Annotated in this window: 45 protein-coding genes and 2 pseudogenes; 19 read left to right on the forward strand and 28 right to left on the reverse strand. The window is 68.7% G+C overall.

Translation table 11 applies throughout. The features are described 5' to 3' along the window. Positions 1–198: 198 nt before the first annotated feature. Together pcrA and FXN61_RS16145 are read right to left on the reverse strand one after the other, a co-directional pair. The gene (gene pcrA, locus FXN61_RS16140) at positions 199–2,511 is read right to left on the reverse strand and encodes a DNA helicase PcrA (RefSeq protein WP_167974746.1); all 2,313 of its coding nucleotides are present in this window, start codon (positions 2,509–2,511) and stop codon (positions 199–201) included. A 60-nt stretch (positions 2,512–2,571) separates the two neighbouring features. Further along, on the reverse strand, positions 2,572–3,060 hold the full coding sequence (locus FXN61_RS16145; protein ID WP_167974748.1) for a hypothetical protein: 489 nt from the start codon (positions 3,058–3,060) through the stop codon (positions 2,572–2,574). A 180-nt stretch (positions 3,061–3,240) separates the two neighbouring features. Between FXN61_RS16145 and FXN61_RS50130 the strand changes: the two genes are divergently transcribed. Then, entirely contained in the window at positions 3,241–3,591 is a 351-nt protein-coding gene (locus tag FXN61_RS50130; protein WP_281360487.1) for a chorismate mutase, read from the forward strand. Between the two features lie 18 nt (positions 3,592–3,609). Here FXN61_RS50130 and FXN61_RS16155 read toward each other — a convergent pair whose 3' ends face one another. Continuing rightward, positions 3,610–4,662, reverse strand: coding sequence for an arginase family protein (locus tag FXN61_RS16155; RefSeq protein WP_167974814.1), 1,053 nt, complete (start codon positions 4,660–4,662; stop codon positions 3,610–3,612). Between the two features lie 70 nt (positions 4,663–4,732). On the opposite strand from FXN61_RS16155, the gene FXN61_RS16160 reads away from it, so the two are divergent. From FXN61_RS16160 to FXN61_RS16190, 7 genes are all read left to right on the forward strand, one after another. Next, complete coding sequence (locus tag FXN61_RS16160) at positions 4,733–5,059, forward strand: hypothetical protein (RefSeq protein WP_167974750.1); 327 nt, start codon at positions 4,733–4,735, stop codon at positions 5,057–5,059. A 103-nt stretch (positions 5,060–5,162) separates the two neighbouring features. Continuing rightward, complete coding sequence (locus tag FXN61_RS16165; RefSeq protein ID WP_167974752.1) at positions 5,163–5,996, forward strand: hypothetical protein; 834 nt, start codon at positions 5,163–5,165, stop codon at positions 5,994–5,996. Positions 5,997–6,168: 172 nt separating this feature from the next. Beyond that, positions 6,169–6,984, forward strand: coding sequence for a hypothetical protein (locus tag FXN61_RS16170; RefSeq protein ID WP_167974754.1), 816 nt, complete (start codon positions 6,169–6,171; stop codon positions 6,982–6,984). A gap of 166 nt (positions 6,985–7,150) precedes the next feature. Then, positions 7,151–8,017 (forward strand): hypothetical protein, encoded by an 867-nt coding sequence (locus FXN61_RS16175; protein WP_167974756.1) that lies wholly within the window; start codon positions 7,151–7,153, stop codon positions 8,015–8,017. Between the two features lie 194 nt (positions 8,018–8,211). Next, positions 8,212–9,543 (forward strand): serine/threonine-protein kinase, encoded by a 1,332-nt coding sequence (locus FXN61_RS16180; RefSeq protein ID WP_312877777.1) that lies wholly within the window; start codon positions 8,212–8,214, stop codon positions 9,541–9,543. 191 nt (positions 9,544–9,734) lie between these two features. Continuing rightward, positions 9,735–10,601 carry a serine/threonine-protein kinase gene (locus FXN61_RS16185; protein WP_188135118.1) on the forward strand — a complete coding sequence of 289 codons (867 nt, stop codon included), beginning with the start codon at positions 9,735–9,737 and terminating at the stop codon, positions 10,599–10,601. Next, the gene (locus FXN61_RS16190) at positions 10,550–11,293 is read left to right on the forward strand and encodes a hypothetical protein (RefSeq protein WP_167974760.1); all 744 of its coding nucleotides are present in this window, start codon (positions 10,550–10,552) and stop codon (positions 11,291–11,293) included. The genes FXN61_RS16185 and FXN61_RS16190 overlap by 52 nt, the downstream gene beginning before the upstream one ends. A gap of 23 nt (positions 11,294–11,316) precedes the next feature. Here FXN61_RS16190 and FXN61_RS16195 read toward each other — a convergent pair. Then, positions 11,317–12,217, reverse strand: a pseudogene (locus FXN61_RS16195) (LysR family transcriptional regulator). Between the two features lie 81 nt (positions 12,218–12,298). Between FXN61_RS16195 and FXN61_RS16200 the strand changes: the two are divergent. Beyond that, positions 12,299–13,225, forward strand: a complete 927-nt coding sequence (locus FXN61_RS16200; RefSeq protein ID WP_312877778.1) for a DMT family transporter — start codon at positions 12,299–12,301, stop codon at positions 13,223–13,225. A gap of 121 nt (positions 13,226–13,346) precedes the next feature. Beyond that, positions 13,347–13,766, forward strand: a complete 420-nt coding sequence (locus FXN61_RS16205) for an SsgA family sporulation/cell division regulator (protein WP_167974762.1) — start codon at positions 13,347–13,349, stop codon at positions 13,764–13,766. Positions 13,767–13,891: 125 nt separating this feature from the next. Here the strand turns inward: FXN61_RS16205 and FXN61_RS52185 are convergent, their stop codons facing one another. Both FXN61_RS52185 and FXN61_RS16215 read right to left on the reverse strand, forming a co-directional pair. Further along, complete coding sequence (locus FXN61_RS52185; RefSeq protein WP_167974764.1) at positions 13,892–14,242, reverse strand: hypothetical protein; 351 nt, start codon at positions 14,240–14,242, stop codon at positions 13,892–13,894. Beyond that, positions 14,239–14,736: a hypothetical protein gene (locus FXN61_RS16215; RefSeq protein WP_167974766.1), complete on the reverse strand. Its 498-nt coding sequence runs from the start codon at positions 14,734–14,736 to the stop codon at positions 14,239–14,241. The genes FXN61_RS52185 and FXN61_RS16215 overlap by 4 nt, the downstream gene beginning before the upstream one ends. 89 nt (positions 14,737–14,825) lie before the next feature. On the opposite strand from FXN61_RS16215, the gene FXN61_RS16220 reads away from it, so the two are divergent. After that, on the forward strand, positions 14,826–16,118 hold the full coding sequence (locus FXN61_RS16220) for a serine/threonine-protein kinase (RefSeq protein ID WP_312877779.1): 1,293 nt from the start codon (positions 14,826–14,828) through the stop codon (positions 16,116–16,118). Here the strand turns inward: FXN61_RS16220 and FXN61_RS16225 are convergent. The 3 genes from FXN61_RS16225 to FXN61_RS16235 all read right to left on the reverse strand — a co-directional run bounded on the left by FXN61_RS16225 (position 16,102) and on the right by FXN61_RS16235 (position 18,579). After that, positions 16,102–16,590 (reverse strand): hypothetical protein, encoded by a 489-nt coding sequence (locus FXN61_RS16225; protein ID WP_312877780.1) that lies wholly within the window; start codon positions 16,588–16,590, stop codon positions 16,102–16,104. The two genes, FXN61_RS16220 and FXN61_RS16225, sit on opposite strands and share 17 nt — an antisense overlap. Before the next feature lie 172 nt (positions 16,591–16,762). Continuing rightward, positions 16,763–17,413, reverse strand: coding sequence for a response regulator (locus FXN61_RS16230; RefSeq protein ID WP_167974768.1), 651 nt, complete (start codon positions 17,411–17,413; stop codon positions 16,763–16,765). After that, on the reverse strand, positions 17,410–18,579 hold the full coding sequence (locus FXN61_RS16235; protein ID WP_376770658.1) for a PspC domain-containing protein: 1,170 nt from the start codon (positions 18,577–18,579) through the stop codon (positions 17,410–17,412). The genes FXN61_RS16230 and FXN61_RS16235 overlap by 4 nt, the downstream gene beginning before the upstream one ends. 132 nt (positions 18,580–18,711) lie before the next feature. Here FXN61_RS16235 and FXN61_RS16240 point away from each other — a divergent pair, with 132 nt between their 5' ends. Both FXN61_RS16240 and FXN61_RS16245 read left to right on the forward strand, forming a co-directional pair. Beyond that, positions 18,712–19,884: a PspC domain-containing protein gene (locus tag FXN61_RS16240; protein WP_312877781.1), complete on the forward strand. Its 1,173-nt coding sequence runs from the start codon at positions 18,712–18,714 to the stop codon at positions 19,882–19,884. Beyond that, a complete protein-coding gene (locus FXN61_RS16245) occupies positions 19,877–20,074 on the forward strand; it encodes a hypothetical protein (protein WP_312877782.1) in 198 nt (65 codons plus the stop codon). The genes FXN61_RS16240 and FXN61_RS16245 overlap by 8 nt, the downstream gene beginning before the upstream one ends. Positions 20,075–20,123: 49 nt before the next feature. On the opposite strand, the gene guaA is transcribed toward FXN61_RS16245, so the two are convergent. Further along, positions 20,124–21,683, reverse strand: coding sequence for a glutamine-hydrolyzing GMP synthase (guaA, locus tag FXN61_RS16250; protein WP_167974772.1), 1,560 nt, complete (start codon positions 21,681–21,683; stop codon positions 20,124–20,126). Positions 21,684–21,702: 19 nt separating this feature from the next. Here guaA and FXN61_RS55380 point away from each other — a divergent pair, with 19 nt between their 5' ends. Beyond that, complete coding sequence (locus tag FXN61_RS55380; protein ID WP_167974774.1) at positions 21,703–22,371, forward strand: aminoglycoside phosphotransferase family protein; 669 nt, start codon at positions 21,703–21,705, stop codon at positions 22,369–22,371. A 9-nt stretch (positions 22,372–22,380) separates the two neighbouring features. Next, positions 22,381–23,826, forward strand: coding sequence for an aldehyde dehydrogenase family protein (locus FXN61_RS16260; RefSeq protein ID WP_167974776.1), 1,446 nt, complete (start codon positions 22,381–22,383; stop codon positions 23,824–23,826). Here FXN61_RS16260 and FXN61_RS16265 read toward each other — a convergent pair. The 9 genes from FXN61_RS16265 to guaB all read right to left on the reverse strand — a co-directional run bounded on the left by FXN61_RS16265 (position 23,823) and on the right by guaB (position 32,025). After that, positions 23,823–25,085, reverse strand: a complete 1,263-nt coding sequence (locus tag FXN61_RS16265; protein WP_167974778.1) for an FAD-dependent monooxygenase — start codon at positions 25,083–25,085, stop codon at positions 23,823–23,825. The two genes, FXN61_RS16260 and FXN61_RS16265, sit on opposite strands and share 4 nt — an antisense overlap. After that, the gene (locus tag FXN61_RS16270; RefSeq protein WP_167974780.1) at positions 25,082–26,041 is read right to left on the reverse strand and encodes an MBL fold metallo-hydrolase; all 960 of its coding nucleotides are present in this window, start codon (positions 26,039–26,041) and stop codon (positions 25,082–25,084) included. Before FXN61_RS16270 ends, FXN61_RS16265 begins: the two co-directional genes overlap by 4 nt. Before the next feature lie 12 nt (positions 26,042–26,053). Beyond that, a complete protein-coding gene (locus FXN61_RS16275) occupies positions 26,054–27,730 on the reverse strand; it encodes a GMC family oxidoreductase (protein ID WP_167974782.1) in 1,677 nt (558 codons plus the stop codon). 33 nt (positions 27,731–27,763) lie between these two features. Continuing rightward, the gene (locus FXN61_RS16280; RefSeq protein WP_167974784.1) at positions 27,764–28,303 is read right to left on the reverse strand and encodes a type II toxin-antitoxin system RelE family toxin; all 540 of its coding nucleotides are present in this window, start codon (positions 28,301–28,303) and stop codon (positions 27,764–27,766) included. Further along, entirely contained in the window at positions 28,296–28,616 is a 321-nt protein-coding gene (locus FXN61_RS16285) for a type II toxin-antitoxin system Phd/YefM family antitoxin (RefSeq protein WP_167974786.1), read from the reverse strand. Before FXN61_RS16285 ends, FXN61_RS16280 begins: the two co-directional genes overlap by 8 nt. A gap of 63 nt (positions 28,617–28,679) precedes the next feature. Continuing rightward, a complete protein-coding gene (locus FXN61_RS16290) occupies positions 28,680–28,883 on the reverse strand; it encodes a hypothetical protein (RefSeq protein ID WP_167974788.1) in 204 nt (67 codons plus the stop codon). A gap of 39 nt (positions 28,884–28,922) precedes the next feature. Further along, positions 28,923–29,270, reverse strand: a complete 348-nt coding sequence (locus tag FXN61_RS16295) for a hypothetical protein (protein WP_167974790.1) — start codon at positions 29,268–29,270, stop codon at positions 28,923–28,925. Between the two features lie 61 nt (positions 29,271–29,331). Further along, entirely contained in the window at positions 29,332–30,465 is a 1,134-nt protein-coding gene (locus tag FXN61_RS16300; protein WP_167974792.1) for a GuaB3 family IMP dehydrogenase-related protein, read from the reverse strand. 48 nt (positions 30,466–30,513) lie between these two features. Then, positions 30,514–32,025, reverse strand: a complete 1,512-nt coding sequence (gene guaB, locus FXN61_RS16305) for an IMP dehydrogenase (RefSeq protein ID WP_167974794.1) — start codon at positions 32,023–32,025, stop codon at positions 30,514–30,516. 128 nt (positions 32,026–32,153) lie between these two features. Between guaB and FXN61_RS16310 the strand changes: the two genes are divergently transcribed. Then, positions 32,154–32,537, forward strand: coding sequence for a DUF5319 domain-containing protein (locus FXN61_RS16310; RefSeq protein ID WP_167974796.1), 384 nt, complete (start codon positions 32,154–32,156; stop codon positions 32,535–32,537). Positions 32,538–32,630: 93 nt separating this feature from the next. Here the strand turns inward: FXN61_RS16310 and FXN61_RS16315 are convergent, their stop codons facing one another. The 5 genes and pseudogenes from FXN61_RS16315 to FXN61_RS56365 all read right to left on the reverse strand — a co-directional run. Continuing rightward, entirely contained in the window at positions 32,631–33,515 is an 885-nt protein-coding gene (locus tag FXN61_RS16315) for an anti-sigma-D factor RsdA (RefSeq protein WP_167974798.1), read from the reverse strand. Next, positions 33,516–34,088: a sigma-70 family RNA polymerase sigma factor gene (locus tag FXN61_RS16320; protein WP_086663889.1), complete on the reverse strand. Its 573-nt coding sequence runs from the start codon at positions 34,086–34,088 to the stop codon at positions 33,516–33,518. A gap of 306 nt (positions 34,089–34,394) precedes the next feature. Next, positions 34,395–34,991 (reverse strand): response regulator transcription factor, encoded by a 597-nt coding sequence (locus FXN61_RS16325; protein ID WP_030471988.1) that lies wholly within the window; start codon positions 34,989–34,991, stop codon positions 34,395–34,397. Positions 34,992–35,072: 81 nt separating this feature from the next. Beyond that, positions 35,073–35,969, reverse strand: coding sequence for a hypothetical protein (locus FXN61_RS16330; RefSeq protein ID WP_188135126.1), 897 nt, complete (start codon positions 35,967–35,969; stop codon positions 35,073–35,075). A gap of 43 nt (positions 35,970–36,012) precedes the next feature. Then, positions 36,013–36,927 (reverse strand): annotated as a pseudogene (locus tag FXN61_RS56365) (MerR family transcriptional regulator); the annotation flags it as partial. A 180-nt stretch (positions 36,928–37,107) separates the two neighbouring features. Between FXN61_RS56365 and FXN61_RS16340 the strand changes: the two are divergent. Then, complete coding sequence (locus FXN61_RS16340) at positions 37,108–37,404, forward strand: WhiB family transcriptional regulator (protein WP_167974800.1); 297 nt, start codon at positions 37,108–37,110, stop codon at positions 37,402–37,404. A 66-nt stretch (positions 37,405–37,470) separates the two neighbouring features. On the opposite strand, the gene groL is transcribed toward FXN61_RS16340, so the two are convergent. Together groL and groES are read right to left on the reverse strand one after the other, a co-directional pair. Continuing rightward, positions 37,471–39,093, reverse strand: coding sequence for a chaperonin GroEL (gene groL / locus FXN61_RS16345; protein ID WP_167974802.1), 1,623 nt, complete (start codon positions 39,091–39,093; stop codon positions 37,471–37,473). Positions 39,094–39,179: 86 nt separating this feature from the next. Next, a complete protein-coding gene (gene groES, locus FXN61_RS16350) occupies positions 39,180–39,473 on the reverse strand; it encodes a co-chaperone GroES (RefSeq protein WP_030478362.1) in 294 nt (97 codons plus the stop codon). Positions 39,474–39,646: 173 nt separating this feature from the next. Here groES and FXN61_RS16355 point away from each other — a divergent pair, with 173 nt between their 5' ends. Both FXN61_RS16355 and FXN61_RS16360 read left to right on the forward strand, forming a co-directional pair. Continuing rightward, complete coding sequence (locus FXN61_RS16355; RefSeq protein WP_167974804.1) at positions 39,647–41,152, forward strand: alkaline phosphatase D family protein; 1,506 nt, start codon at positions 39,647–39,649, stop codon at positions 41,150–41,152. Between the two features lie 46 nt (positions 41,153–41,198). Next, complete coding sequence (locus FXN61_RS16360) at positions 41,199–42,722, forward strand: alkaline phosphatase D family protein (protein ID WP_167974806.1); 1,524 nt, start codon at positions 41,199–41,201, stop codon at positions 42,720–42,722. Here FXN61_RS16360 and tsaD read toward each other — a convergent pair. Together tsaD and rimI are read right to left on the reverse strand one after the other, a co-directional pair. Then, on the reverse strand, positions 42,719–43,774 hold the full coding sequence (tsaD, locus tag FXN61_RS16365) for a tRNA (adenosine(37)-N6)-threonylcarbamoyltransferase complex transferase subunit TsaD (RefSeq protein ID WP_167974808.1): 1,056 nt from the start codon (positions 43,772–43,774) through the stop codon (positions 42,719–42,721). The genes FXN61_RS16360 and tsaD overlap by 4 nt on opposite strands. After that, the gene (rimI, locus tag FXN61_RS16370) at positions 43,767–44,225 is read right to left on the reverse strand and encodes a ribosomal protein S18-alanine N-acetyltransferase (protein WP_167974810.1); all 459 of its coding nucleotides are present in this window, start codon (positions 44,223–44,225) and stop codon (positions 43,767–43,769) included. The genes tsaD and rimI overlap by 8 nt, the downstream gene beginning before the upstream one ends. Positions 44,226–44,390: the final 165 nt, after the last annotated feature.

Below are 44,390 nucleotides of genomic sequence, written 5' to 3' on the forward strand. Positions count from 1 at the left end.
TCGGCATCCTGCACGGCTGCCTCAAAACCCGCACCACCTACAACGAAACCACCGCCTGGGCACACCACACCAACATCAACAACGCTGCAGCTTGACATCTCCAGCAACTGGGATGTCTTCGCCTTCGCGGTGGCTCGCCTACGGCATCGCGTGGGGGAGGGCTGCTCGGCTACGCCTTCGCCGCCTGCAGAGGTGTGGTCAGAGCTTGGTCATGGGGACGCTGCCGATCAGCATCAGGCGGACCGTGCCGGAGCCGCCGAAGTCGATCGTGGCCGTGGCTCGCAGGCCCGAGCCGTCCACGGCCACTACTCGGCCCAGGCCGTACTTGTCGTGGGTTACGCGGTCGCCCACTTCCAGTTTCATGGCCGGGGCGTCCTTCCAGCCCGCCTTGGTCGGGGCTGGGCGGGACAGGCCGCGTGAGGCTATGCCGCCTGAGGCTGAGCGGCCCCACGTTGTGGCGGCGGCTGGGGCTGAGCGGGAGGGTTCCACTCGGCGCCAGTCGAGGAGGTCTGGGGGGATTTCGCTCAGGAAGCGGGAGGCCGGGTTTGCCGAGGGCTGGCCCCAGGCCGAGCGGACCAGGGCTCGTGAGAGGTACAGGCGGCGTTGGGCTCGGGTGATGCCCACGTAGGCCAGGCGGCGTTCTTCTGCCAGTTCGGCTGGGTCGCCCAGTGCTCGCATGTGGGGGAAGACGCCGTCTTCCCAGCCCGTGCTGAAGACGACCGGGTATTCGAGGCCCTTGGCCGTGTGGATGGTCATCAGGGTCACCACGCCGTCGGACTCGGCGTCCGGGATCGAGTCGGCGTCGGCCACCAGGGAGACGCGCTCCAGGAAGGCGGGGAGTGAGGGGACCGGGTCGGCGCCTTCTGGGAGTTCCAGTTCTGTGAACTCGCGGGCGACGGTGACCAGCTCGTTGAGGTTTTCGACCCTTGTGTGGTCCTGGGGGTCTTCGCTGGCTTCCAGTTCTGACCGGTAGCCGGTCCTTTCCAGGACGGCTTCGAGGATGTCGGCGACGTCGTCTTCGCGCTCGACCATCTCGCCGAGCTGGTCCATCAGTTCCACGAAGCCCGCGATCGCGTTGCGGGAGCGGGGGTTCAGCATCGGGACGCGGTCTTCCACGGCTTCACGGAGGGCTGCGGCGAAGCTGATGCGCTCGCGTTCGGCGTAGGCGGAGACGCAGGCTTCGGCTCGGTCGCCGATGCCTCGTTTCGGGACGTTCAGGATGCGGCGGAGGGAGACCGTGTCTTCCGGGTTCGCCAGGGTGCGCAGGTATGCGAGAGCGTCGCGGACTTCGCGGCGCTCGTAGAAGCGGACGCCGCCGACCACTCGGTACGGGAGGCCGAGGCGGATGAAGATCTCCTCGAAGACTCGCGACTGGTTGTTGGTGCGGTAGAAGACGGCGATCTCGGAGTTGTTGACCTCGCCGCCGTCGACCAGGCGGTCGATCTCGTTGGCGACGAAGGCGGCCTCGTCGTGTTCGTTGTCGGCGACGTAGCCGACGATCTTCTCGCCCTCGCCCAGGTCGGACCACAGGGTCTTGTCGCGGCGGTTCGGGTTGCGGGAGATCACCGCGTTGGCCGCGGTCAGGATGTTCTGGGTGGAGCGGTAGTTCTGCTCCAGCAGGATCGTGGTGGCGTCGGGGTAGTCGCGCTCGAACTCCACGATGTTGCGGATCGTCGCGCCGCGGAAGGCGTAGATGGACTGGTCCGCGTCGCCCACCACGCACAGTTCCGCCGGCGGGATCTCGCCGCCCGCCTTGCCGACCAGTTCGCGCACCAGGGTGTACTGCGCGTGGTTCGTGTCCTGGTACTCGTCCACCAGGACGTGGCGGAAGCGGCGGCGGTAGTGCTCCGCGACGTCCGGGAACGTCTGCAGGAGTTCGACGGTCCTCATGATGAGGTCGTCGAAGTCGAGCGAGTTCGACTCGCCCAGGCGCCGTTGGTAGACGGTGTAGACCTCGGCCACGCGGCGTTCCAGGTCGTTCGTGGCCTGGGCGGTGGCGGTCTCGGGGTCGATGAGCTCGTTCTTGAGGTTCGAGATGTGCACGGCGAGGGTGCGGGCCGCGTACTTCTTCGGGTCGAGATCGAGGTCGCGGGCGACGAGCGTGATGAGCCGGCGCGTGTCGTCGCTGTCGTAGATCGAGAAGTTCGACGACATGCCCAGGGTCTTCGCCTCGCGGCGCATGACGCGGACGCACATCGAGTGGAACGTCGACACCCACATCGAACGGGCGCGTGCGCCCACCATGTCGGCGACGCGCTCCTTCATCTCCGCGGCCGCCTTGTTCGTGAACGTGATGGCCATGATCTGGCCGGGATGCACGTCACGTTCCGCGAGCAGGTACGCGATCCGCCTGGTGAGGACGCGCGTCTTGCCGGAGCCGGCGCCCGCCACCACGAGCAGGGGTGAGCCGGCGTGCTCGACGGCACGGCGCTGCGCGGGGTTCAGGTCGTCGAGCAGGTGGCCCGCGCGGGAAACGGGGGGACTTGAGGGCAAGTCGAACAAGGCGCTCATCGTCCATCCACGGTACCGGGCGGCACCGACAAATCCGGTACCGCCCGACCATGTGTTCGATCAGGTGCTCAGATCGATGCGGTACGGAACTCCCGCGTGCACGTCGTTCTCGCCGGACGTCTCCGCGTACACGTCGAGGGTGTCGGTGTGGTGCTCACGCCCCTTGGTGTGGATTTTGAGCGTCGGAAACGCCTCGTCCGGCACGGCGAGGAAACCGTCCGTCGTGCAGTGAACGCCCTCGTAGCCGGGATGCCCCACGACGTCCCAGCACGTCCAGTAGTCGCCCTCGTAGCCGGTGACCTCGAGCTTGTCCGGCGGGAACGAGAGGCGGACGTACAGGTCGCCCGCATCGTGGTTGGACCGGTTGGTGATGTTGATGTCGACGGTGCCCGGCCAGCCACCTCGCATGTACCAGTAGCCGGACTCCAGGACCTTCCACCCTTCGGCCGGCGTCATCTCGACGCTCGCCCAGCCGGACTCCGCCGCGGTGGCGGGAACGGCGGAGGCTGACAGCAGGACGGCAGTTATTGCACTCAGTACGCGTTTCATGGTGATCCCGACGGTCGCTCTCTGAGCGATCCCCGACGGTCGCTCTCTGAGACGGGCGGGAGAGTACTCCGTGACGGTTGCAACTCAAGTCGGCTTCCTGTGGCACACTAGATCTGTGCGCGCGACGTTCTTCGAGTTTTTCTACGGGATCCGGACTCCGGCTCCCGTGGTCGTCTAGCGCTGAACAAGCCACCACGAAGCCCCGGAGTCCTCGGACCCCGGGGCTTCGTTCGCTTCCGGGCCAGGACTCGAAGAGTCGAGAGGTCGTCAACGATGGACACCACCACCGAACCTGACATCAACGAGCTGCGCCAGGAGATCGACCACCTGGACGCGGAGATTCTGCGCCTCGTGCAGCGCCGCGTCGAAGTGTCCAAGGTCATCGGCGCGGCCAGGATGGCGGCGGGCGGGACGAAGATCGTGCACAACCGCGAGATCGACGTCCTCAACCGCTACCGGCCGCTCGGCCCGGAGGGCAAGGACCTCGCCATGGTCCTGCTGAAGATGGGCCGCGGCCCGCTCGGCAGGTAGAGAAGCCCCGGCCCGGCGTCACAGCACGCCGGGCCAATAAGGCTTCAGGGCCGCGAGAACGTGCTCGAAGTCCGCGTCCACGAGCTGGGAGTCGTCCGGCACGTAGGCCAGCGGATCCTCGAGCAACGGCTCCGGCAGCCGCAGCAGGCCCTCCACCAGCGCGTGCAGGCACAACGCGGCGTACCCCCGCAGGTAGCCGCCCTCCTGGGTGAGCACCGCCCGCGTCCCGAACGCCGCCACCCGCCGCCCGATCTCGCGGTAGCCGGCGGCCGTGAGGTTGTGCCGGCCGTTGGGGTCGAACGCCGACCCGTCGAACCCGGACGCGCACACCAGCAGGTCCGGCGCGAACTCACTCAGCAGCGGGAAAGCGATCTCATCGAGCGCGCGCAAGTACGCCGTGTCGCCCGCACCCAAAGACAGTTCGATGTTCACGTTCCGCCCGTTGGCGCCCACCTCGGAGGGCGCACCTGTCTGCGGGTGGTTCGTCCCCCACGAGCCGTGCCGCATGTGCACCGAGATGGTCAGCACGTCCGGACGGTTGTAGAACACCTCCTGCGTGCCGTTGCCGTGATGCACGTCCCAGTCCAGGACCGCGACCTTCATCCCCTGCCGCCGCGCGGTCTCCGCCACCAGCGCCGCGTTGTTCACGAAGCAGTAGCCGTCCGCCATGTCCGGCTGCGCGTGGTGCCCAGGCGGCCGCACCAGGGCGTATGCGAGCGGTGCGCCGGATTCCAGCGCCATCAGCGACGTTCCCGCCGCCGCACACACCGCACGCCACGTCTCCGGCCCAACGACCGTGTTCACTTCCAGCGCCACACGCGTCGACACGCGCAACGAGTCCAAGTGCGAAGCCGAGTGCACGCGCAGAAGCTCGTCAACGGACGCGTGCCGTCCCTCGTGCCACTTCAAGTGCGGCGCCACTGGGCCGTGCGTCAGCGCGTGCCGGAACGTGCGCAACCGCGCGGCGTTCTCGGGGTGCGGTTCGGCGACGTCCAGCCACGGCCAGGAGCCCGGCAGCTCCCACAGGCCCTCGCCGGCGTCGTGCTCGAGACAGTCGTCGTGCCAGAACATGTCCACCCGAACCGGATATCAGGGCGATCACGGATGGTCCACCCAAAAATTCTGGAGGCACACTGGACGCATGGGCATCATCGCCGCACTGATCGCCATCGCAGGCCTGCTCGCCGCCTTGGCGCATGACGCATACCTGGCCATGCTCGGTTCGGCTGCGAACAAGAAGGGCCTGGCCGGCGCTCCTGTCTCGCAGTTCGTCCGCACCCGCTGGAAGACCGCCATCATCGCGACCGCGGGCGCGGCGATCGGCCTGCTGATCACCAACGGCGACTCGCTCGGTGCCGACGTGATCGGCGCGCTGATCGCGGGCGGCAGCGGTCTGGTCGCCATCAACGGCGTGCAGAAGACGCACAAGCAGTTGAACAGCGGTCAAGCCCAACTGCCGCCGAGGTAGGAAGTTCACACAAACGAGTGTCACTCGTCCTGAAACCCCTCTTTTGGCTGGTTCGGTACGTCTGAACGGCCCTACGCTGATTGCGTCGCAGAGGGGTGTCGGGATGGACGAACTGCCGGGCAAACATCGTATCGACGACGGTGTCGCGCCGCGTCCCGTCGTCGGTGGCGACCGCATCCCGCTGCCCCGCGGCCGCCAGATCGACCCGCTGCAGGACACCGACGGACTGCGGAAGTTCAACATCGGCCTGGTGCCCGCCTCGGTCACACCTCCGCGCACGTGGAAGCGCGCGGCCTGGTTCGCCGTCGTCTCGTCGGTGCTCGTGCTGGTCGGGCTGAGCGTCGCCGCGGCCAAGCTCGTCGGCGGTGGCGGTGCGGTGGAAACGGTCGGCCTGCCCGGTTACCCGTCGGACGTGCCGATCATCTCCGCGCTGCCCACCGGCAGCACGACCCCCTCGGTCACCGCCACCAAGCCGTTGGTCGCGAACACGGGCCGGGGCGCCCCGGTTCCTGGCACCGGCTCCAGCGCACCGGGCGGCAGCGGTCAGGGTTCCGAGACGAACACCATGCCTTCGGGGACCGCCCCGCCCGTGATCACGACGGTCCCGGCCTCCCAGGCGCCGGTCGTCGACGGCACCGAGATCGCCCAGCGGACCGAGAACTTCTACCGCGAAATGGTGGCGAACGCGGACACCGCGCTCGCCATGACCACCGACACCGTGCGCTCGAACGCCGACGCGCTGCTCGAAGGCAGGCTCGCCGACATCTCGCTGATCGAGGTGAAGGAGATCGCGGTCGACCCGAGCCAGGGCCTCACCGTCAGCCTGCTGCAGGTGACGAAGAAGGACGGCTCGGTCAGCACGGAGAAGCGCGAGCTCAGCTTCACGCTCAGCGATCTACCGCTGATCAACGGTGAACGGTTGAAGCTCGGCGGCTGAAGCGGCTAAAGGTCGCGGCCCGAGTTACCGACCGTAGTAAGTAGCACCATCGAGCGAATCCCGAGCACCACTAAACGCCACGATCGACTGAAGTCGACCCAGATGCTGGCGTTGTCGCGTGAGGCCACGGTACGTCTTCTGGTGACCACGGACAGTACGGAGGACCAGGCCAGTGCAGCGTCCCGCGACGACCGGGCGGAGGCACACCCGCGCCGGCTCGATCAGCGTGGCAGAGCTGATCAAGCAGCAGCCGAGCCCGATGCGCATCCCGTCGAGCGAGGAAGCCGCGGCCGACGCCCTCGTCACATCGCTGCTCGGCCCGACCGGGAACATGACCGCGACGACGGCGGTGATCCCTGTCGTCCCCGGCCGCCGTCGCCGCACCAGGAAGAGCCGCGCCGCCAAGGTCGCCGGCCTGCTGACCGGCGCGATCGTGCTGGTCTCGTCCGTCGCGGGCGCGGCGATCCTCGCGGGCAAGCGCCCGGCGAACACCGGTGTCCCGGTCTCCGAACGTCCCGTCGCGCTGTCCGGCTCGAGCGCGCTGCGTCCCGACGTCCTGTCCGCCCAGCTGCCGAACGAGCGCACGCCGCTGCAGGACACCGCCGACACCCCGATGCCGCAACCGTCAGCCCTGCTGCTGGAGGCGCCGGAACCGACAACGCCGGAGGTCTCGGTCGGACCGCAGCCGCAGGTGGACGTGGTGAAACGGTTCTACGAGCTGCTCACGACCAAGCCGAACTCGGCCGCCAAGCTGCTGTCACCGGACCTGGTCGGCGCGAACCCCAAGGAGTTCGTCGAGGCCTGGGGAACGATCAAGATGGTGAACGTCGACCAGACGTCCGTGCGGCCGGACGGATCGGTGCTCGCGGTGGTGTCGATGCAGGAGCTCAACGGCAGCTGGCTGCGCATCGAACAACTCTTCTGGCTCACCGACACGACCCAGCCGCGGATCATCGGCACCGAGGTCCTTTCGGCGCAACGGAGTTAAGCCGCACCCAACTGGGATCGCCGTTCGCAGTCGAACGGTGACCGCTCGTCGCGAAAACCTAGTTCCGATCGTGAAAATTCCCCCGAAGGGGTTACATCTCGGGTCACGATTCGGTATCCATGTTCCCGCCAGTGCGCGAACGCGAACTTGGAAGGGTGAACGAGCGGTGTCGATTGAGGACCATCGTCGGCGGCTGAACGGTGCGGCCGAGTCGACCGGCCAGCTGTCCGTCGCCGAGCTGATCGCCCGCCGCGAGGCGGAGACCGTCGAGATCCCGGTGATCACCGACGACATCACCCCAGAGGACTTCGAGCCGACGATCAAGTTCAAGGCGGTCAAGGCGCCGGGCAGCAAGCCCAAGAAGCAGCCCATGAAGGAGCTGCACATCACGGAGCTGCTGCGCCGTGAGGGCAAGGCCGACGACACGCAGCGCGGCGGGTTCACCGTCGGCAAGCTGGCCGTCGCGGCCAGCGGTGGCGTGGTGCTCTGCGGTTCCGTGGCGTTCGCCGCCTCCTCGTGGCTGTCCTCGCCGGACGAGCGCCCGCTCGCCGAGGTGCGGTTCGACGAGCGCGCCCAGGCCCGTGGCGCGAGTGCCGGCACCGAGGGCGTCGTGAAGCTGCCGTCGAACAAGCCGCAGCAGTCCGACTCGACGGAGACCCCGCAGGCAGAGACGGAGCAGGCCGACCCGACGACGCGCGTCGCCCCCTACGTCCAGACCCAGCAGCAGCGCCCGACGCAGCAGACCAGCAGCCGACGCAGCAGCCCTCTTCGGAGACGCCGCCGCCCGCGAGCACGCCGTCGTCGTCCACGTCGACCAGCCAGCCGAGCACGCCGCCGTCGAGCGACGACGCCCCCGCCGCCAAGTTCGTCCGCGGCCACCCCGCCGAGCAAGAGCACCCCGCCCAGCTCGAACCCGCTGCCCACGCCGTCCAACCCGGTCGACGTCAGCGTGGACCTCGGCATCCTCGACCCCGTCCTGAACACCGTGGGCGACACCGTCGGCAGCTTCGACTTCTTCAGCCCGGCGAACTGACGTACGACGGGTAGCTCAGCGGCGGCCCACGACAGGTACCCTGTGCGGGCATTCCGGACGACCGCTGACTACCGCACGAGGAGCACGAGCGTGGGACCTGCTGCCGCAGCCGCGGTCTCCCAATCGCCGCGCGACCGGAAGTCACTGTCGCTGCGCGACCGGTTTTTGCTCTGGAGCACCGCCAGGGTGGTCTTGTGACGACGTCCGACACCTCGGACGGCCGCCTGATCGCCGACCGCTACCGCTTCCTCGACCGCATCGGCTCCGGTGCGATGGGCATCGTCTGGCGTGCCCACGACGAACGCCTCGGCCGCGAGGTGGCGATCAAGCAGCTGCTGCTGGCGCCAGGACTGGACGAGGCCGAGCAGGACGAGGCCATCCAGCGCGCCATGCGCGAGGGCCGCATCGCCGCCAAGCTGCACCACCCGAACGCCATCGCCGTGTACGACGTCGTCGAGGAAGACGGCGTCCCGTGCCTGGTCATGGAGTACCTGCCGTCGTACAGCCTCGCGGACGCGCTCGCAGAGGGCGGGCCGATGGACCCGGTCGAGGTCGCCAGCATCGGCACCCAGTGCGCGGCGGCACTGGCCGCGGCGCACGCGGCGGGGATCGTGCACCGCGACGTCAAGCCCGGCAACGTGCTGATCGCCGAGAACGGCGTCGTCAAGATCACCGACTTCGGCATCTCGCGCGCCAGCGACGACATCACGGTCACCAAGACCGGCCTGATCGCCGGCACGCCCGCGTACCTCGCGCCGGAGATCGCGCGGGGCCAGGACCCGACGCCGGCCTCCGACGTCTACTCGCTCGGTTCGACGCTGTTCGCCGCGATGGAGGGCGAACCGCCCTACGGAGTGAGCGAGAACACTCTCGGTGTCCTGCATGCCGTCGCGGCCGGCCGGATCAACCCGCCGACCGTCGACCACCCGCTCGCCGACACGCTGCTGTACCTTCTGAACTTCGAGCCGGACGACCGGCCGACCATGGCGCAGGCCCGCGACATCCTCAACGCGGTCGCTCACGGGAAGTCTCCGTCGTTCACGGGCTTGGCAGTACCTGCCGGACCCGAGCCGACGGCGATCGTGGAGCCCGACCGCACCCGCGTGGTTCGTCCGGTGGCGAGGACCACCGTGCCTGCCCGCACTGCGCCGCCGATGGCGCCCGCGAGCAGGCAACAGGACAACAGGCCGCTGATGATCGCTGCGGTGGTTCTGGCGTTGTTGCTGGTCATCGGTGGTTTGATGGTCGCGCTCGGCGTGTTCAACAAGCAGAGCGAGAACCCGTCGGCGCCGCCGGTGTCCTCCTCATCGACGGTGACCCCGACCACGGAAACCACGACGCCAGAGGTGACCACCACCACGCCCGAGGCAACCACAACACGCGAAACGACGTCTGCACCAAAGACGACTACAACTACGACCCCACCTAGCACGCCGAGCAGCGTGAGCAGTGTGAGGCCGACGACCTCGGCAGTAACGCCGTCGAGTTCGCTTCCGGCCAGTTCTGTCCCTGCATCAGGTCCGTAGGGCTAAGCGCTGTTACGCCGTAGAAATCTCGTAAGGTGGGTACCCGCACCGTTGGGGTGAACTGAACCCGGTGGTGTGATCAGCCGTTGAACAGAGAGCAAGTGACCGCACAGCGGGGAGCAACTGTGACCGACGATGGCCGATTGGTCGCTGGTCGCTACCGATTGAGCCAGCGGATCGGTAGTGGCGCCATGGGCGTCGTCTGGACCGCACACGACGAACGTTTGCACCGCACAGTCGCGGTCAAGCAACTGCTCCTGCAGCCCGGACTCGCCGAAGCCGACACGGACGAGGCGAAGAGACGTGCCATGCGCGAGGGCCGCATCGCCGCGCGCCTGCAGCACCCGCACGCCGTCGCTGTCTACGACGTGGCCGAGGACGACAGCCAGCCGTGGCTCATCATGGAGTACCTGCCGTCCAAGAGCCTTTCCGCTGTGCTTTCCGAACGCGGCACGCTTCCGCCGCGCGATGTGGCGTCGATCGGCATGCAGGTCGCCTCTGCGCTCGCCGCCGCGCACAACGCGGGCATCGTGCACCGTGACATCAAGCCCGGCAACGTGCTGCTCGGCGACGACGGCACCGTCAAGATCACCGACTTCGGCATCTCCCGTGCGACCGGTGACGTCACCGTCACCGCGACGGGCATGCTGGCGGGCACCCCCGCCTACCTCGCGCCCGAGGTCGCCAAGGGCTATGACCCCGGCTCGCCGTCCGACGTGTTCTCCCTCGGCTCGACGCTGTACGCCGCGATCGAGGGCCAGCCGCCGTTCGGCCTGAGCGAGAACACCATCGCGCTGCTGCACAAGGTCGCGTCCGGCAAGGTCGACCCGCCGCGCAACGCGGGCCCGATGACCGCGCTGCTGATGCGTCTGCTGCGCGCCGAGCCGGAAGACCGCCCGACCATGGCCGAGGCCCGCGACGCGCTCGCCGCAGTCGCGAACGGCCAGGCCGCCCCCGCATTCACCCCGGCCGTGGTCGGCGCCGACGCACCCGCCGTCGTGGCGCGGTGCCCCCCGTCCAGAAGCAGCCGCAGCAGCAGGCCGCCACGCGGGCCATGACGCCCCAGCAGGCAGCGCCTCCGTCGGCCACGCGCGTGGACCTGCACACGCCTCCGCGTCCCGTGCCCACGCAGCAGCCGCCGTCGAACCACCGTCCGGCAGCCGCACCCCAGTACTCGCAGCGTCCGAAGCCGGCCTCGCAGCCGTTGTCGTCGAAGAGCAAGAAGTCGACCATGTACACCGCGCTCGCCATCGTGGCGGCGGCGGTGATCGGCATCATGTTCGCGAGCATGATCTCGAACAACAACGACCGCGGCGGCTCGGACAACAGCGCGGGCGGCAACACGCAGACCCAGCAGACCCAGGGCAGCACGCAGCCGTCCACGCCGTCCAAGTCGTCCGGCAAGGCGGGGCAGTGGACCGACACTCCCACCGACGGCGACAAGAAGGGCCTGCTGGAGGAGTACTTCCAGACGGCGCCCAGCAAGCCTGACGACGCGTGGCAGATGGGCAACGCCAACTTCCAGGGCCAGTACCCCGGCGGGCTCGACGGTTTCAAGACCTTCTGGGGCACCGTCAAGCAGGTCGAGGTCAGCAGCGTCGAGGAGCGGCAGCCCTACTACTTCGTGGTCACGCTGGACGTCACGAAGAAGGACGGGACGAAGTCGACCATCCAGCGCCAGGTCTCGCTGGAGTGGCGCTCGCCGAACTTCCTGCTGAGCTACGACAAGCCGTTCGGCAACGGGGCATAGCAGCCTGATTCGAACTGCGCTGGTCAGGAGGCCCGCGCGGCCTTCTCCAGCGCTTCCGCCAAAGCCACCACGGCTGGATTCCACGCGGCGTCCTCGCGGTACACGACGTGAATGTGCCGCACCGGTTCGGGATTGCGCAGCTTGCGCAGAACGACACCCGGATGCGCATATCCCAGACCGAGCCGCGGAATGATGGTGACGCCGAGCCCGGCGGCCACGAATCCCTGCGCGGTCGCGTAGTCGTCGCTTTCCACGACGACCTGCGGGGCGAATCCCGCACCCGCGCACGCGTTCGTCACGAGGTCCTTGCACGGTCCCGTGGCACCGCAGTCCGCGTTGATCCACGGCTCGTCGGCCAGCTCACCCAGGTCGATCACGCGCTTGCGGGCCAACGCGTGGCCACGCGGCAGCACCGCGTAGAACGGGTCGGCGAGCAGGTGCCGCGCGACCATGCCCTCGGGGGCTGGCTCCGCGGGCTCCAGGACGGTGATCGCCACGTCCGCGCGGCCCGCGGCGAGCTCCTCGAAGGGGTCGGTCGGCTCGGTGAGCTTCAGGTCCAGCTCGACACCCGCACGCTCGGCCTTGAACGTCGCCACCGCGGGTGGGACGAGGGCCGCGCCGGCCGTGGCGAAGTAGCGGACGCGCAGGTCCCGGCGCAGCCGTTGCGCAAGGCTGTCAGGGCACTCTCTGCCTCGGCGAGTTGCTCGGAGAGCGGCCGGCGTGCTCGGTGAGGAGCCGGCCGGCCGCGGTGGGCCGGATGCCCCTGCCGACGCGCTCCAGCAGCGGCATGCCTGCCTGCTTCTCCAGGCCCGCGACCTGCTGCGAGATGGCGGACGGGGTGTAGCCGAGGTTCGTCGCGGCCGCGGTGATGGAACCCGTGGTCACGACCGCCCTGAGCACCTGCATGCGTCGCACGTCCAACATCCCTCAACCTTACAGCGTTGCTTAAAGGTTCTACACAACAATTAAATTGTATTTACGGGTTGCAGAACGCATCGTTGACATGTGAACCAACGCGGAACGTTGATCAGGATGGGCGTGCTCGCCCTGCTGTGGGGATCCAGCTTCCTGTGGATGAAGCTTGCACTGGGGAGCCTCGCGCCCCTGCAGATCTCGCTCGTGCGGACGTTCTTCGGGGCGGTCGTGCTGTTCGCCGTGCTCGCCACGGCGAGGATGACGCTGCCCCGTGACCGCCGGATCTGGGGACACATGCTCTTCGTGGCCATGTTCGGCAGCGCCATCCCCTTCACGCTCTTCGCGTTCGGCGGCCAGACCGTCGACTCGGGCGTGTCCGGCGTGCTCAACTCCACGACGCCGCTGTTCGCGCTGGCCATCGGCCTCGTGCTGGGCACGGAGAAGGTCAGCAACTTGGTCCGCATGCTCGGCCTCGGGCTCGGCTTCGCGGGCGTGCTGCTGATCTTCGCGCCGTGGCAGCAGGCCAACAGCATCGCGAGCTGGGGCGCGGTGCTGTGCCTCGTCGGCGCCGCGAGCTACGCCATCGGCTACACCTACGCCGGCCGCTACCTGGTCAACACCGGTGCGAGCTCGACGCAGCTCGCCGCGATGCAGCTGACCACCGCGATGGGACTGCTCGTCCTGGCGATGCCGTTCGGCGGCCTGCAGCCCGTGCACCTGCACTGGATCGGCATCGTCGCCGTGACGATCCTCGGCGTGTTCGGCACCGGGGTCGCGTTCATCCTCAACTACCGCGTCATCGCGGACGAGGGCGCCACCACGGCCACTACGGTCGGCTACCTGCTGCCGGTGGTTTCGGTACTCCTCGGAGCGATCTTCCTCGGGGAGCAACTCAACGCGAGGGTCGTCGCCGGCATGCTCGTGGTGCTCCTGGGCGTCGCGCTGACCCGGAGGCGGCCGGTCCCGGCCGGTCAGAACGTCTCACCAAACGAGACACGCGACCTGGTAAAACGCTGAACGGTGAGACGCACGTCTCCCCCGTTAGGATGGTTCCGAGACGAATCACGTCCTTATCCAGCCGGTTGGCCGTCTCCTCTTTGTGAGCGGACATGGAGACCAGCCTGGGAAGGACATCGACATGAACAACGACAACCTGAAGGTCACCAACCGGACGACTTTTCAGTTGCTCGCCCCCGGCGCGGCTCCCGCGCCCGTCGAAGCCGAACTCGTCTACGACCCCGAGGACCCGTACGCGGTCGCCATCATCTTCCACACGGGCTCCGGCCGCGTCGAGTGGATGTTCGCCCGCGACCTGCTGGCCGACGGACTGCTGACCCCGTCCGGTGAGGGCGACATCCTGGTCCGCTCCGCGTCCGACGACCCGGAGCGCGTGCTGGTCGAGCTGAACGCACCGACCGGGTTCGCCATCCTCAGCGCGGTCGCCGAGGACGTGGCGGCGTTCCTGGACAGCTCCTACGACGTCGTGCAGCCGGGCGAGGAGGACCTGTGGATCGACTTCGACCGGGAGCTGCAGAAGCTCGTCTCGACGATCGACTAGTCCTGGGCGCCGAGGTGGTCTGACGGGCGCGGGGCGAGGTGCCGGCACGCGAGGCAGCTCGTCACCGGAGACCACCGGGACGATCGGGGTGTTCAACGTCGTGGGCAGCGACAACGAACTGCGGACTACCCGGTTGCCTTGGGGTGCGCGCCGGCGTAGTCGACCCACACCGTGTGCTTCTCAACGTCGAGCAAATACCAGACGCGGTCACCACCTGTGACTTCGATCTGCCAGTGCGGCAGAACCCGCCCACCATTGGATCCGGTCGACAGGCGACCCATGAGCTGCTTGTGCCTACTGGTTTGCACGGCAGGCGCCGGATCGGCGCGCATGGTGTCCCGGGCCCGGCGCAGGTTGTTCGCGGCGCGGTTCTCCAGCTCCTGCCAGCCCTTCGCGGCATCGTTGTTGCTGAAGCGGATCTGCCACTCCCCTTCGACGGGTGGAGGCGCGACCGGATCGTTCCTCCGAGGGCTCACCTGGGGGTTGCCCCCGGCTCGGGAACCTCACCGAAGTCCTCACCATCAAGACCGTGATCCGTGGTGAGAATCTCGACCAGCCGCGGATCAGCCCAGACCTCGGCGGTGTGCCGCCACGCCGTGATCAGCTGTATGACCGGCGCAGGAGTGCCGAGAGAGTTCGCGGCTTCGAGAGTCTCCACGATCTCGACGGCGAACAACTCCCTGTCCTCGGGCGGCAGGAAGCGCATCCACGGGAACACCGTGGGCATGACATCGGCGATCAAACCACTCACCTCCTTGCTGTGCTGCAGCAACGCGACGAACAACGAGGTGGTGAACGAGACGACCTCGCGCACCTCCTCAGCCCGGCTGACCGTGGTCAGCACCAGGTCCTCCTCGTCACCGCGACGGTGCACGAGCAGAGTCTGGTTCGGCGCCGCCTGCAGCTTGCGCACCGATTCAGCGGGCTTGTTGGACAGCTCGCTGAAGTTGATCTCAGCAGCAATGGACATAGTTGCAAGGTACTTTAAAACTCGATGCCGTGCCACCTCGCCGCCAGGAACGGCGAAAGCCGGTCTCCGTGATTGATTAGTCTCGTGGTGTGACAACCACCATCGGGGGCCGCTACACGCTGCTCGAGCGCATCGGCAGCGGTGCGATGGGGGTGGTCTGGCGGGCTCGGGACGAGGTGCTGGCACGCGAGGTCGCGGTCAAGCAGCTCATCACCGGAGACCACCAGCGGGCGATGCGCGAGGCGCGCAACGCCGCCCGGCTGCACCACCCGCACGCGATCGCCGTGTTCGACGTCGTCGGCAGCGACGACGAAGAGCCGTGGATCGTCATGGAGTACCTGCCGTCGCACAGCCTCTCGGCGCTCATCGCCGAGCGGGGGCCGATGAAGCCGGCCCAGGCCGCGAGCATCGGAGCCAAAGTCGCGTCGGCGTTGGCCGCGGCGCACACGGCGGGCATCGTCCACCGCGACATCAAGCCCGGCAACATCCTGATCGGCCACGACGGCACGGTCAAGATCACCGACTTCGGCATCGCCAAGTCCACGGGTGACGGCACGCTGACCGAGACCGGCATGATCTCGGGCACCCCCGCCTACCTCGCACCCGAGGTGGCGCGCGGCGAGCAGCCCGACGAGGCCTCCGACGTGTTCTCCCTCGGCGCCACGATCTACACCGCCATCGAGGGCGAGTCGGTCTTCGGGCCCAGCGACAACAGCTTCGGCCTCATCTACCGGGCCGCCAGCGGGCAGCTCCGCGATCCCAAGAGCGCGGGAGAGCTGACCCCGTTGCTCATGCGCCTGCTCGCGCAGGACCCGAAGGAACGGCCGACGGCTCAGGAGGCCGCGGACCTGCTGGCCGCCGAGCCGCAGCCGTCCCAGCCGTTGCCCGTGCCAGTGCCCGAACCCCGGAAGCTCAAGGCGCCGAACCGCCGGATCCTGGTGATCCTGTCGGTCATCGCGCTGCTGGCCATCGGCGGTGGCGCGGCCGCCGCGTACTGGAACGGCACCGGCGGCGGTTCCCCGACCAACCAGGCGGAGTTCCCGCAGAAGCAAGAGGTCCGCTACTACTCGGCTGGCGAGGCGAGCGCGTTCGTCAGCGAGCACTACGGCCAGCTGCCCCACAACCCTGAAGAGGCCTGGCGGAACCTCTACGAACGCGCGAGCGAGCCGGTGGACAAGTACGTCGCCCGGTGGAAGGGCTACACCGAGGTCAAGTGCAACGACGCGCGCGTGCCCGTGCGGTCGCACGGTGCCAACTGGGTCGTCACCGTCGAGCTCGTGATGAGGACGGAAAAGGGCGAGCAGTTGCGTGGCATCTACGAGATCGAGGTCGGCAACGTGAACAACCAGATGAAGATCGTCAGCACTACCAGGATGAGCTGAGCAGCCAGAAGCTGCCGCCGCCCACGATCACGCCCATCGCCGTCCCCGCCAGCACCTGCGCCGTCGTGTGGTCACCGAGCTCGACCCGCGACCACGCCACGAGCGCCGCGGGCAGTGCGATGAGCAGCAGCCACGGCCCGTAGACGATCGCCAGCGTCACCACGGCTGCCCATGCGACCCCGGCGTGCAGCGAGATCTTCCACTTCAGCCCGAACGTGATCGCCATGCTGACGATCAGCGACGCGAACATGCTGCCCGCCAGCGCGAGCATGGTCCGCGGCGCGTCGCCCAGGACCATGATCACCGTGCCTGCGGCCAGAGACGCACCGGCCGTGACGAGCGGGACGAGCCTGCCCTCGCGGTTCGTGACGTGGTGGCCGTCCCACTTGCCCTTGCGCGCGCCACGGACAATGACGGCCATCGGGATGACGGACGCCGTCACGGCGACCACGAGCCCCCACAGCAACGTCATCCACAAGTTCTCTGCGCTGAATCCCTCCAAAATTGAGGTCTGGGAACAAGTCGACGAAAAGCATGTCGACTTGTTCCCAGACGCCGCCGCCACGGCGAACGGCAGCAAAATCACCCAGACCCACGGCGCCAGCACCTCGGTGGCGCCGCGGGCGACCCTTTTGATCAAATTCTCAGACCAGTCTGCGATCAGTGGCCCAGCGGGAGAGCTCGTACCGGTTGGAGAGCTGGGTCTTCCGCAGGACGCTCGACACGTGCGTCTCCACCGTCTTCACGCTGATGAACAGCTCGGACGCGATCTCCTTGTAAGCGTATCCACGCGCGAGCAGCCGCAGGACGTCGCGTTCGCGCGGCGTCAGCAGGTCGAGCTCGGGGTCGCTGATCGGCGCGGCACCCGGCCGGTCCGCGAACGCGTCCAGCACGAACCCCGCGAGACGCGGTGAGAACACCGCGTCACCCTCGCTGACCCGGACGACGGCCCTGACCAGCTCCTGACTGGAGATCGTCTTGGTGACGTAGCCACGCGCACCGGCGCGGATCACGTTGATGACGTCCTCCGCCGCGTCGGAGACCGACAGAGCCAGGAACGTGACCTCTGGGATCTTGGTGCGGATCTGCCGCAGCACCTCGGCGCCGCCACCGTCGGGCATGTGCACGTCCAACAGCACGACGTCCGGCTTGTGGTGCGCGATCCCCGCCACCGCCTCGCCGACGCTGCCCGCCTCGCCGATCACCTCCACCTCGTCGGTGATGGTGTCGAGCTCGGCGCGCACTCCCGCGCGGAACAACGCGTGGTCGTCCACCAGGAACACCCTGACGCTCATGTCCTGGCCTCCGTCTTCCTCGGCATCTCGAGCTGCACCTCGGTCCCCTCTCCCGGAGCCGTGCGCAATCGCACCTCCCCGCCGTGCCGGTCCATCCTCCCCCGGATGCTGCCCGCGAGGCCATGCCTGTCCTCCGGCACGGCGTCCGGGTCGAAGCCCTTGCCCCTGTCGCGCACGAACACCGTCGCCTTGTCCGGCTCGACCTCGGCGTAGACGCTGACCTCGGCGACGCCCGCGTGCTTGGCCGCGTTGACCACGGCCTCCTTGCTGGCTTGGACGAGCGCGAACATCCCGTCCTCCAGCTCGCAGTCACCGACCACGACCTGGGAGACGGCGATGGCGAAGTCGTCCTCGACCTCCGCGCACACCTGGGCGATGGCGACACTGATGGAGTGCGGCTGTTCCCCGACCTCCCTGCCGTAGAGCCAGCTGCGCAGCTCACGTTCCTGGCTGCGGGCGAGGCGCTTGACCTCACGGGACGACTCGGCCTGCTTCTGAATGAGCGCAAGCGTTTGCAGCACGGAGTCGTGCAGGTGGGCGGCGATCTCGGCGCGTTCCTCGGTGCGGATGCGCGCACGGCGTTCCGCGTCCAGGTCGCGCACCAGCCGCATCCACAGCGGCACGGTCAGCACCGCGACACCGACCAGCGTGGCGACCACGGAGAGCACGACGGTCGAGAGGTTCTGCACGGAGTCGTTCACCACGAGGAACGCGGCGACACCCGCCACGACCAGCGCGCCTCCCGCCACCGTCCGCACGATCCCCGTCTTCCCCTGCGCGAACGCCCCGTCCTTCCAGCGGCGCCGCTGTGCCTCGTCCGCCTCGCGCCACACGACCGCGGCGCCCACGAGTGCCACGACGATCGGACCGGTGACCCAGCCGCTCCACGTCCCGTTGAGCAGCCCGGTGAACACCGCGACGCCGATGCCGACTGCGGCCATGCCGACGGCCTGCTGCCACTCCTTGCGGTCCTTGTCGGTCTCCGGTTCCGTCACCGTCGACTGCGGGACGAACATCCACAGCAACGCGTAGGCGATGATCCCGACGCCGCTCAGTGCGGCGGACACGGCGAAGACCGCGCGCACCCAGAAGACCGGTGCGCCCAGGTGGTCAGCCAACCCGCTCGCGACGCCCGCGACCACCCGGCCGGTGCGTCGACGGCGCATCGGCTCAATCCGTGCACTCACCATCCGATCGTCACACGTCCCGGCGAGTTGTTCATCAGGGATGACCCCGGTTCCGTGAATCAGGGCTGGTCCCTGATGTGGCCGGCGGCCGCGGAGCGCAATCTTGTCATCGTGAGCGGGACTGAGAAGGCAATGCAGGGCGTGGCGGACACGCTCAGAGAGTTCTGGGCCCACCGGCCGGTGCGGCCCCGTGCAGGGCGCAAGCTCGGCGGCGTCGCCACCGGCATCGCCCTGCGCTACCAGATCGACCCGGTGATCGTGCGGATCGCGTTCGTCGCACTCGCCCTGTCCGGAGGCGTCGGCGTTCCGCTGTACCTCGCCGGCTGGTTGCTGCTGCCGGAGGAAGGCGACGAGGTCTCGCCGCTGGAGTCGCTGATCAGCAAGGGCCACAGCTCCATGTCGCAGGCGCGGACGGTGCTGCTGGGATTCCTGATGTTCCCGGCGCTCGCGTTCACGTTCGGGAGCGGCGGGTTCCAGATCCTCGTGACGCTGGCCGCGGCGGTCGCGTGCATCTACCTGCTGCAGAAGAACCGTGGGCATCTGCAGCCGGCGACGCTCGCCGAGCCGTCGCCAGTGACACCGGTGCCGGGGGCGCCGGCCTGGGACCCGCTCGGGGCCGCCCCGTTCGCCTGGGACCTGCCGGAACCGACGCCAAGGCCGCAACCTCCGGCACCCAGGCAGCGCAAACCCCGAGTGGGCCTGGTGACGCTGGGCGTGGCGACGATGGTGATCGCCGGATCCGCGATCGCCGGGATCTGGGCGCCGTGGTTCACGCCGGTGCACACCATCGGTCTGGTGATCGCGGTGCTGGCGGCCGGTCTGCTGGTCGGGTCGTTCGTCGGCGGTGGCCGTGGCCTGATCTGGCTGCTGCTGCCGTTGTCCCTGGTGGGCTTCGGCATGACCGCGATCGACTTCGAGGGCGACACGACCAAGCTGGGCGGTTTCGACGCGACCCCGAAGGCCGTGGCGGACGTCCAGGACCGGTACGAGGCGGGCGTGGGCAGCATGCGGCTCGATCTTCGTCAGCTGCCGGACTCCGGTTCGGTGAAGACCGCGATCGAGGTCGACCTCGGCGAGGCGATCGTGCACGTGCCGAAGAACGCGGACGTGACGTTCAAGTGCGAAGCGACGTCCATCGGCGAGCTGAACTGCCTCGACAAACGGGCGGAGGGCAGCGAGGTGCAGGTCAGCGGTACCGACCTCGGGGCGAACGGTGAGGGCGGGTTGAAGATCGAGCTCGACGTGCGGGCCGGCGTCGGAGAGGTGAGGGTGCTCCGTGACTGAGCAGCCGGTGATGCGCAGGCGCATCGACGTGGTGGGACTGATCTTCGGGATCGGCGGTGGGCTGATGGCCGCCTACATCCTCAGCAACGGCTCGTTCTGGTTCGACTTCCGGTGGGCGCTGGGAGGGACGGCGATCCTGGTGGGTGTGGTCCTGCTGACCAACTCACTACGCCGAAAGCAGCGCTCCTGATGGAGAAACGGCCCCGGCGCATCGCGCCGGGGCCGTTCTCGTTCAGGTCCTACTCCCACTCGATGGTGCCCGGCGGCTTGGACGTCACGTCCAGCACCACGCGGTTGACCTCGGCCACCTCGTTGGTGATCCGGGTCGAGATCCGCTCCAGCACCTCGTACGGCAGGCGGGTCCAGTCCGCGGTCATCGCGTCCTCTGACGACACCGGGCGCAGCACGATCGGGTGCCCGTACGTGCGGCCGTCACCCTGCACGCCGACGCTGCGGACGTCCGCGAGCAGCACGACGGGGCACTGCCAGATCGTGCGGTCCAGACCGGCCGCGGTCAGCTCCTCGCGCGCGATGGCGTCGGCCTGGCGCAGCGTGTCGAGCCGGTCCTGGGTGACCTCGCCGATGATCCGGATGCCGAGGCCGGGGCCGGGGAACGGCTGGCGCTGCACGATCGTCTCCGGCAGGCCCAACTCGGTGCCGACGCGGCGCACCTCGTCCTTGAACAGCGCGCGCAGCGGCTCGACCAGCTCGAACTGCAGGTCGTCCGGCAGGCCGCCGACGTTGTGGTGCGACTTGATGTTCGCGGTGCCCGTGCCGCCACCGGACTCGACGACGTCCGGGTAGAGCGTGCCCTGCACCAGGAACCGGTAGTCGCCCTCGGCCTTGAGGTCGCGCTCGGCCTGCTCGAACACGCGGATGAACTCACGGCCGATGATCTTGCGCTTCTCCTCCGGGTCCGTGACGCCGGCGAGAGCGTTGAGGAACCGCTCGCGGGCGTCGACGGTCACCAGGTTGATGCCCGTGGCGGCCACGTAGTCGCGCTCGACCTGGGCGCGCTCGCCGGAGCGCAGCAAGCCGTGGTCGACGAAGACGCACGTGAGGCGGTCACCGATCGCGCGCTGCACGAGAGCCGCGGCCACGGCGGAGTCGACGCCGCCGGACAGCCCGCAGATCGCCTTGCCGTCACCGATCTGCTCACGGATGCGGGTGACCTGCTCGTCCACGATGGACGACGTCGTCCACTGCGGACGGATGCCCGCGATCTCGTGCAGGAACCGGCGCAGCACCTCCTGGCCGTGCGGCGAGTGGTGCACCTCCGGGTGGTACTGCACACCGGCGAAGCGGCGTTCAGTGTCCTCGAACGCGGCGACCGGCGCGCCCTCGCTGGTCGCGGTGACCGTGAAGCCCTCCGGCGCCTTGGTGACGGCGTCGCCGTGGCTCATCCACACCGGGTGGCTGCCGGGCAGCTCCTCGTGCAGCGAGCCGCCCGAACCCGTGACGCCGAGGTCGGTGCGGCCGTACTCGCGGGTGCCGGTCTGTTCAACTGCGCCACCGAGTGCGCGCGCCATGGCCTGGAAGCCGTAGCAGATGCCGAAGACCGGGACGCCGGTCTCGAACAGCTTCGGGTCGACCTGCGGCGCGCCCTCTTCGTAGACGCTCGACGGGCCACCGGACAGAACGATGGCCAGCGGGTTCTTGTCGAGGATCTCGCTCACCGTCGCGGTGTGCGGGACCACCTCGGAGTAGACCTGGGCCTCGCGCACGCGACGGGCGATCAGCTGCGCGTACTGGGCGCCGAAGTCGACGACGAGAACAGGGCGGTTGCTGGTGTCGGACACGCCGCCAAGGATGTCATGCGTGGACGAGGAGCTGCTGACCGGTGGCGGACTGAACCAGGTGTTCAGGGTGGGTGACGCGGTGCGCCGCCCGGCAGGGCCGTGGGCGCCTCGGGTGCACGATTTGTTGCGGCACTTGGCACCACTGGGGATCGCACCGCTGCCGCTCGGGCTCGACGAGTCGCACGAGCTGCTCAGCTACCTGCCCGGTGACGTTGGCCACGTGTTTCCCTCCGACGACGAGTCGCTGGTCGAATCGGCGCTGATGCTGCGACGCCTGCACGACGAGACGGTTCGTCTCGTTGGAGAGCTCGACGGGTGGCAGTTCCCCGCCAGGGAGCCCGTCGAGGTGGTGCTGCACGGCGACTTCGCGCCGTACAACACGGTGTACCGCGACGGCGTGCCGGTGGGTGTCTTCGACTTCGACACCGCCCATCCCGGCCCGAGGTGGTGGGACGTCAGCTGGGCGATCATCCAGTTCGTGTTCGGGCTGCCTGACGAGCGCAAACGTCGTGCTCAGCTGTTCTGCGAGGCCTACGGATGCGCGTACGACACCGACCACGTCCTCACGCGGCTGCACGACATGCTGCGGGTGATCAGGGAGCATCCGGCTTTCACGAAACAGCGCGCGGAACGCCACGACCTGCACTACTTGGAACTCGTCGAGTACATGCACGCCAACAGGGCCTAACGTGATCCCATGGACGCGTTCACGCCGCAACCCAGGCCGTGCTGGGTCGCCGGCCGCCCCGAGCAGGGCGAGCAGGCGTTAGAGGTCTTCCACCCGTTCGACGGCACCGAGGTCGCCTCTGTCGCCGTACCGGGCAGAGACCAGGTGGAACGCGCGGTGGCGGCGGCTCACGCGGTGGCGCGGGAGTTCCGGCGAACACCTGCGCACGTGCGCGCGGCGGCGTTGCTCAAGGTGTCGCAGACGCTGGCCGAACGCGCCGAGGAGATCGCCGAGACGATCACCGCCGAGAACGGCAAGCCGCTCAAGTGGGCCGAGATCGAGGTTTCGCGGGCGGTCAACACGTTCCGGTTCGCCGCGGAGGAGGCACGCCGGTTCACCGGTGGGCTGCAACGGCTCGACACCGATGCCAACGGCGTCGGGCGGATGGCGATCGTCCGGCACGTTCCGCGCGGGCCGGTGCTGGCCGTGGCGCCGTTCAACTTCCCGCTGAACCTGGTGGCGCACAAGGTCGCGCCGGCGCTCGCGGTGGGTGCGCCCGTGATCGTCAAGCCCGCTTCGGCCACGCCTCTTTCAGCTCTGCTGCTCGGCGAGATCCTGGCGGAGACCGATCTGCCGGAGGGCGCGTTCTCGATCCTTCCCGTGCGCGGCAAGGACATGGACGCACTGGTGAAGGACGAGCGGCTGCCGGTCATCTCGTTCACCGGGTCCACGAAGGTCGGCTGGTCGCTGATGGAAGCCGCGCCGCGCAAGCACGTCGTGATGGAGCTGGGCAGCAACGCGGCCGCGCTCATCTGTTCTGACTGGACTGACCTGGACCACGCCGCGCAGCGCATCGCGACGTTCGGCAACTACCAGGGCGGGCAGTCGTGCATCGCGGTGCAACGGGTGATCGTGGACCGCTCGGTCGCCGACGCGTTCCTGCCGAAGCTGGTCGACGCCGTCAGCGCGTTGAAGACCGGCGACCCGCACGACCCCGAGGTCGAGGTCGGCCCGTTGATCGACGAGGACAACGCACGGCGCGTCGAGGAGTGGGTCAACATGGCCACCGACGTCGGCGCGCGGGTGCTGCTCGGCGGCAAGCGGACCGGGACGACGGTCGAGCCGACCGTGCTGACCGACGTGCCGAAGGACGCCAAGGTGTGGACCGAGGAGATCTTCGGGCCGGTGCTCGTGGTCTCGTTGGCGGACGGCGTGCAGGACGCGTTCGCGCAGGCCAACGACACCAAGTACGGGCTGCAGGCCGGGGTGTTCACCCGTGACGTGCAGGTGGCGTTCGAGGCGGCCGCCGAGCTCGAGGTCGGTGGCGTGATCATCGGTGACGTGCCGTCGTATCGCGCCGATCAGATGCCCTACGGCGGTGTGAAGGGTTCGGGCACCGGGCGTGAGGGCGTCCGGTCGGCGATGGAGGACTTCACCGAGGAACGCGTGACGGTGCTGACCGGCATTCAGATCTAGGGCCCGTGGCCCAGCGCCCGGCGCACCACTCGATCGTCACCGCTGCTGCCGGCGACGTGCCCGTCCGGCCGGATCACGCGCCCGTCCGAGACCGTGAATCCCGGTCCGGCGGTGCGCGATCCGGACATCAGCTCGCCGCCGTCCGTGGTCAGCGGCGAATCGGTGTAGGCGAACGGCGTGAAGAGCTTGCCAGAGTCGATGCCCTCGCCGGATTCGAGCGCGCGCTGTCTGCGTGCTCGTTCTTCGGGAGTGCCAGGCACCAGAAAGCGCATGGTGTCGCCGGTGATGCGGAGGTTCTCGTCGGCGGCGGCACCGCGTTCGACGTCATAGGAGTCGAGGAGGTGCGGGCCTGCCTCGCCGCGGCGGTCGGCGGCGATCTTCCACGCCGCGTTGTCGGCGTCGCAGATCCCCGAGTTCAGGCCGCGGGCGCCGAACGGGCTCATCACGTGCGCCGCGTCGCCCGCGAGCAGGATCCGGCCTCTGCGCAGGGTTTTCGCGCGGCGCTGGTGGAACCGGTACGTGGACTGCCAGACCACCTCGTACGGCTTGTCGCCGACGATCGCGCGGATGTGGTCGTCGGTGAGCTGGACGTCCTCGGCGACCTGCCAGTCGATCCGCCACACGCTCTCCGGTTGCGGGTGCAGGAGGACCTGGCGGCCGGGGTTCCACGGCGGGTCGAAGTAGAAGCGGCGTTCGGGCGTCTCGAAGTCCAGGTCGACGCGGACGTCGGCGATGATGAACCTGTCGTCGAACGAGTAGCCCTCGAACGGGATGTTCAACAGTCGCCTGGCCGTCGAGTGCGCGCCATCCGCGGCGATGCAGTGGGTTCCGCGAATCCCGTCCTGCGTGGACACTCCTTCGTCGTCCTGGGTCAGGCCTTCGAGCGCGTGGCCGTAGCGGAGCTCGATCAGCGGCTCGGCGCGGACACGTTCCTCCAGGAGCTGTTCCACGACGGTCTGCGGGGTGTTCACGAACGGCGGGAAACCCTTGCCCTCCGGGAACGTCAGGGTCAGCACCTCGCGGTCGCGGTAGTACGTGCGGCCGGTGTACCAGGTGACGCCGGCGTCGGCGACGGCCTGCCCGACGCCGATCCGTTCGAGGATCTCCAGCACGTCGCGCTGCACGCAGATCGAGCGACTGCCCGCCTTCGCGCGCTGTTCAGCCGCTTCCAGGACGATGCTCGGCACGCCGGCGCGGGCCAGGAAGAGCGCTGAGGCCAGCCCGACCGGCCCGGCACCGACGACGAGCACCGGGTTCATTGCAGGGCGTCCCAGACGGCGCGGTCGCGTTCGGCGGTCCAGATCTCCGGCCAGTCCTTGCCGTCGCACTCGTCCCAGTAGCGCTTCACGTCGAACGGCAGGCAGTGCTCGAAGATCGGCCAGCGCCCGTACCTGCCTTCGAGCGTCTTGTGAGCCAGTTCGAAGGCCTGCTTGAGCGTGCCGCCCTCGGCATGGACTCCGCCGACCGTGCGGCGCAGCTCGTTGAGGAAGTGCCTGCTCTGGTTGATGGCCGCCTCGACCTCGATGCGGTCGCGGGCTACCTTGCCCCGCCCTCCGACGAGGACCTCGGCGCCGAGGTCCTCGATCTCGTCCAAAGTGGACGTCGCCCACTCGTCGTGGAACGCGTCGCCGGTGTAGAGCGCGGCCTGCGACTCGACCAGGTCGCCTGCGAACAGGATGCGCTGCTGCGGCAGCCACGCCACGATGTCACCGGCCGTGTGCCCGCGCCCGAGGTGCTGCAGCACGAGGTCACCGCGCTCGTCGCCGAGCGGGATCGTCATGCGGTCCGAGAACGTGAGCGTCGGCCAGGTCAGGCCGGGGATCTCCTCCGGCTTCTCGAAGAGCCGCGGCATGCGGCCGTACTCGCTCTCCCAGTCCTGTTGGCCGCGTTCGGCGATCAGCACGCGCGTCATCTCGTGCGCGACGATCTCCTGGGCGTCGAACGCGCTCGCCCCGAGCGTGCGCACGGCGTGGTAGTGACTTAGGACGAGGTACCGGATCGGCTTCTTCGTGTGCTCGCGGAGCTGCGTGAGCCACCGGCGCGCGGCCGCGGGTGTGGCGCGCGCTTCGAAGCAGATCAGGAAGTCCTCGGCCTCGATGGCCCCGACGTTGGGGTCGCCTTCGGCGGTCAGGGTGTAGACGCCCTCGGCGAGCTCGACGAACACCTCGTCCTTCGGGGCGAGGTCAGCGCTGGAGGCGAAAGGCTTTTTGGCCATGCCTCCACCGTGTCAGGACGCCTTCACGATCGGCAACCGCAATGCGGCTGGAGCTTGATCGGGAACGGCCGGGTTCTTCGGCTTCGTCGGGTTGACCCTCTTGTAGGGCTGGTCCTGCGCGGGCCGCTGGTCCTGCTCACCCTTGTTCGGCCACAGCGAGAACGCCCGCTCGGCCTGCGCGGTGATCGTGAGCGACGGGTTCACACCGAGGTTCGCACTGATCGCCGCACCGTCCACAACGGACAGTCCGGGGTAGTTGAAAACGCGGTGGTACGGGTCGATCACGCCGTCCTTTTCGTTCGCCGCGATCGCGCAGCCGCCGATGAAGTGCGCGGTCAGCGGGATGTTGAACAACTCGCCCCACGTACCGCCGGCAATGCCGTCGATGTGCTTGGCCGCCAACAGGTTCGCCTCGTGACCGGCGGGGATGAACGCCGGGTTCGGCTCGCCGTGGCCCTGCTTGCTGGTGAGCTTGCCGCGCTTGAGGAACGTGGTGATGGAGTTGTCCAGGCTCTGCATCACCAGCAGGATCACGGTCCGCTCGCTCCACCGGTGCACGCTGAGCAGCCGCAGCAGCCTGAGCGGGTGCCTGATCGCCTGCTTGATGAACTGCAGCCATCGCGGGGTGCTGATCGCGCCGTCCGTGGAAAGTGTCTGGAGCATGCCCATGGCGTTGCTGCCCTTGCCGTACCGGACGGGCTCGATGTGCGTGATCTCGTCGGGGTGGATGGAGCTCGTGATCGCGACGCCCTGCGTGAAGTCGTTGTCCGGGTCGACCGTGTAGCGCGCGGCCCCGATGATCGACTCGGAGTTGGTGCGGGTGAGCTCACCGAGCTTCCCGGAGATCTTCGCCAGCGTGGTCGCCTTGGCCTTGTGGAGAAGCTGCTGGGTGCCCCACGTGCCGGCGGCGAGCACGACCTGGTCGGCGGTGAAGGTCTTCCTGGCCCGGCCGCCGGTCATCTTGGTCTCGACGGTCCACTTGCCGTCTTCTTGCTGGAGCTGGGTGACCGTGGTCAGCGGGAAGACCTGCGCCCCGAGCTTCTCCGCCAGGTAGAGGTAGTTCTTGACCAGGGTGTTCTTGGCACCGACCCGGCACCCGGACATGCAGCCGCCGCACTCGGTGCAGCCCGTCCGCGTCGGTCCGGCGCCACCGAAGTAGGGATCGTCGGCCGGCTTGCCCGGCTCGCCGAAGAACACGCCGACGGGCGTCGGGTGGTAGCTGTCCTCGACCCCCATGTCCTTCGCGACCTTCTGCATGACGACGTCGCTCGGGGTCGTCGTGGGGTTCGTGACGACGCCCAGCATCCGGCTCGCCTGGTCGTAGAACGGCTCCAGCTCGTCCTGCCAGTCGGTGATGTGCGCCCACTGCCTGTCCTCGTAGAACGGCTTGAGCGGCCGGTACAGCGTGTTGGCGTAGACAAGGCTGCCGCCGCCAACGCCCGCACCGGCGAGCACCATGACGTTGCGGAGAAGATGGATGCGCTGGATGCCGAAGCACTTGAGCTGCGGCGCCCACAGGTACTTGCGAAGGTCCCAGCTGGTCTTGGCGAACTCGTCGTCGGCGAACCTGCGCCCCGCCTCCAGGACGGCGACACGGTAGCCCTTCTCGGTCAGCCGGAGGGCGGCCACGCTGCCACCGAACCCGGAGCCGACGATGACGACATCGAAGTTACCGGCGAGTTCACCCATGGACCGGAGAGTAGGCGTTACTTCCGGTAACGCCTAGTCCCCGATCGGTTCAGAGGGAGGCGGAGAACTGATGTACGCCGTCCACAGGTCGACTGCTTGCTCGAGACTCAACGCCGCCACGTGCTCGCGGGGCACCCCCGCCGTGTGCACAAGTCGCTGCGCGAGCCAATCCGGAACCGGCTCTCGAACAGGCGCTTCGTCGATGATCACGGCGCCGCCCAGACGACCAAGCCTGCCGATCACATCGGACAACCTGGCCAGCGTGGAATCCTCGTCCGCAACGGCCGCGACCCTCGCCGACGCCTCGGCGTAGACCTCGGCGTCCGAGCGCAGGCCCACGCACCAGACTTCACAGACCTCGACGGCACCGTCAGCGGTGACCCTGTAGACGATCCGCCAGTGATTGCGCCCCACCACCAGCTTCCGGAAGCCGGTCAACTCGCCGCCGAGCGGATGCCCCGCCTCCGGGTTGTCGAACAGGATCTGGATCTTCTTGAGGACCTTGGGCACGACATCAGGCCCGAGGCGACGCAGGTCATCGATGGCCGCGTCGGTGAACAGAACTTCAGCCATCGAGCGAGTCGTCGTCCTCCACCGCTGCCAGCGACTCACGGGTGTGCCCGAACGCCGCTAGCACGTCGTCGAAGGACGTGCGCCGACCCGAGTCCGCAGCCGACCGCGCGAGCACGAGTGCCAGGTCCCGCAGATCGGCCGTCGCTTCGTCGATCTCAGCCAGGCGGCCCATCGGAACAACGGCGGCGACCGGGCGACTGTGCCGGGTGACGACCACCGGACCGCCCTGCTCAGCATCGGCGACCAGACCCGCGACACCACGTTTCGTGGCCTCTGTGACGGTCAGCTCGCGAGCTTCGTGGAGTGCGGCCATGCGCCAACTATACAGAAATCTAGACAGAACGGCGAAGGTGCGCTTTCAGGCGAAGCCGTCGGCTCAGAGGACCAGCCCCTCGATGACCCAGACCATGAAGGCCACGACCAGAGCGGTGATCACCAGGCCGCCACAGATGAACAGAGCCAGCGCCTTCCAGCCGATGCCGGCCTCCTGCGCAGGCTCTTCCGCCACTTCCACGATCTCCGGTTCGTCGACCGTGTCCACACTGCTGTCGCCGCCACCGAACAAGGCATCCAATTCCACGCTCAAGAGGACGCGCGAGACCCTGCATCGGTTGCAAGATCAGCTCTGTGCCCAGGCCGCGACCGGCAGGCTGAGGTAAACACCGACGTCACCGAGGCCGGTGGCCTTCTCGATGGACGAGCACAGGCCGTTGGCGCGCTCCTGGCGGTTCGCGGCGCGGCTGGAGAACCACTTCGAGCGGACCTCGATCACCAGGTCCATGCCGTTGGTGTCGAAGGGGCCGCGCGGACGGAAGCGCAGCTCCACGTCGCCAGGCTGGAGGTTGCCGTCGTAGGGCTCCTCCGGGCAATCCACGGCCACCGACACGGCGTGCGGGAGCATCGCGGCGAGGTCCTTCAGCACTGCGTGGGGGACGTGGGGTGCGTAAGTGATCTCGACAAGCGGCACGTCACCCAGCAAAGCAGAAGGGCGCGCACCGGCAGGAGCGCGCCCTTCTGGGTGATCAGGTTCAGCCGCGGATCGTCAGGCCGACCTTCTGGAACTCCTTGAGGTCGGAGTAACCGGTCTTGGCCATCGCCCTCTTCAAAGCACCGAACAGGTTCGTCACGCCGCGCGGGTCGGACGACGGGCCGAACAGCAGCTTGCGCAGGTCGAGCTCCTGGTCCACGGCCTCGGCGACCAGGCTGCGCGGCACCGACGGGTGCGCGGACGCTGCCGTCCAGTACAGGCCTTGACCGGGCGCCTCGGTCGCGGCGGCGAGGGGCTCGCCGAGCATCACGGCGTCGGCACCGCAGGCGATGGACTTCGCCACGTCGCCGGAGGTCGTGACGCCGCCGTCGGCGATGACGTGCACATAGCGGCCGCCAGTCTCGTCGAGGTAGTCGCGGCGCGCGGCCGCGGCGTCGGCGATCGCGGTGGCCATCGGCACGCCGATGCCCAGCACCGAGTCGGTGGTGGTGACGCCGGGCGTGTAGCCGTAGCCGACGATCACGCCCGCCGCGCCGGTGCGCATCAGGTGCATGGCGGTGCGGTAGTCGCCGACACCGCCGGCGATCACCGGAACGTCGAGGTCCGCGATGAACGACTTCAGGTTCAGCGGCTCGCCGTCACGCGACACGTGCTCGGCCGAGATGATCGTGCCCTGCACGACGAGGATCTCCACGCCCGCGGCCAGCAGGTCCGGCGTGAGCTCCGCGGCGCGCTGCGGGCTGACGCGGGCAGCCACGGTGACGCCCGACTCGCGGATCTGCTTGATCGCCTCGGCGATCAGGTCCATCCGCAGCGGTGCGGCGTGCAGCTCCTGCAGCACCTTCACGGCCGCGCCGGGGTCGTCGTTGTCCTCGGTCGCCTGGACCAGGCGGAACAGTGCCTCGTCCACGTCGCCGTGCCGCGCCCAGAGACCCTCGGCGTTGAGCACCCCGAGACCGCCCAGCTCGCCGACCGCGACCGCCGTGCCCGGCGACACGATCGCGTCGGTCGGGTGGGTGATCAGCGGGATGTCGAAGCGGTAGGCATCGATCTGCCACGTCGTGGAGACGTCCTTCGACGACCTCGTGCGACGGGACGGGATGATCTCGATGTCGTCCAGCTCGTAGGCCCGCCTCGCGGTCCGGCCCATGCCGATCTCGACCAGATCGCGCACCTGTTGTTCCTCTCCGAAAACGATTGAGCGGCTGAGCCCTGGAAGGACTCAGCGGGTTGTGTAGTTCGGGGCTTCGACGGTCATCGTGATGTCGTGCGGGTGGCTTTCCTTCAGACCCGCCGCGGTGATCCGCACGAGCTGCTGGTTCTGCAGCTCGGCGATCGTGTGGGAGCCCGTGTAGCCCATCGCCGCACGCAGACCACCGTTGAGCTGGTGCACGACCTGCGACAGCGGGCCGCGGAACGGCGTGCGGCCCTCGATGCCCTCGGGGACGAGCTTGTCCTCGTTGAGCACGTCGTCCTGGAAGTAGCGGTCCTTCGAAAACGACTTGTTCTCGCCGCGGGACTGCATCGCGGCGAGCGAGCCCATGCCGCGGTAGGTCTTGAACTGCTTGCCGTTGACCAGGATCAGGTCGCCGGGCGCCTCCTGGGTGCCCGCGAGCAGCGAGCCGAGCATCACGGCGGACGCGCCGGCCGCGATGGCCTTGGCGATGTCGCCGGAGTACTGGATGCCGCCGTCACCGATCACCGGCACGCCGGCCGGGCGGCAGGCGAGCGAGGCCTCGTAGATCGCGGAGATCTGCGGCACACCGACACCGGCGACGACGCGCGTGGTGCAGATCGAGCCGGGGCCGACGCCGACCTTCACGCCGTCCGCGCCCGCGTCCACGAGCGCCTGGGCACCGGCACGCGTCGCGATGTTGCCGCCGACGACGTCGACCGAGTCGCCGAGCTCCTTCTTGATGCGCGACACCATCTCGAGCACGCCGCGCGAGTGACCGTGCGCCGTGTCGACCATCAGCACGTCCACGCCCGCGTCGGCGAGCGTCATCGCGCGCACGAACGAGTCTTCGCCCACACCCACAGCGGCGGCGCACAGCAGGCGGCCGTCCGGGTCCTTGGTGGCGTTGGGGTACTGCTCGGTCTTCACGAAGTCCTTGACCGTGATCAGGCCCTGCAGCTTGCCGTCACCGTCGACGATCGGCAGCTTCTCGACCTTGTGCCGGCGCAGCAGCCCCAGCGCGGCGTCGGCCGACACGCCGACCTGCGCGGTGACGAGCGGGCCGTTGGTCATGACCTCGCTCACACGCTTGCTGTGATCGAGCTCGAACCGCATGTCGCGGTTCGTGATGATGCCCACCAGCTTGTTGTTGGCGTCGGTCACCGGCACACCGGAGATGCGGTAGCGGGCGCACAGCGCGTCGACCTCGGCCAGCGTGGCGTCCGGCGAGCAGGTGACCGGGTCGGTGACCATGCCGGCCTCCGACCGCTTCACCGTCTCGGCCTGACGCGCCTGGTCCTCGATGGAGAGGTTGCGGTGCAGCACGCCGATGCCGCCCTGACGCGCCATGGAGATCGCCATCCGACCCTCGGTGACCGTGTCCATAGCGGCGCTGGCCAGCGGAATCTTGAGGGTGATGTTGCGCGAGATCCTGGTGCTCGTGTCGACGCCACTGGGGACGACGTCGGACTCGGCAGGCAGCAGGAGCACGTCGTCGAAGGTCAGTCCCAGCATGGCGAACTTGCTCGGGACTCCGTCAGCGTTGAGCTCGCTGGTCATAGCGGGTGACATGCCTTCCGTCGTGCGGTCTGCCCCCAGGGCCCGCGGGTCGGGTTTGCGCAGGCGGAGGCGGTGCTGCCCATGGTATCTGGACGGCTCGGGGGGTACGGCGGGTACCGTGCGGGGTCGTGCCGCACGACGCGTTGCCACCAGACCCCTTCGCGGGCGACCCAGAGGACCCCGCGCGAGTCCTCGGCGAGTCCGACCACGACCATCCCCCGATGGATGACGACGAGCGAGCAGAGCTGGTCAGCGACCTGAGCGACCTCGCCGTGTACCAGGCGTTGCTCGAACACCGCGGTGTTCGCGGCATCGTCGTCGACTGCGGCGAGTGCCAGGAGCCGCACTACCACGACTGGGCGCTGTTGCGAGCCTCACTCGAACAGCTGCTCGCCGACGGCCGGATGCGGCCGCACGAGCCCGCCTTCGACCCGGATCCCGGCGCCTACGTCAGCTGGGAGTACTGCCGGGGGTACGCCGACGGCGTGACCGCCACCGAATCGGCCCGCTGATCCGCCGCCCGTCACATTCCACCCGACGTGTGAACGCCTGAGCATGTGAACGGCCCCTGACCTCGAAAGATCAGGGGCCGTTCACATTGCGTCTCAGTTGGATCCGGTCTGCCCGACGGTCTCCCCGGTACCGGTGGACCCCGGTGACTGCGATCCGGGCTCAGGAGCGGGCGGAGGCGGAGGCGGCGGGTTCTCGCCGTTCGACGTCGGCGGCGCAGGGGTCTCTGACGACGTCGACGGGGACGGCTGTGTGGTGGAGGGCACGCTCGACGGCGTCGAGGACGGCGTCGACGGCTGCGTCGAGGACGGCGTCGTCTTGGGCGGCTTCGTCGTCGGGGACGGCGAGGTGACCGAGGTGTTGGTGTCGAGCTCCTTTTCGAGCTCCTTGTGCTTCTCCTCGAGCTGCGCCTTGCCATCCGCGGTGGAGACGGACTCCAGGCTGGCCTCGACCTTGTCGAGCTTCTCGCGGGCCTCGCTCACCTTGCCCTCGCGCAGGGCGAGGCGCGCCGACTCGAGGTCGGTGTTGATGATGGCCGCTGCTTCGATCGACTTGGCGTGCTCGGAGTAGAGCACTCGCGTCAGGCCCCAGAGAGCATCGCCGGGCTGGGCGTCGCGGGCCACGAGGCTCACGCCGGTGAAGGCGATGGCCATGACCGCGGCGGCACTCGCCAGCGGGATCAGGAAGCGGTGCCTGCTCACCGGCTGCGGGCGGGCAGCCTGGATCGTGGCGACGGCGGTCTCGGTGTCGACGAGCTCGCCGAACGGCGGCGTCTCCACCTCGTTGCGCCACGCGAGCAGCAGTGCGTTCAGCTCGTCGTCGACCAGGGAGCCGGCCGCACCCGGAGTCGCGGACCCCAGCGCATCCAGCAGCCTGTCGTCGGCCTGTACAGCCGAAAGATCATCTGCGACGGGTTCGTGCGGGGTTCTACCGTCCTGTCCGCGCACTTCCTCGTCGTCCTTCCCGTGCTCGTCGGCCACTCAGACCACCTCCTCCGCTGCCAGCGACTTGCGGAGCCGAGCCAGCGCACGGTGTTGCGCCACCCGGACCGCACCCGGCGTCGAACCGACCGCCTCGGCAGTTTCCTCGGCGGAAAGCCCGACCACCACCCTCAACAGCAGGATCTCCCGCTGCTTCTCCGGCAGGACGCGCAGTAGTACAGCCATCCGATCGGAGAGTTCGCCCTGCATCGCCCGCTGCTCCGGACCAGCTTCGGTCTCCGGTGCGTCGGGGACTTCAGGAACGGGCTCGGACCGGTTCCTGGCGGCAGACCGATGCGAGTCGGCAACCTTGTGCGCCGCGATTCCGTACACGAACGCGAGGAAGGGCCGACCCTGATCGCGGTAGCTGGGCAATGCCGTGAGCACCGCGAGACACACCTCCTGGGCCACATCGTCCGCCGAAGCGAAGCTTCGCTCCTGCCTGCCAACTCTGGCGCGGCAGTACCGCACCACAAGAGGACGAATGGAGGCCAACAGGCGTTCGATCGCCTGGCGGTCGCCGTCGACGGCCGCGCCCACTTCGGCGTCCAGTCCGTCCCCCAAGTTGGTCATCGCAGACAACAGCCCTGGTGTTACTTGTTGGCGTACCGACATGAACAGCACGAGTCACTCACAGCGACTCGTTGCAGCAAGCTCACCGTACCGGTCTTCGCGCCCTCTGTTCATCAGTGGGGTATGGACACCCCAGGTGACCAGCCGACACGCCCGTACGGCGTCAGCCAGGCGACATTGTCACCAGGCTGGGCTAAATGCGCGACCCGGAGGATCACCCCGCACGCGGGTGAGCCGTCTCACGCCACCGGCCCCGCTTCCCCACATGCGGCATGTGGGGACGCGGGGCCGGTGCGGCTGAAGCGACTACTGAACCAGGCCTCGCCGGAAGCCGTGCGCGACCGCCTGAGCCCGGTCACGAACACCGAGCTTGCGGAACAGGCGACGAGCGTGCGTCTTCACCGTGTCCTCCGACAGGTAGAGCTCGCGGCCGATCTGACCGTTGCTCTTGCCCTGGCTCATGCCGCGCAGCACCTGGAGCTCGCGCTCCGTGAGCTGCACGCCAGGGTCGGAGGGCTGGCGCGGCGCCGGCACGGAGGTGCTGGCGAGCGTGTGCGCGAGGGCTGCCACAAGCTCGGGACGCGATGCGTCCCACCTCAGGTAGCCGCGAGCACCACCTGCGATGGCGGCGGCGATGCTGCCTGCGTCGTCGGGTGCTCCGAAGACGATGACGTTTGCCTGCGGGTTCGCGGAGACGAGCCGACGGGTAGCTTCAACCCCGGTCGGGACGGCGCGCTGGGTTCCCACCAGGACGACGTCGACCGGCTGCCTTGAAAAGCGAGCCAACAACTCGTCACCGTGCGCTACGCAGTCGATGCGGCTAACCCCGGGGACAGCCGACATCACGCGGGTGAGACCCTCCCGCACACTGCGCCGGTCGTCGCAAATAAGGACCGTGGTCACGGGGACTCCTTTCCTGCAGCCGAGTGACGTTCCATCTCCCCTATCGGACGCTGGCGGCCCAACCTTGACACGATCCGGTGCTTAATCCGTCAAGAAGTTCGCCTGAGGGTCTGCGTTCGGGGGTTCCCCGGAACGGAGCAGCCCACTCGGCACCCACGGGGAATCAAGGGCGACCTGACGGCTGACGGGATCAGCTCTCCGTAACACGCAGCTCAGAGCATCCGTCGCCCGGTCGATGGCGACTGCGCCCACCGTGGGGGCATGGCCCACCAGGACAAGAGCGCTCGGCCAGATCAACGGATGAAGCCCCTTCGTGACACTGTGATTTAGCTCACACTCGACCAGTTCAACTCCTCTTGACAGGCCGTCGGGTGTCCCCCACACGACCAACGAGGTGCCCAGAACCAGCGCCGACTTGAGCTCGTGCCGCAGCGCCTTTCTGCTCGTCGCTACGCCGTACGCCTCCTCTGCGGGCGCCACCGCGGCGTGGGCCTGACCGGACGCCAGCTCAACTTCAGCGGATACCCACCCACGCCGAACAGAACCGCGCCACGAGCCACCCGTCTCAATACGCGCGAGCAGCCGGCGGGCCTCACCCAGCCGTCCGGCCCCGAGCGCGTCGGCGGCGAGACCCAGCAGCGCGTCCGTTCGGGCACCGAGGGCGTCGATCCCGTCCGGATCCCCGCCATCCGCGGTCCGAACGCGTGCGAGCGCCAAGCCGTCCAGTTCGCGGGCGAGGTGATGCCCACCCAGCTGGCGGTGGTGCGAGGCGCGGGTCGAGAGCGCCAGCGACGCGATCACCGGGTCGGGGTCGTGACGGAGCGCGTCCAGCACTGTCGCCGCGGCGGCGTAATGCCCCTGCCCGCCGAGCACCACGGCGGCGAGCCACCGGACGCGAGAGCTGGAAGCCGACAGCGCTCCCCAGACCTCGCGGTCGGGTGCGTCTCCGAACGCGGCGCGCCTCAGCTCCTCTTCCACGAGGAACGAGTCTGCCGTCAGGTGACCGCCGCCTCGACGCAGCCACCGCCTCGGCGAGGTCGTCCACGCGCTCCGCCGGCGACGTGACCACCGCGCGCCGCCAGCCCGGCCCGCCGACGAACAGCCGGACCTGCTGCCGGGTACGGGGCAAAGCGGTGATCACCCCCGGATCGGCGTATCTCGGCAGCTGCGCCCACAGCACCACCGCGGAAGGAGCGGTACGGCGCACGGCGGCAGCCAGCGCGTCCATCGGCAACGCCGCTCCGAGCTGACGGACGACCACGCCGCGATGCGCCAGCTCGGCGGCCAGTGGGTAGAGAGGAAGGTTGTGCCTCTCCTCCGGCATGCAAGCGAGCAACACGGGCCGATGGTTGCGCCCAAGAGTGACGAGCGGCGTCGCGCGCACGAACGATGCGAGCACGCACTCGTTCAGAAGGTGCTCCACCTCGACGCCGGCACCGGAGAGCTGCCACCGCGCGGCCACGGCGGTCAGCACCGGGCGCACGACCTCGTTCCAGGTCGCGATCACCCCGTCGGAGGCCAGCGAGTCGGCGAGCATTCCCTGCACCGCGATGGAGTCCATCGCGACCGCCGCCCTGCCGAGTCCGCGTGCCAGTCGAGAGGCGCCGGGCATTTTGAGGCCACGTCCACCACCCGATGGCGCGACAGAAACCTCGCCATGCGTCATCGACGATTTCGAGTCGAGCGCGAAACGGGCCGCCTCGGCGGATGAGGCGCCACGAAGAAGAGCGCGCTGCATCAATTCCAGGCGGGCAACGTCGCGCGGCCCGTATTTGCGATGCCGCCCGGTCGTGTGATCGCTCGGCCCGAGCCCGTAGCGGCGGTCCCAGGTGCGAAGGGTGGCGGGAGCCACGCCGAGTCGCCTGGCCACCGCGGCCACTGAGAGAAGGGGCTCACTCGTGTGACTACCGGCAGATCTGTGCTCCGGCTGTGTCATCACGAGAGCCATGTTCCGTTCACCTCATCCGGGCGGCAACTCCGGGCGGTGAGTGATCGAACACGCGTGCCGTCACCCATCAGTTGATTTGGGTCTTCTGCCTCTTGAACAAGTTTTGACGCGGTTCTACGGTGGATCATCGTTAAGCCGAATGGAGCAGTCGTCACGGAGGCGGTCTCGATGGCGGACACCCGAAGGCTCCCCGGTCCCAACGCAGATCTGTGGGACTGGCAGATGCGCGGTTCATGCCGGGGTATGGACAGCGCGTTCTTCTTCCACCCCGACGGCGAACGGGGTCCGGCGAGATCTCGTCGGGAAGCCCGAGCCAAGGCAGTCTGCCTCGCCTGCCCGGTGCTGGAGATGTGCCGCAAACACGCGCTGGCAGTGCAGGAACCGTACGGAATTTGGGGCGGGCTCTCGGAATCGGAGCGCGACCACATCATCAAGTCCCGCAAGCGTCAATTGGCGATCGTCTAGACGGAAAAACCGGGTCGGCACCAAACGAATGGTGCCGGCCCGGTTCTCTTTTGAGTTCGAAAAAACTCAGTGGCCGTGCCCGTGACCGTGGCCGTGGCCACCAGCGGCGGGCTCGTCCGCCTTCTTCTCGACGATGGCGCTCTCGGTCGTGAGCACCATGCGTGCGATGGAGGCGGCGTTCGCCACGGCGGAGCGGGTGACCTTGACCGGGTCGATGATGCCCTGCTCCAGCAGGTCGCCGAACTCGAGCTTGGCGGCGTTGATGCCGAAGCCCCAGTCGCCCTCGCGGACCTTGTTCACCACGACGGCGCCCTCGAGGCCGGCGTTCGCGGCGATCCAGAACAGCGGCGCGGACAGGGCCTTCGCGACCAGCGCGACACCCGTGGCCTCGTCACCGGTCAGGTCCAGGCCGTTGTCCAGCACCTTGGCGGCGTGGACCAGCGCGGAACCACCGCCGGGCACGATGCCCTCCTCGACCGCGGCCTTGGTGGCGGCGACCGCGTCCTCGATGCGGTGCTTGCGCTCCTTGAGCTCGACCTCGGTGGCCGCGCCCGCCTTGATGACGGCGACGCCGCCGGAGAGCTTCGCGAGGCGCTCCTGGAGCTTCTCGCGGTCCCAGTCGGAGTCCGAGGCCTCGATCTCGCGGCGCAGCTGCTCCGCGCGGCCGGCGATGTCGGCCTTGGTGCCGCCGCCGTCCACGATCGTGGTGTCGTCCTTGGTCACGACGACGCGGCGGGCGGAACCCAGCTGGTCGAGCGTGGTCTCGGACAGCTTCAGGCCGATCTCCGCGGAGATCACCTCGCCACCGGTGACGACCGCGAGGTCGTCCAGGAACGCCTTGCGGCGGTCACCGAAGAACGGCGCCTTCACGGCAACGACCTTCAGGGTCTTGCGCACCGCGTTGACCACCAGCGTGGACAGGGCCTCGCCCTCGACGTCCTCGGCGATGATCAGCAGCGGCTTGCCGGCCTCCGCGACCTTCTCGAGGATCGGGAGGACGTCGGCCAGTGCCGAGATCTTCTCGCGGTGCAGCAGGATGCGGACGTCTTCGTAGACGGCCTCCTGCGCCTCGAGGTCGGTCGAGAAGTGCGTCGACACGTAACCCTTGTCGAACTGCACACCCTCGGTGATGACCAGCTCGGTGGCGAGCGTCGAGGACTCCTCGACGGTGATCACGCCGTCCTCGCCGACCCGCTCGATGGCCTCGCCGAGCAGGGCGCCGATCGACTCGTCACGCGAGGAGACGGTGCCGACCTGGGCGATGTTGTCGCGGCCCTTGACCGGGGTGGCCTTGGCCTTGAGCGCGTCCACGACGGCGTCGGCGGCGGCCTGGATGCCACGGCCGAGCGCGGTCGGGTTCGCACCCGCGGCGATGTTGCGCAGGCCTTCCTTCACGAGGGCCTGCGCCAGCACGGTGGCGGTGGTGGTGCCGTCACCCGCGACGTCGTTGGTCTTGGTGGCGACCGACTTGGCGAGCTGCGCGCCGAGGTTCTCGAACGGGTCGTCCAGCTCGATCTCGCGCGCGATGGTCACGCCGTCGTTGGTGACGGTCGGGCCGCCGAACTTCTTGTCGAGGACGACGTGGCGCCCGCGCGGCCCAAGGGTGACCTTGACCGTGTCCGCGAGCTTGTTCACGCCGCGCTCGAGAGCCCGACGAGCGTCCTCGTCAAAGCTGATCTGCTTGGGCATTTACCTCAAAGCCTCTCTGGGTAGCGAAACGCCCCGGTAGCCCCGGGATGGGGCGCCGGGGCGTCAGGCATGTCAGCCGCTGCGTCTTAGTTGACGACGGCCAGCACGTCGCGGGCGGAGAGGATCAAGTACTCCTCGCCGTTGTACTTGACCTCGGTGCCGCCGTACTTCGAGTAGATGACGACGTCACCGACAGCGACGTCCAGCGGGACGCGGTTGCCCTTGTCGTCGATACGGCCGGGGCCGACCGCGAGGACCTTGCCCTCCTGGGGCTTCTCCTTCGCGGTGTCCGGGATCACGAGGCCGGAGGCAGTGGTCGTCTCGGCCTCGGAGGCCTGAACGACGATCTTGTCCTCGAGCGGCTTGATGTTCACGCTCACCGGGATGACCTCCACGGGTCGTTGGCAGGTTTCGTTGTTACGGCTCCTGCCACCCCGCCGTCGCGGGGGTCGGGGCGGTGCTGGTGCCGTGCAGTTGGCACTCTACCCACGAGAGTGCCAACGCTTCAACGAGGGTCCCGAACCGCTCACCCATCGGGAGCCGTATTCAGTGCATGTCCACGTTGACGCGCCGAACGCTGCTGCTCGCAAGCATGGCGGGAGTCACAGCGTTCTCGGCCGCCGCATCCGCCCGGCCGAGCGACCCTTTCACACTCGGTGTGGCCTCGGGTGACCCGACACCCGACGGGGTGGTCCTGTGGACCAGGCTGGCCCGCGAACCGCTCGCCGAGGACGGCATGGGCGGCATGCCGTCCCGCCCGATCGAAGTCGAATGGCAGGTCGCCGGCGACGAACGATTCACCCGGATCGTCCAGCGCGGCTCCACCCCCGCCCGACCGGAGGAGGGGCACACCGTCCACCTCGAGCTCGCCGGGCTGGAACCGGGCCGCGAGTACTTCTACCGCTTCAAGGCGCTCAACCACCTCTCGCAGACGGGCCGCACGCGCACCACACCCCTGCCCAGCGCTTTGCAGGTGCCGCTGACGATGGCCTTCGCGTCGTGCGCGCAGTACGAGCACGGTTTCTTCACGGCCTACCGCAGGCTGGCGGAGGACGAGCCCGACCTGGTGCTGCACCTCGGTGACTACACCTACGAGTACGAGAGCGGCATCCACGTCGCGCCGCAGGGCAACGTCCGCCGCGTCGAGGGCCCGACCACCACGACGCTCGCGGACTACCGCCGCAGACAGGCGCAGTACAAGGCCGATCCCGACCTGCAGGCCGCGCACGCCGCCGCACCGTGGTCCGTGGTCTGGGACGACCACGAGATCGCCAACAACTGGGCGGGCCTGCAGCCGGACACACCCCAGGAGGACTTCGCCAAGCGCAGGGCGGCCGCGTTCCAGGCCTACTACGAGAACATGCCGATCCGCAGGTCACCGAGGCTGTACCGGCGGATCCGGTGGGGATCGCTGGCCACGTTCCACATGCTCGACACCCGGCAGTACCGGACGGATCAAGCCTGTGGAGACGGCCTGCAGCTGTGTCCGGAACGACTGGCTCCCGAGCGCACGATGCTCGGCGCGGCGCAGGAGGAGTGGCTGTTCAACGGGTTTCGCGGCTCCGAGGCGCGCTGGGACGTGCTCGGGCAGCAGGTGTTCTTCTCGCAGTACGACTACATCCCCGGCGACGTCGACAAGTTCCTGCTGGACGCGTGGGACGGCTACGTCGCCGACCGGGACCGGGTCGTCGCGGGGTTCGCGGACGTGCGGAACCCGATCGTGCTGACCGGAGACGTGCACGCGGCGTGGGGTGCGGAGGTCAAGCAGCGGTGGGACGACCCGTCGTCGAAGACGCTCGCGACCGAGCTCGTGACAACGTCGATCACCGCCGGCGGCGACGGTTCGGAGGAGTACGCGGAGACACAGTCGTGGCTGGCGGAGAACCCGCACGTGAAGTACTTCAACAACCGGCGCGGGTACACGCTGACCAGGTTCACACCCGATGAGCTGCGGTCCGACTTCCGCGGACTCGACTACGTGACGCGGCCGGGCTCCCCCGTGCACACCAAGGCGTCGTTCGCGGTGGAGGATCGAGTTCCAGGGCTTCACAGGCTCTAGGGGAACCGTTCACCTGACAGCCACCCTGGTGCGTGAGGGTCTCACCATGACTCGAGTGACGCGACGCGCACTCCTCATCGGGGGACTTGCGCTCACCACCGTCGGCGCGGGGTCGGCAAAGCTCACCGACCCGTTCACTCTCGGAGTCGCTTCCGGCGACCCGACCTACGACGGCGTGGTCCTGTGGACGCGCCTGGCACCCACTCCTCTCGCGGAGGACGGCATGGGCGGCATGCCGTCCCGCGTCGTCGACGTGAAGTGGGAGATCGCACTGGACGAACGGTTCCGGCTCGTCGTCCGCCGCGGCACGGCCCACGCCCGCCCGGAGGGCGGCCACAGCGTCCACGTGGACGTGCGCGGGCTTCTGCCCGGCCGCGAGTACTTCTACCGCTTCTCGGCGGAGGGGCACGTCTCGCGGACCGGCCGGACGCGCACGGCACCGGCGCCGTGGGCGTTGGGCAGCGGGCTCACGATGGCGTTCGCCTCCTGCTCGCAGTTCGAGCACGGCTACTTCACCGCGTACCGCAGGCTCGCCGAGGACCAGCCTGACCTGGTGCTGCACCTCGGCGACTACCAGTACGAGTACAAGAAGGGCACGTACGTGGCGCCGGGCGGCAACCCGCGCGACCACGAGGGCCCGGAGACCGAAACGCTCGCCAACTACCGGCAGCGGCACGCGCAGTACAAGTCCGACCTGGACCTGCAGGAGGCGCACGCCGTGGCGCCGTGGTCGGTCGTGTGGGACGACCACGAGATCGACAACAACTGGGCCGACGAGATCTACGAGAAGCCGGAGATCCCGCAGCCGAACTTCCTGGCACGTCGGGCGGCGGCGTTCCAGGCCTACTACGAGAACATGCCGATCAGGAACAAGCCCAACGGCATCGACCTGCAGCTCTACCGGCGGATCCAGTGGGGCGGGCTGGCGACGTTCCACATGCTCGACACCCGGCAGTACCGCGACGACCAGGCGTGCGGCGACGGGCTCAAGACCTGTCAGGAGCGGCTGAACCCGACGCGCTCGATCACCGGCGCCGAACAGGAGAAGTGGCTGCTGGACGGAATGCGGCGTTCACGCGCGCGTTGGGACGTCCTCGGCCAGCAGGTGTTCTTCTCGCAGCTCGACTTCACTCCGGGTGCGGTGGAGCGCAACAACATGGATGCGTGGGACGGCTACGCGGCCAACCGCGACCGTGTGGTCGCGGGCTTCTCGAACGTGCGCAACGCGGTCGTGCTGACCGGTGACGTCCACGCGGCGTGGGGCGCGGACATCAAGGAGCGCTGGAACGACCCGTCGTCGCGGACCCTCGGCACCGAGCTGGTGTCGACGTCGATCACGTCCGGCGGTGACGGCTCGGAGGAACGTCCGGAGACGCCGGCGATTCTCGCGGAGAACCCGCACGTGAAGTACTTCAACAACCGGCGCGGGTACGTGCGGACGAAGTTCACCGCCCGCGAGGTGCGGGCGGACTTCCGCGCGCTGGACTACGTGCAGAAGCCCGGCGCTCCGGTGACCACGAAGGCTTCCTTCGTGATCGAGGACCGCAACCCCGGGCTCAACCGCGTCTAAAGGATCTGGACCGTGCCGACCGGAAGGCCCGGCGTGGTCGAGAGATCCATCGGGGACGGCTTGGCGCCCGCCGCGACGAGGTGGGCGCCGACCGCCGCGATCATCGCACCGTTGTCGGTGCACAACCTCGGCCTCGGCACGCGCAGCTCGATGCCGGCCTCGGCGCACCGCTCGGCGGCGAGACCGCTCAGCCGCGAGTTCGCCGCGACACCACCGGAGATCACCAGCGTGCCGACGTTCAGGTCCTTCGCGGCGCGGATCGCCTTGGCGGTCAGCACGTCGGCGACGGCCTCCTGGAACGACGCGGCGACGTCGGCCAGCGGGATCTCCTCGCCTGCACGTTCTGCGCGCTCGACCCAGCGGGCGACCGAGGTCTTCAAGCCTGAGAAGGAGAAGTCGTACTTCGCGTCGCGCGGACCCGTCAGGCCGCGCGGGAACGCGATGGCGCACCCGTTGCCCTGCTTGGCGAGCTTGTCGATGGGCGGGCCACCGGGGTAGGGCAGGTCGAGCAGCCTGGCGACCTTGTCGTACGCCTCACCGGCCGCGTCGTCCACAGTGGACCCGATCTCGGTGATCGAGTTCGCCAGACCGCCCTCGACGAGCAGCAGCTGCGAGTGGCCGCCGGACACCAGCAGGGCGAGGCAGCGCTGCGGCAACGGGCCGTGCTGCAACGTGTCCGCGGCGACGTGGCCGGCGAGGTGGTTCACGCCGTAGAGCGGCTTGCCGAGCGCGGCGGCGTACGCCTTCGCGGCGGACACGCCCACCAACAGCGCACCGGCGAGACCCGGTCCGGCGGTGACGGCGATGGAGTGGACCTGGGAGAGCTCGACCTTCGCGGTGTCGAGCGCGCGGCGCATGGTCGGGACCATGGCTTCGAGGTGGGCGCGAGAAGCGACCTCCGGCACGACGCCACCGAAGCGGGCGTGCTCCTCGACGCTGGAGGCGACCTCGTCGGCGAGCAGTTCGAGCGCGCCGTCCGGGCCGAGGCGGACGATGCCGACGCCCGTCTCGTCGCACGAGCTCTCGATGCCGAGAATCAAGCGATCAGACACTGTGTGCGGGCCTTCCCATCGTGTACGCGTCGGCACCCGACGGCTGGTAGTAGCGGCGGCGCAGGCCGAGGTGCTCGAAGCCGTGCGCCAGGTACAGGGCGATCGCGGGCTCGTTGTCCGTGCGGACCTCGAGGTAGACCGGCACGCCGATCTCGTCGACGCGGGCAAGAAGGTCCCTGAGGAGCATCTTGCCGACGCCCCGGCCCTGCCAGTGCCTGATGACGGCGATCGTGTGCACGCTGGCTTCGTGCTCGGAGGCGGCGAGCCCGGCGTAGCCGATGAGCTCGTCGTCCGCGTACGCGCCGATGTAGTAGTTGCCGTTGTCGAGCTCGCTGTGGAACGCGTTCTCGCTCCACGGGTCCTCGCCGGGGAACAACGCCAGCTCGATCTCGTGGCACTTGGGCACGTCGGCGTGCTGCAGGGGCGCGAGCGTGACGGTGCCGGTGGTCATGCCCTGGTCACCCGCTTGCGCCCGGCGGGCTCGACAGCGTCGGGGCGGCGCAGGTAGAGCGGGGTGAGCGCGGCAGGACGGGCCTTGGCGAGCACCTCGGCGGCCGCGGCGGCGACCAGGCCCTCCGGGCTCGGGTGCTTCGCGCTCAGGAGTTCGAGTCCGAGG

The organism is Lentzea indica (genome assembly GCF_012184385.1).
Classification (GTDB): Bacteria; Actinomycetota; Actinomycetes; order Mycobacteriales; family Pseudonocardiaceae; genus Lentzea; species Lentzea indica.

Excerpts from the sequence above, each read along its gene's own strand:
- pcrA (WP_167974746.1), bottom strand. The coding sequence starts at position 2,511 with ATGAGCGCCTTGTTCGACTTGCCCTCAAGTCCCCCCGTTTCCCGCGCG.
- FXN61_RS16145 (WP_167974748.1), bottom strand. The coding sequence starts at position 3,060 with ATGAAACGCGTACTGAGTGCAATAACTGCCGTCCTGCTGTCAGCCTCC.
- FXN61_RS16155 (WP_167974814.1), bottom strand. The coding sequence starts at position 4,662 with ATGTTCTGGCACGACGACTGTCTCGAGCACGACGCCGGCGAGGGCCTG.
- FXN61_RS16160 (WP_167974750.1), top strand. The coding sequence starts at position 4,733 with ATGGGCATCATCGCCGCACTGATCGCCATCGCAGGCCTGCTCGCCGCC.
- FXN61_RS16165 (WP_167974752.1), top strand. The coding sequence starts at position 5,163 with ATGGACGAACTGCCGGGCAAACATCGTATCGACGACGGTGTCGCGCCG.
- FXN61_RS16185 (WP_188135118.1), top strand. The coding sequence starts at position 9,735 with ATGGGCGTCGTCTGGACCGCACACGACGAACGTTTGCACCGCACAGTC.
- FXN61_RS16205 (WP_167974762.1), top strand. The coding sequence starts at position 13,347 with ATGAACAACGACAACCTGAAGGTCACCAACCGGACGACTTTTCAGTTG.
- FXN61_RS16215 (WP_167974766.1), bottom strand. The coding sequence starts at position 14,736 with ATGTCCATTGCTGCTGAGATCAACTTCAGCGAGCTGTCCAACAAGCCC.
- FXN61_RS16225 (WP_312877780.1), bottom strand. The coding sequence starts at position 16,590 with ATGACGTTGCTGTGGGGGCTCGTGGTCGCCGTGACGGCGTCCGTCATC.
- FXN61_RS16230 (WP_167974768.1), bottom strand. The coding sequence starts at position 17,413 with ATGAGCGTCAGGGTGTTCCTGGTGGACGACCACGCGTTGTTCCGCGCG.
- FXN61_RS16235 (WP_376770658.1), bottom strand. The coding sequence starts at position 18,579 with ATGCGCCGTCGACGCACCGGCCGGGTGGTCGCGGGCGTCGCGAGCGGG.
- FXN61_RS16260 (WP_167974776.1), top strand. The coding sequence starts at position 22,381 with ATGGACGCGTTCACGCCGCAACCCAGGCCGTGCTGGGTCGCCGGCCGC.
- FXN61_RS16265 (WP_167974778.1), bottom strand. The coding sequence starts at position 25,085 with ATGAACCCGGTGCTCGTCGTCGGTGCCGGGCCGGTCGGGCTGGCCTCA.
- FXN61_RS16270 (WP_167974780.1), bottom strand. The coding sequence starts at position 26,041 with ATGGCCAAAAAGCCTTTCGCCTCCAGCGCTGACCTCGCCCCGAAGGAC.
- FXN61_RS16275 (WP_167974782.1), bottom strand. The coding sequence starts at position 27,730 with ATGGGTGAACTCGCCGGTAACTTCGATGTCGTCATCGTCGGCTCCGGG.
- FXN61_RS16280 (WP_167974784.1), bottom strand. The coding sequence starts at position 28,303 with ATGGCTGAAGTTCTGTTCACCGACGCGGCCATCGATGACCTGCGTCGC.
- FXN61_RS16285 (WP_167974786.1), bottom strand. The coding sequence starts at position 28,616 with ATGGCCGCACTCCACGAAGCTCGCGAGCTGACCGTCACAGAGGCCACG.
- guaB (WP_167974794.1), bottom strand. The coding sequence starts at position 32,025 with ATGACCAGCGAGCTCAACGCTGACGGAGTCCCGAGCAAGTTCGCCATG.
- FXN61_RS16320 (WP_086663889.1), bottom strand. The coding sequence starts at position 34,088 with ATGACCAACTTGGGGGACGGACTGGACGCCGAAGTGGGCGCGGCCGTC.
- FXN61_RS16340 (WP_167974800.1), top strand. The coding sequence starts at position 37,108 with ATGGCGGACACCCGAAGGCTCCCCGGTCCCAACGCAGATCTGTGGGAC.
- groL (WP_167974802.1), bottom strand. The coding sequence starts at position 39,093 with ATGCCCAAGCAGATCAGCTTTGACGAGGACGCTCGTCGGGCTCTCGAG.
- FXN61_RS16355 (WP_167974804.1), top strand. The coding sequence starts at position 39,647 with ATGTCCACGTTGACGCGCCGAACGCTGCTGCTCGCAAGCATGGCGGGA.
- FXN61_RS16360 (WP_167974806.1), top strand. The coding sequence starts at position 41,199 with ATGACTCGAGTGACGCGACGCGCACTCCTCATCGGGGGACTTGCGCTC.
- rimI (WP_167974810.1), bottom strand. The coding sequence starts at position 44,225 with ATGACCACCGGCACCGTCACGCTCGCGCCCCTGCAGCACGCCGACGTG.